The following is a 57671-nucleotide window of genomic DNA, read 5'->3' as shown; positions in this document are numbered from 1 at the left end:
ACCTCCAATAAGCCGCAGACAACACGTAACCGGATCCAGGCTGTATATACATCGGAGGAAGGCCAGATCGTATTTCTGGACACTCCGGGAATCAACCGGGCCAAGAACAAGCTGGGAAATTATATGCTGAAGGCTGCGGAGGGCACGCTTCGGGATGTGGATGTTATTTTGTGGCTGGTGGAGCCAACGACCTATATAGGTGCCGGTGAACGGTATATTATTGAGCAGCTGAAAAAAACAAAAACCCCTGTAATTCTTGTTATCAATAAAACGGATACGGTCAAAAAAGACGATGTGTTCCCGGCTATTGACACCTACAGGAAGGAACTGGATTTTGCGGAGGTGGTTCCGGTTTCCGCCCGCTGCGGGACCAATACGGATACTCTGATTTCCTGTATTTTGAAGTATCTTCCTTATGGACAGCCATTTTATGATGAGGATACCGTGACGGATCAGCCGGAGAGGCAGATCGTGGCGGAACTGATCCGGGAAAAAGCCTTAAGGAGCCTGGATGAAGAGATTCCCCACGGTATAGCAGTCGCTATTGAAAGTATGAAATACAGGAAAAATATTGCAGATATTGAGGCTACCATTATCTGTGAAAAAGATTCTCATAAAGGGATAATTATCGGCAAGGGCGGCCAGATGCTAAAGACAATCGGCAGCAAAGCCCGTCCTGAAATAGAAGATATGCTTCAGTGCAAGGTAAATCTGCAGCTTTGGGTAAAGGTAAAAAAAGACTGGCGTGACAGTGATTTCCTGTTGAAAAATTTTGGCTACAATCCTAAAGACCCGGAATAGAAAAAAATAAAAAAGCAAACCCTATTAGTGTACTTTTTTCTAGTACGAAATAGGGAGCCTGGAGCTCTCGGAAAACAGAAGAGGACTGGGTGAAGGATGAGCGATTTAAACAGCTGGAAACAATTTGCAGTTACAGGAAAAGTGGAAGATTATCTGAAATATGCAGTACATGATGCGCAAAAAGACGTAGGGGAAGGGCAGGAACCAGAAAAGAATGCAGGATTTGCTCACGGTGACAGGACTCATACTGAAAGCGGAACCTATCGGGGAGTATGACAGAAGGGTAGTGATACTCACAAAAGAGAGAGGCAAGATAACTGCCTTTGCAAGAGGCGCGAGGAAGCAGAATAACCGTTTCCTTGCGCCTACGAACCCTTTTTCCTTCGGTGAATTCCGGCTGTATGCCGGCCGTTCCTCTTATACCCTGGCGGAGGCTTTCATTTCCAATTACTTTGAAGGCCTCCGCTCAGATTATGAGGGGGCTTATTACGGAATGTATTTTCTGGAGGTATGTGATTACTGTACCAGAGAGAATAATGATGAAAGAGAATTGCTGAAGCTTTTATACCAGTCGTTAAGGGCGCTGACGGCAAAAAGCCTGGAACACGAACTGGTACGCTACATATTTGAAATAAAAACAGTGGTAATAAACGGAGAATTTCCGGGGATACCTGCCGGAGAAAAGCTGCTGGACTCTACTGTCTATGCCATATCCTTTATTGCGGGCTCGCCTGTGGAAAAGCTTTATACCTTTACAGTGACGCCCCCTGTCCTTCGTGAACTGGGCCGCCTGGCAGGGCTGTATTGCAAAAATGCCCTGGACGGACATTTTAAAAGCCTGGAAATTATCAACAGCCTTTGCTAAGTTATGGTTGAAAATCCGGGAGAGGTCGGATATAATGTTAAAGATATGTCAAGGCACAGAGGTAAGGAAGATGAAAAAAATAAGTTTATTCCTTCTGGCCGTATGCGGAATTGCGCTGCTCATGGCAGGCTGCAGTTCCAAAGAGACGGAGGAAGATGTAAGTACATTGGAACTGAAGAAAAACGGGGAAATCGTCCATACGATCGTGGAGGATTTCGGAGAGAGCTATTACGATCTGGATGAATTAAAGTCCTCTACAGAAGAAATGATAGCGGATTATAACAGCAGCGCAGGCGCAGACAGGGTCAAATTGAATTCCGCCCAGACACAGGACGGTGTTGTACGGCTGGTGATGACCTTTAAGAGTTCGGAAGATTATTCCGGATTCTACCGCCAGGCTCTTTTTTCAGGAACTGTCAAAGAAGCCTTCGGCGCCGGATATGATTTGGATGTGACACTGAACAGCGTTAAAGAAGAAGGAACCACAATAAGCAAGCAGGATATTCTTGACATGGGAGATAAGCATGTGGCGATCGTCCGTGAGAACATCAATATCAGGCCGTACGGAGATATTCTTTATATGAGCTCCGATGTGACGCTGGGAGCGGACGGGAAAACAGCTGTAGTTACCAATGGGGAATCTCTTTCCTATATTATATTTAAATAGAAGAATTTGCGGAACAAACAGGAGGAAAGCAATATGGAAAAGACTATGGAAAAAATTGTGGCCCTGGCCAAAGCGAGAGGCTTTGTATACCCCGGGTCTGAAATTTACGGAGGTCTGGCAAATACCTGGGATTATGGTAATCTGGGTGTGGAACTTAAGAATAACGTAAAGAAAGCATGGTGGCAGAAATTTATCACCTCCAATCCTTATAACGTAGGTGTTGACTGTGCTATTCTGATGAATCCCCAGACATGGGTGGCCAGCGGCCATCTTGGAGGCTTTTCTGATCCTCTTATGGACTGTAAGGAATGTCATGAGCGTTTCCGCGCGGATAAAATCATCGAAGATTTTGCTGAAGAAAATAATATTGAACTGAACGGCTCCGTTGACGGCTGGTCCCAGGAACAGATGATGAATTTTGTTGAAGAACATAAGATTCCCTGTCCTACCTGCGGAAAACATAATTTTACTGAAATCCGTCAGTTTAACCTGATGTTCAAAACCTTCCAGGGTGTAACAGAGGATGCTAAAAATACGGTTTACCTGCGTCCGGAAACAGCCCAGGGTATTTTTGTTAACTTCAAGAATGTACAGCGTACTTCAAGAAAGAAAATTCCTTTCGGTATCGGACAGGTTGGCAAATCCTTCCGTAATGAAATCACACCCGGTAACTTTACCTTCCGTACCCGTGAGTTCGAGCAGATGGAGCTGGAATTTTTCTGTGAGCCGGATACCGACCTGGAATGGTTTGCTTATTGGAAGCAGTTCTGTATCGACTGGCTGCAGACTCTGGGAATTAAAGCGGATGAAATGCGTGTCAGAGATCATGACAAGGAGGAATTATCCTTCTATTCCAAGGCTACCACGGATATTGAATTCCTTTTCCCCTTCGGATGGGGTGAATTGTGGGGCATAGCGGACAGAACCGATTATGACCTGTCCCAGCATGCCAATGTTTCCGGTCAGGATTTGAGTTATTTTGATGATCAGAAGAACACCAAATATATTCCTTATGTTATCGAGCCTTCTTTGGGAGCGGATCGTGTTGTCCTCGCTTTCCTTTGTGCCGCGTATGATGAAGAGGAAATAGGGGAAGGGGATGTACGTACCGTACTTCATTTCCATCCGGCCCTTGCGCCTGTTAAAATTGGTATCCTCCCTCTCTCCAAGAAGCTGAATGAGGGGGCTGAAAAGATATATGAACAGCTTTCCAAAAAATATAACTGTGAATTTGACGACAGAGGAAATATCGGAAAGCGTTACCGCCGTCAGGATGAAATCGGTACTCCTTTCTGTATTACCTATGATTTTGATTCCGAAGAGGATCATTGCGTGACCGTACGTTTCCGTGATTCCATGGAACAGGAAAGAGTGGCAATTGATCAGCTTGACTCCTATTTCGCGGATAAATTTGATTTCTGAATGTAATAAAGAACAGACCTATACAAAAGAAGCCTGCCGGCTGATTGGTGAATTCCTCTTTAGGGGATGCCATATTCCGGCAGGTTTTTTGTCCCTTTTCCGGCTTCAACATTTTCTGTTTTTCAGATAAATGCGGTTTTCAAACGGAACCCTCAGATATCCCTGCGGGAACAGAAAAGAAAACTACAACGAATCTGTGTGCCGCGGACATCCTCCGGTACGGGTGACGAAACCGGTTACAGAAAAGTGCAGAAAAAACCACATAATATTTCGCTTAAAACAACAAAAAAATAAACGAATTTTTTATAAAAATGAATTATTTAGTGGGAAGTGGCTGCGATTAAATGTTATTTATTGGAAAAACAACAAAAATTAACGTGCGTTCCAGAAAGAGTTGTGATATAATGGAAACACGAGAGTGAAGCGCTTCTCAAAACTGGACATTGACGCTTCGCAAACCTATACCAAATATTTGTTCAAAGGGGGAACTAATTAGATGGCAAAATGGGTTTATTCATTCAAAGAAGGCAATGCAGGCATGCGGGATCTTCTTGGCGGAAAAGGAGCCAATCTGGCAGAAATGACCAATCTGGGACTGCCTATTCCGCAGGGCTTCACGGTAACAACAGAAGCCTGTACCGATTATTACGACAACGGAAAGCAGATTTCTGAAGAGGTAAAGGCTCAGATCTTTACCGCACTTGCAGAGTTGGAAGAACTGCAGGGTAAGAAATTCGGTGATACCGAAAATCCGCTGCTCGTATCTGTACGTTCCGGTGCCAGGGCATCTATGCCGGGCATGATGGACACCATTCTTAACCTGGGCCTCACCGATATTTCTGTGGAAGGATTTGCGAAGAAAACCGGTAATCCCAGATTCGCGTATGATTCTTACCGGAGATTTATCCAGATGTTTTCGGATGTAGTCATGGAAGTTCCCAAGTCATTGTTTGAGAGAGTCCTGGATGAAATCAAAGAAGCGAAAGACGCTCATTTCGACACGGATTTGACCGCTGACGATATGAAGGAAGTCATCGCACGCTTCAAAGCGATTTACAGGGACAAGATGGGAGAGGATTTCCCTCAGGATCCCAAGGTACAGCTGATGGAAGCTGTAAAAGCTGTTTTCCGTTCATGGGATAATGAGCGCGCTATCGTGTACCGCCGCATGAATGACATCCCCGGAGACTGGGGAACCGCGGTCAACGTACAGTCCATGGTATTCGGCAATATGGGAAACACATCCGGAACGGGAGTTGCCTTTACAAGGAACCCTTCTACCGGAGCAAGAGGGATCTACGGTGAATATCTGATTAATGCACAGGGCGAAGATGTTGTTGCCGGAATCAGGACTCCCCAGCCGATCACCCGGCTGGAAGAGGATCTTCCTGAGTGCTATAAACAGTTTATAGAAATTGCAAATAAACTGGAAGCTCACTACAGGGACATGCAGGATATGGAATTTACCATAGAAGAAGGCAAACTGTATTTCCTGCAGACAAGAAACGGAAAGAGAACTGCGCCTGCCGCTTTGCAGATTGCCTGTGACCTGGTAGACGAAGGTATGATAACCCCTGAAGAGGCTGTTCTCAGAATTGAAGCCAAATCTCTGGACCAGCTTCTGCATCCTACCTTTGAACCGGATGCACTCAAAGCAGGAGAAGTGATTGGACAAGCCCTTCCGGCTTCTCCCGGCGCTGCCGCAGGCAAAGTATATTTTACTGCTGAAGATGCCAAAGAAGCGCATGAAAAAGGTGAAAGAGTCATTCTGGTACGTCTGGAGACCTCTCCGGAGGATATCGAAGGAATGCATGCCGCAGAAGGTATCCTTACCGTACGCGGGGGAATGACTTCCCATGCGGCCGTAGTAGCCAGAGGTATGGGAACCGCATGTATTTCCGGCTGCGGTGATATTGTTGTGGATGAAGCGGCCAAGGTATTCAGCCTGGGCGGCAGGACCTATCACGAAGGGGATTACATTTCCCTTGACGGTTCCACCGGAAAGATATATGACGGGGATATTGCAACGGAAGATGCAACCATCAGCGGCAATTTCGGCCGTATTATGGATTGGGCAGATTCGTTCCGCGTGCTGAAGGTACGTACCAATGCGGATACGCCTGAGGACGCTTCCAATGCCCTTAAGCTGGGTGCGGAAGGGATCGGGCTCTGCCGTACGGAGCATATGTTCTTTGATCCCGATCGTATCCCGAAGATCCGCAAAATGATCCTTTCCACTACCTGTGAAGCGAGAGAGAAGGCTCTGAATGAGCTGATTCCTTTCCAGAAGGGTGACTTCAAGGGCATCTATGAGGTGATGCAGGACAATCCGGTTACCATCCGTTTCCTGGATCCTCCGCTTCATGAATTCGTTCCCACAGAGGAAAAAGACTTTGAAGATCTGGCAAGAGATATGAACCTTACAGTCGCGGAAGTAAAGGCTACCTGTGACAGCCTGCATGAATTCAATCCCATGATGGGACACAGAGGCTGCCGTCTTTCTGTGACTTATCCGGAAATTGCCCGTATGCAGACAAGGGCGGTAATGGAAGCAGCTATTGAAGTGAATGAAGAGAACGGCTATCATATCGTTCCTGAAATCATGATTCCGCTGGTCGGAGACAAGAAAGAATTAAAATTTGTCAAGGAAGTAGTTGTGGAGACTGCTGAGAAAGTGAAGGCGGAAAAGAATTCCGATATCCAATACCATATCGGTACTATGATCGAGATTCCCCGTGCAGCACTTCTGGCAAATGAAATCGCTGAGGAAGCAGAATTTTTCTCCTTCGGTACCAATGATTTGACCCAGATGACCTACGGCTTCTCCCGTGATGACGCAGGCAAGTTCCTGGTAGATTATTATAAGAGTAAAATATATGAAGCCGATCCTTTCGCCAAACTGGATCAGAATGGTGTGGGGCAGCTGATTAAGATGGCGGCCAATAAAGGACGTAAGACCCGTCCTGATATCAAGCTTGGTATCTGCGGAGAGCATGGCGGTGATCCTTCCTCCATTGAATTCTGCCATTCCATCGGGCTGAATTATGTATCCTGTTCCCCGTTCCGTGTGCCCATAGCACGGCTGGCGGCGGCGCAGGCGGCGCTGAAATTCCCGCAGCAGGATAAGTGACCTGTCCCAGGGCACTGACATTTATTCTCTGAAGGGCAGTAACGTTTAGCCCCGGCCCATAGAAAAAAAGACCTTGTATCAATCGATACAGGGTCTTTTTTTGTCCTCCGGACTATCCTTAACCCGCGTAAATACTGGATTTTAGGAGCGTTCTGCAAGAAACCACCATAGCACGAAGGGCACGCTCTGCGAAGCGGAGAGAATACAGGACTTTGCCCTTTAGAGAATAAACGTCAGTGCCCTGGGACATGGTGATATTTCCTTTTGGGCTTTTTGGGAGAAATGCGTTCTGTTGGGAAATAGCTTGAAACCCTCGCAAATAGGGAGTTTTGAGCAAATCCATCGTTATGTGTTTTCCCCAAAATGTTACCCCAAATTCCCCAAAAACACCCGAAATTCATTTTTGGGTACCTTATCGAGTATGCATCAGATTCAGAGGGTATTGCTGGGGAGGCAGTTTGATTTCTCAGTTATTTGCCAAATTGCTTTTTTCCTGGAGATGCAGGCTAAGGAATTAACATCTCTCTCTTTGACAATAGAGCAGATTCAACAGGGACAGAATAGCCATTATAGGAAAGATACTTCCCCTGTAGATTGGGAACTATTAGATATTGAGATGGCTCCTAAATTCGAATCATTAGAATCCCTATGCCATAATCGGTATAGGGATTATTTATCTTTATAGAAAATTAGAAAGGAACTTTTATTAATTCACAGAATAGGTCCGTTTCTGGGCGGAAATTTTTAGAAGTATACAGAAAAGAAAAACAGCTTTTCTGAAAATCATAAAAATGGAATTGTAATAACAGTATAATTTTAGGGAAAGCTGCAATACAGTTATTTTGTCTACGAAAGACCAAGGACTGTAAGATTGTGGCTGAATAATAATTCATTGGTATACCATATTGTCTTTTTGTGTTGCAGGGCAAACAAAATCAATGCATCTCGTTTATCCCTCGCGTACAATTCTCTGTTGCCGGAAATCTTCAGCATTTTCTGTGTTTCGTCATCAGAGAGTTTCAGCCCGAAAGCTATAGCAATTAATTTATCCCTCGATGGAGTTTTTTCGCCAGAAAATATTTGGTATACGTATGCCCGATCCAACAATGAGCCGCGTACAACATCTGCTTTTTTAATCCCTTTTTGCGACAGCAGCAGATTCAGATGCTCGGATAAACTGCTCGTAATCATATTTCCTTTATTTCTTTTCAGATAGTCTTCCATATCTGTTGCGTTCCGAATCTCATGGTTTAGTTCATCGGTTGATTTCGATAGCATGTTGCATCTCCTTTAAGCCGTCTGTTATAATGATTTTGTATTAAATGGACTGATATAGTTATATCATTTTACCGAAAAGATGACAAGATGGGATATTGAGACTATGGAATACGAGGAGATTAAGCTATTAAAACAAAGTGAAAAAAGCACGGTGCATCTGGTACATAAAAAGGGCGAAGAACAGGTTTTTATCCGGAAAGTATTGAAAGGACAGCACCATATTTATTTGACATTGCAAAGCTGCCGGCATCCATATCTGCCTAAATTATATGAAGTAATCATAGCTGATGATTCGACTACAGTTATTGAGGAATATATTGAAGGACAGTCCCTGGGCAATGCGGAATTATCAGAAAAACAATTGCTTAGTGCTGTCAAAGAACTGTGTTCTGTTTTGGAGTTTCTTCATGGGAAAGATATCATTCATCGTGATGTTAAGCCGTCCAACATTATTCTGGCAAAGGATGGTCATATTCGTTTAATTGATTTTGATGCATCACGTATGCCTAAAGATGATTTGGAACAGGATACAAGACTTTTGGGAACGCGGGGTTATGCGCCGCCTGAACAGTATGGTTTTGCGCAGACAGATGCACGGGCGGATATTTATGCTTTTGGGATTACTATGAAACAGCTTTTGGGAGATAAGGCCCAGAAGCCTTGTTACAGGCGTATCATTCAAAAGTGTATTAATTTAGATCCGGATAAACGGTTTCAATCAGCAAAACAGGTGAAGAGAGCTTTTTCCTACAGAAAAAGGGGCGTTTTATACAGTTTTATGGCGGTTATTTTGCTCGCCTTTTTAGGGATTATGATAGTACATCAGTCAGCATTGCGTAAAAATTTACAGACAGAGAGCGATGAGTTGGTGCTTTTGCCGGCGCCTGATAATCCGCATTGGAACGGTGAAACAGGCATTGCAATATGGGGTAATGTACCCGAATCAGGTGTTGGTGGAGAAGTGAAATATAATTACCGAGTATATAGAAGGGATACTCCTACCCCTCCCGATCCTGATGAAGATATGTGGGATTGGGAAAGCGGTATGCGGGGAAATGGAGGGATAGATGAGGCTTCTTCTACCTATATTGTAAATATGGTAAGCGGGCTGCAGGAAAACGGATTCTACTATTTTGCGGTAAGTGCGGCTGGGGATGGCATTCATTATTCTGACAGCCCCTATGTGATTTCAGATGCTTTCGAATATACAGGTGAATCTGCTCCGCCGCTTCCTACACCAACGGGTCTTCAGTGGAAAATGCTGGAAGCAAATTTTGGACGAATATATTTTGCCACATGGAGTAACCTTGATGACTATTCAGATGATGACAGTTTTAATGTGAGCGTATACGATAAAGATGGTAATTATGTAATGAATAATATTTGGACAAAGGAAGATGTTATATCCAGAGGCTTTGGCGGAATTATGGTTGAACAGGAATATTTAGCGGATTTAGACGGTGCATATCGCTTCACCGTACAGGCTTATACTTCACGTCCAAATGAATATAAATCAAGTTTTATGCCATATCCTATACCAGAGGAATATTTCAGCCCTTGGTATTACCGCTATAATGTACCTGCAGGAAGCGATTCCTGAACCACTCTATTTGAGGTATTTTTATTATAATACAATAAAACCCTGTGCCACTTTAGGCACGGGGTTTTTGCTGTCAAAAAATATTTGTAATTCAAAGTATGAAGAGAATGTTGTTAAGATTAGAGAAGAAAAAAATGCAGTAGAAATTTATTTTAGGGATAAATGTCTACTGACAGCAGACCTAAAGCTTTTAAATCTTGTTTATTATTTTATTAATAAAGAATAATAGTTCAGCTATTAGTTTAAAGGAGATTAAATTGATTATGGGAGAAAAATACGTTGATATAAAAAATAGCAACTCAATGGAAAAATTCACAGTTCAACTTATGGATCCTTTACTGTATGACAAACTGTATATACTTGCTGCAGAATACTCAATATCTGTTGAGACACTGATTAATATAGCTATAAAACGTTTCATTGAAGATATTGACTTTGTGAGAAGCCTTCGTGTCGGCAAAACAATTTAGAGTAGCCTGCTTTATTCAACCTCTTTTTCAAAATAGGAAAAGAGTGTACGTAATACATTTATTGCCATTTGTTTTCGCTCTAAAGGCTGACCGTCTATGATTTGCTTAAATTGTTCCAGAATATTGGAATTATTATCAGATACAAAATCAGACAGCATGTAATCTACAGTTACCCCAAGTCTGTTAACGAGTTTCACAAGTGTGTCTAATGTAAGACTTCGTTCTCCACGTTCAATAGCACCCATATAAGTGTCTGATATATCAATGGCTTCTGCAAGCTGGGCCTGTGTAAGATTTAATTTTATACGTTCTTCCCGAATTCTTTTGCCTAACCTCTTATAGTCCATGTAATCACCTCCTAATTTATTTTATGTTAAAGGAATACGAAATAAGAACTGTCTAAATGGGGTATTAATATTGACTAAATGGGGTAAATGTAGTATTATCCAAAATAGAAACATTAATAAAGATGCTCTTTTTCTTTTAGACGAAAACAGGGACATTACAAAGGAGGAAAATATGAGTAGTAGGAAAGGGTTTTTTAGAAAGGTTGTTTCATGTATTATGACAACGGCATTATGCGTAGGTGCATTTGTTATAATGCCAATAACTGCAAATGCGGCTGCCACCAAGGAAGAGGTTCTTGGGAAGTGGATCAGTGGGTCTCAAACATTTATCTTTTATGAGGATGGCACGGTATTCCATGAATATAGTGGTGGTCATAATACGAGACAGTATCATATGGAAGCCGATTCGCTCGAAGTAGTGATGAGAGATGGCGGTAATGATACATTGCATTACGACCTTTGGAGAGGAGAAAGGATAGGAGACAGCGCACAGGATGGAGACGATGCAGTTGTATTTCTTATGGACGGAAATGGAACCATGCTTAGCTGGAACGTAACAAAAAAGAATGGTACATGGGAGAGCCGTACGGCAGACAGACTGACTCGTATAAATACTCCAGATCCGGTAACAGACAGTAATTCTTCGGGTAGCAATGGTCATAACCATAATTATGAATGGGAAGTGGAAACGGAACCCACAGAAACAACAGATGGTGAAAGCGTATACAAATGCATATACTGCGGACATATAGATGCGAGACAGCCGATTTCTGCGAACGTTGCAATCCGTCGGAATCTTGAGGATTCCATTAAGAAAGCAAGTGCAGGCTCAACTGTAACCTTTGATAATAAAGCATGGCTTTGTTATCCTCAGTATATACTTGATGTTTTGAAGGAGAAAGGTGATGTTTCCTTAAAAACAGATTTTACATATGAGGGTGTAAAATACAGTTTTACCATTCCTGCAGGAAGTGATTACAGCAATCTGGAACCCGCAGATTTCTATGGATACATGTATCTGCTTGGGGCTTTTGGCGGAACTGTAGTTGAATAATGAAGACGTGAATGTAACTCAATAAATAATGTGTAGAAGGGGCTTCTATGAAGATAATAATCATAGGAGCCTTATATTGTCCTCCGGACTATCCTCACCCCACATGATTACTGGATTTTAGGAAAGTTTTGCAAGAAATCACTATGGCACGAGAGGCATGCTCTGCGAAGATAAGAGAATACAGGACTTTACCCTTTAGAGAATAACTTTAACCCTGGCACATAGAAGAAAGACCTTGTATAATATCAATACAGGGTCTTTTTCTATATGCTGTCAGTAAGCTCAAAGGAGGCGGTTATATGATTATCAAACCAGAATTACTTCATAAAGGAGATGTCATCGGCATTGTATCACCAAGCCATGTTGCATCTGTTGAAGATTACGAAGAAATTATGTCCAGAATCGAAGCTATGGGGTTTCGTGTAAAAGCAGGAAAAAACCTCTACAAAGATACCTATGGCTACATCGCGGCAGAAAACGAACGTGCGGACGATTTTAATGAAATGGTAAATGATCCTGCCGTTAAAATGGTTTTCTTTGGAGGAGGGGAAGGGAGCATTGATTTGCTTCCTCTGATTGATTATGCCGCCGTCAGAAAGCAGCCCAAAATATATGTAAGCTACAGCGACGGGACCTCCATATTGAATTCCATTTTCAACAGGACCGGCCTGATGACATATTATGGTCAGACACCGGGGCTGCTTAAGGATTTGCGCCATTATGATTACATGCAGTTCGCTGCTCACTTCCTGGATGGAAATGTTACCTCATTCAGGCGCAACAGCAAGTGGCATATATTAAATCCGGGCGTTTGCAGAGGAAGGCTTACAGGAGGATATTTATTAAACTATGCGCTTTTGGTGAACAGTCCTTTTTTCAATTACGGCAATGCTGAAAAGTATATCTTGTTTTTAGAAGATTATGAGCAGTTCAATGATATCGGAACGGTGAGTATGCTGATCTCACATATAGAGCAGAGTGATTTTGCTGATCATATCTCGGGATTGCTGTTCGGACATTATTCTGAGTCGATACATCCCGAATTGATGGAACGCCTGAAACGCTTTGGGGCAAAGCATGATGTGCCAGTGGTCTATTGCGATGATTTCGGTCATGGAAATAACCATGCAATACTGCCGATTGGCTGCGACGCAGCATTAGATACCGGGAAATGTGAATTGTTATTTATTGGATAACCAAAAAATCCTTATGCCGGTCAATTCCCGGTGTAAGGATTTTTTGGTTTTCATTTTTAATTTTTTTGTGATGCCGTCAGGATTGCTTCTGCCTGTGGGTATTCCTTATTTAGTACCTGACTTAATGTCCAGAGTACACTGTACAAACCGGAATGGCTAGGTTATAATTAAAGAGGTTGTTTTATGCTCGCATATAGGAATACATACATTATAAGACGATAATACATCTGCCTTGAGGGACGCAATGATAACGGAAAAAAGACTGAAAAAACAGATCACAATTGCGGCAGTTACGGCGGCCGGTATATTTGCAGCCTTGGCAGTCACTGCAGTTATGGCCTTTATTACCCTGAGCAGGGCGCAGAAAAATGAGGCTGAGATCTATTTGAACGAAGTGACGGAACAATATAAAAGTACCATTGTGACGCAGATGGAAGGCTATCTTCATGTGCTGGAGGCCCTGTCGACCATTCTGGGAGAAAAGGAAATGGAAGAGGATGAGATCCTGGATATCCTTGAAATTGAAAATTACCAGAATGATTTCATTCGTATGGGGTTTGTGGGAACTGACGGCATTGGTGAATTGGTGGATATGGACGGCGTGCGCTATGAAAGCGTCCGTCTGGGAGAGGAAGAGTTTATACAGGAAGCCATGAAAGGCAATTCGGTGGTTTCCAATACCATGCGGGATCGGTTTGACGATGGTTATATTAACTGCTATGGGGTACCTGTTTACAGAAAAGGGGAGCTTCTGGGAGTGCTTACCGCTGCCAGTGAATATGAAAGCTTCGGGAAGATCATCAGCCGTCCTATATTCAATGGAAGCGCATATCTGCATATCATTGACAGCAACGGAGATTTCGTAATCCGTTCCGGCCATAAGCTGATTGAAAACGAAGACTGCCAGAATATTTTTGATATGGATCTTCTGGGAGCAGGGATTGAGGAAAATCTGCTGTCACAGCTGAAAACAGGAGAGACCTTCTTTTCCGGTTTCACACGTAATAATACCAAATTCTGGGTGTTTTTTGCTCCTATAGAGAGAAACGGCTGGTATTTGATGTGTATGATTCCGCAGAAGGCGCTGAATGCGAATTTTAATAGAATGACCCGTGTGGCAATCGCCGTTTTTTCCATTATCATTTTACTGCTTGTCATTCTGTTTGCCTATATTTATATGCTTATCCGCAATAACCGGAATGAAATGCGCAGGCTCGCCTATTATGACCCGCTTACCGGTCTCTATAATAAAGCCCGGTTTGTAGAAGAAGCCATGTCCCTTTTGAAACAGAAGAGTGACTATGCGCTGGTGCTTCTGGATGTTGTCAACTTTAAATTTGTGAATGAGCTTTTCGGATATGAAAAAGGGGATGTCCTGCTGAGGCATGTCGCGCAGGTATGCATGGATGCTATAGACAATACTGAGCTGTGCTGCAGAGACAATTCCGATAAATTTGCCCTGCTTATGTCATATGGTGAAAAGCAGGCTTTGACGGACAGGTTAACCAAGGTTATGGAAAGCATTTCGCGCTGCCAGCTGGATCCCGTTCAGGAGTACCGCATCCTGTGCAACTGCGGCGTGAAAACAGTTGAAAATTATAACGGCAGGGTTGATTTTGATGTCTTTTGGGACAGGGCGGATCTGGCCTTGAAAAATGCCAAGGGGAATCAGAATGACGCTATCATTTTTTATGGTGAAGAACTGCATGAAAGGGAAGTAAAACGCAATGAGATAGAACGTATTATGCATACGGCGCTGAGCAACAGGGAATACCGCATGTATCTGCAGCCCAAGGTCGATCTGGAAAGCGGGAGGGTCTGCGGTGCAGAGGCTCTTGTACGGTGGGTGCGTCCCCGGGGCGGGATGATTTACCCGGATGAATTTATCCCGGTATTTGAGCAGAACGGGTTCATTACCAACCTTGATATGTATATGCTGGAAGAAGCATGTGTTTATCTGAACGGCCTTCTTAAAATGGGAATATCCGGAATCTGTATTTCGGTTAATCAGTCGAGAATCCTTTTTTACAAGCAGGATTATTTGAATCAGATTGAGAAAATAATAAGAAAACACCATATTGATCCCTCTCTTATTATATTGGAGGTTACGGAGGGGATTACGATGGAAAATCTGGAGGAAATGAAACGACTTGTCAGGGAACTGCATAAAATGGGGTTTGCCGTATCCATGGATGATTTTGGAAGCGGGTATTCCTCCCTCAATATACTGAAGGAACTGGATATCGATGAACTCAAGCTGGATAAAGCTTTTCTTGCCGATACCGGAGAGCAGGAAAAGAGGGACATTATCATGAAAAATATCATTAACCTGGCCGGGGAGCTTCATATAAAAACGGTGACTGAGGGCGTGGAAAGTGCATCTCAGGCGGATTTTATCCGTTCCATTCACTGTGATATCGGTCAGGGCTATTATTATGCAAAACCTATGCCGGAGGATGAATTTACCAGATTCATAACAGGAAAGGCCTGAAGCGAATGAAAATATTATTGATTATTGATCAGTATGACAGAGGGAATAACGGGACTACCATGACTGCCCAAAGGCTGGCGCATACGCTGTCGGCTCATGGACATGAGGTGCGAGTGGTGAGTACGGGGAATTCGGGGAATGGAAAATACCTTGTAAAAGAATATTTTCTTCCGCCCATTGTCCGTCATATTGTGACAAAACAGGGGATGGTATTTGCCAAGCCGGATGAAGAAGTGTTGAGGGAGGCCATCAGCTGGGCTGATCTGGTTCATTTTCTGCTCCCATTCTGGTTGAGTATGAAGGGGCTGGAAATTGCGCGGGAACTGGATGTCCCCCATACGGCAGCTTTTCATGTACAGCCGGAAAATATCACCTATACCCTGCATCTGGGAAAACAGCAGGCTGTTAACGCCTGGCTTTACCGTTTCTTCTGGGACCGGTTTTATAAATATTTCCGTCATATTCACTGCCCCAGCAGTTTTATCGCAGGGGAACTGAAGGCGAATCATTATATTTCAAAGCTTCATGTCATATCCAATGGCGTGGATCCGGATTTTATATATCAGAAAAGGCCTAAGCCGGAAAAGCTGAAGGACAAATATGTAGTGCTTATGATCGGAAGGCTTTCCAATGAAAAGAGGCAGGATATTCTCATAGATGCGATAGCCAAATCCAGATATGAATCCCGTATCCAGCTTGTTCTTGCAGGTCAGGGACTGAAATACGGGAGTTACCGGTATCGTTCCAGAAAGCTTACAAACAAGCCGATCATGCGTTTCTTTTCCCATGAAAAGCTTCTTCAGCTTCTCTCTGAGACCGATTTGTATGTTCATGCGGCAGATGCGGAGATAGAGGCCATATCCTGTATTGAAGCTTTTTCCAGCGGTATTGTCCCGGTGATCGCCGACAGTCCCAAATCGGCTACTCCGCAGTTCGCCCTGGATGAGAGAAGTCTGTTTAAGGCAGGGGACAGCGATGATCTGGCGGCGAAGATCGATTACTGGCTTGAGGAGACAGAGGAACGCAGGAGGATGGAGAAGCTGTATAGTGAACATGGCAAAGAATTTGCCCTGGATGACTGTGTAAGCCGTATGGAACAGATGTTTGAGGAGGAACTTCAGGATTTCCGGAGGGAAAAACTCCGCATGGAGAACCGAAGGAAATTTGCGGAGGGAAAAACAGAGACGGCAGGTGTTGTCTATGAGGAAAAACACATTGTAAAAATGTGGACGCCTATTCCTTTTCATGTGAAGGATTCCTATCGCTTTTTCCCCTCTAACCCCTTCTTCATATTAGGAGGAGGCCTTGTCCGGCTTTTGATTTATCTGTTGGTATTTCTGTTTATCAAGCCGATATGGGGGCTGAAAATAGAAGGCGGCAGTAATCTGAAAGGAATAAAGGGCGGGGCGGTCACTGTATGCAACCATGTGCACCTGCTGGACTGTGTGATGGTGTCCTATGTGCTGCGGCATAAAAATGTCTGCTTCCCTACCTTGGAATCCAATTTCCGCATCCCGCTTATCCGGCATATCATACGCCTGCTGGGAGGGATTCCCATCCCGGAGAACAGGCAGGTATTCAGGCGCTTTATGGAAGAAACCGGAAACTGGGTAGCCGGAGGCAATTGGATCCATTATTATCCGGAGGTTGTCCTGCATCCTTATTATCAGGGAATAAGGGGGTTTAAGCGGGGGGCATTTCTTACAGCCTGTGAAGCGGGAGTCCCGGTTATCCCCATGGTGATTTCTTACAGGCATCCGGGAGGAATAGCGGGCCTGCTCCGGAGAAAGCCGTGCCTTACCCTGAAAATACTGCCGCCTGTAGCCCCTCCCTCCGGCGGGAATAAAAGAGCGCAGACCATGCAGCTGATGGATACCGTGTACAATGTGATGAATAAAGCTTACTGGGAGTAAGCGTAAGAAAAGAAGAGGAGTTTTATGATAAAGAACGAAAGAAAAGTCATTGATTTGGCTGGGATGCTTAAGATTGTGGACAGTTGTGATATATGCAGGCTGGGCCTTGCGGAAGGAAATCGGATAGCCATCGTTCCCATGACCTTTGGCTATACCTTCCTGGACGGAAAATTCACTTTTTATTTCAAGGGTGATTTGGAAGAGGAGAGGCTGGCATTGATCCGGAATGCAGAAGAAATTGACTTTCAGATGGATTCCGATCACTGTATGCTGCCCATGGGAAACGGAGAATATACCATGTTCTATAATCATGGGGAAGGCTATGGAAAACCGGTTTTCCTGGAAGATGAGGAAGAAAAGAAGAAGGCGATGAAGCACCTTCTTGCTCATTATCTTCCCGGCGAGGATGAGGCATTCGCTGATATTTCATGGAAGGAAACCTGTGTGTTCAAACTGGAAGTAATAAAGCTGCACTGTAAAGTCAGCAAATAGCAGGATAATTATTCTGCAGGCTCGGTATCCGAAGGCTCAGCGGTATTTTCCGGTTCTCCGGCATTGTCATAATTGTCGGAATTTCCTTCTGAGTCTTCCTTAAAACCGGGGGCATCATTTTCCGTAATGATAGTAATGGAATCGTCGGTAGGCATTTCTCCCTGGAGAATCAGGGAAATGTAATTAAGCCTTTTTACCGCACGGTTGTAATACTCCAAAGCGGCGGAAGCCACGTTTTCATTATATTCTTCATCTGCATAGGCTTCTCTGTACAGACGGGCTGCCTCTGTCATGTTTTCTCCGGCCTCATCGGCCAGGTCTTCCACTGCGGAAAACTGTCTTGGCACTTCGATATCCGCAAGCACCGTGAATTGGGCCGCAAGATCATCCATGGCGGCAAGCATATCCTCAACGCCGGTTTCTGATTCGGGATCCACACTGTTGAGATTGTCGAAGGAAATGTTAACCTGGGCGGTAAAATCATCCATCTCACTGTAAAATTTATCTAATTCTGCATTTTTGCCGCAGCCTGCCAAAAGAGCAGAAATGAGCAGAACGGCGGTAAGCAGATAGGTCTTTTTTTCTTTTTTCATCCTTGGTATACCTTTCTGGCCACCGGTCAAAAGAGGCGCCGGTGAATTTCATAATCAGGGAGCAAAAGTCTCTATTCAACTTACCATATTATCCGCATGAAATCAAGTGAGGAAAGATTTCTGTAGCGGGTGCTTTCTTTTTGTTTTGTTTCATGTTAGAATGTAACATATTTACAAACGGAGAACAAGCTATGACGAAACAGGAATTCAGAGAATTTATTAAGGACAGAATGGTCTTTCTGGATGGAGCCACAGGCTCCAATCTGATGCTCAGAGGGATGCCGGGAGGCATTTGCCCGGAAAAATGGATAATGGAAAACACACAGGTGCTGATCGGTCTTCAGAAGGAATATGTTGCCGCCGGCGCTAATATTTTATATGCACCTACTTTTACGGCAAACCGGTGCAAATTAAAGGAATACGGCCTGGAAGGACAGCTTCGGCAGATAAATGCCGCGATGGTGGCCGCTTCCAGAGAGGCGGCAGGCGGAAAAGCCCTGGTGGCAGGTGATCTGACTATGACAGGGGAACAGCTGGCGCCCATCGGCAGTATGGACTTTGAAGAATTGATTGATATATATAAAGAACAGATTGCATGTATTGAAGAGGCGGGGGCGGATCTTTTGGTGGTGGAAACCATGATGAGCCTGCAGGAATCCAGAGCCGCCCTGCTGGCAGCAAAGGAAATCTGCCCTGATTTGCCGGTGATGGTTACCATGACCTTTGAAGGGGACGGGCGGAGCCTGTACGGAACGGACGCGGTGACGGCGGCCGTGGTTCTGGAAAGCCTGGGTGCCGCGGCGATAGGAGCCAACTGCTCCACAGGGCCGGAGCAAATGGCTGGAATCATACGGCAGATGGCGTCGGTAACACGGATCCCTGTGATTGCGAAGCCTAATGCGGGGCTGCCGTCCCTGAACGAAGAGGGAAAAACGGTATATGAGATGCGGCCCCGGGAATTTGCGGAAGAGATGCAGGCGGTTTATGAGGCCGGGGCTTCGATGATAGGAGGCTGCTGCGGAACCACGCCGGAGCATATTGCAGACCTGCATGAAAGCTTCGCGGGGAAAATGCCCGCGCAGGTGAACAGAAGGCCTTCCGGAATCCGGTATCTGACCTCCGAAAGAAAAACGATTGCTTTCGGTCTGGAAGATCCGTTTCTTATCATCGGAGAAAGGATTAATCCGACGGGAAAGAAAAAGCTGCAGGCGCAGCTGCGGGAAGGCAGCTTTGAGATGGTTACCCGTTTTGCGGAGGAACAGGAGGCGGGCGGAGCGTCTGTTCTGGATGTGAACATGGGAATGAGCGGCATTGATGAGAAAGAAATGATGCTGCGTGCCCTGGAAGAGGTGGGAGGCGTAAGCCAGCTGCCGCTGTCTCTGGATTCCAGCCATGTGGAGGTCCTGGAAGCAGCCCTTCGCCGTTATCCCGGAAGAGCACTCATCAATTCCATTTCCCTGGAAAAGGAAAAATTTGAGAAGCTGATACCTATGGCCCAAAAATATGGGGCCATGTTTATTCTACTGCCTCTTTCCGATGCGGGACTTCCCGAGAGCCTGCAGGAAAAGAAAGAGATAATAGAAACCATACTGGAACGGGCCTTTGCATGCGGCCTGGCTAAAGAAGATATCATTGTGGACGGTCTGGTCACTACTGTGGGAGCCAATCCCAAAGCGGCTCTGGAAACGCTGGAAACCATCCGTTACTGTAAAGAAAAACAGCTGGCCACTGTCTGCGGGCTGTCCAACATCTCCTTTGGGCTTCCGGAACGCAGCTATGTGAACAGTGTTTTCCTTACCATGGCAATTCAGGCAGGGCTGACGATGGCAATTGCCAATCCTTCCCAGGAACTGCTGGTGGCTAGTGCATTCGCTTCGGATATGCTGCTGTGCAAAGAGGAAAGCGCTCTGCGGTACATCGAATATGCGGGAACCTGTACCGGTATCAAACCTGTTTCTTCAGCGGCCCAAACGACTGAAACCTCAGGTCAGAAGGAAAAGAATCTGGGACGGCAGCCTTCCGGAAATGGTGTCTCCGGGTCGGCGGCTTCCGGAGAGAAATCTCCCGGTGAAACGCTTCCATTTTCGGCGGTCTATGAAGCCGTTCTGAAAGGAAACCGAAGCGGGATCGAACAGATTACCCGAAGGGCGCTGGAAGAGGGCGCTTCGGCCAGAGAGCTTCTGGATACCTGTCTGCTGCCTGCTATCAATCAGGTCGGAGAGCTTTTTGATAAAGGAAAGTACTTCCTTCCCCAGCTGATTTCCAGCGCGGAAGCCATGAAATTATCTATCGGGGTTTTGGAGCCCCTTCTTTCCTCCGATGGAAAGCAGGAGAAGATGCCGGTGGTGGTGATCGCCACTGTGGAAGGGGACATCCATGACATCGGTAAAAACCTGGTGGCCCTCATGCTGCGCAATTACGGGTTTGAGGTAATCGATCTGGGAAAAGATGTGCCGAAGGAAAAAATAATACAGGCGGCTAAGGAACATGGAGCGGGTATCATAGGGCTTTCTGCCCTGATGACTACTACCATGCAGGAAATGCGCCATGTGGTGGAGCTGGCGCATGAAGAGGGACTGGATTCCAAAATCATTATCGGCGGCGCGGTGGTCACCCAGGACTATGCGGATGAAATCCATGCGGATGGTTATGCCAAAGATGCGGCAGATACGGTGAGGCTGGCGAAACGGCTGCTTGGCCTTAATGAGGAAACGCAGGGGGACAGCCATGGAAATGAATGACAGAATGGAACAGGCGGAAGAGCTGTGGGATGATTTACCCACGGACAGTCAGCATGAAACCTTATGGGAAGCGGAAGGAACGGAGCTGGCGGTGAGGCAGCTCATGGATCAACTGAAGGCTTCCGAGGAAAAACAGCAGGGCCTTATGAAGAAACAGCTCCTGTTTACCCGGATTTTTGCTGTTTCCAATTGTGTTCTTGTGCTTCTTGTCCTGATCTTCGTGGCGGGAGTGTTGCCCAGGCTGACGACAGCCCTGGATAAGGCAACGGAATCACTTGTTAAGGTGGACGGAGCGCTTGATGATTTCGGGAAGGTATTCGATAATGTAAATTCTCTGGTGGATTCCAGCAGTAAGGCCGTGGAGCAGACAATGGATAAGGTGGATCAGATGGATATTGAGAGTCTGAATAACGCGATTTCCGATTTAAACGATGTGGTGGCCCCCATGGCAGAATTTTTCGGCAGATTCAGATAAGCAGGCAGCCTTTTGAGGCCTGCGGAAATTAAGGATAAACAGATAAACGGAGGGATTGGAAGATGAATGGTGCGGATGCGATTGTAAAGTGTCTGGAATTGGAAGGAATAACGGAAGTTTTCGGTTATCCCGGCGTTGCTATCTGCCCTTTTTACAACAGTATTCTTGATTCTGATATCAGTACTGTTTTAATCAGGACAGAGCAGAATGCGGCCCATGCCGCGAGCGGACTTGCCAGGGTGACAGGAAAGGTTGGTGTGTGTGCCGTAACGTCAGGCCCGGGCGCCACAAACCTCATTACCGGTATTGCCACAGCTTTTGCCGACAGCATTCCCCTTGTCTGCATAACCGGCCAGGTGAACAGCGAGCTTCTCGGAAGCGATGTGTTTCAGGAAGCCGATATCACCGGAGCGGCAGAGTCCTTTGTGAAATACAGCTACCTCATAAGAGACGTGAATGATATCCCCCGGGTATTCAAAGAAGCTTTTTATGTGGCAAATACGGGAAGAAAGGGCCCTGTTCTCATTGATATTCCCATTGATGTACAGAACGCTGTGATAAACAAATTCCGTTATCCGGAAGAAGTGAATATGAGGACCTATAAGCCCACTGTAAAAGGGCATATTGTCCAGATAAAGAAAGTAATGCGGGAGCTGGAAAAAGCAAAAAGGCCTTTGATTTATGCAGGCGGCGGCGTTACTCTGAGCGGGGCCTGTGAAGAGCTTCGGAAATTTTCGGAGAAATTCCGCATTCCTGTGGTTTCCACCATGATGGGGATCGGAGTTATGCCTACAGAGCATCCCATGTATTTCGGTATGGTGGGAAATAACGGAAAACCCTATGCCAACCGCGCCATGAATGAATCGGATCTTCTGATTATGGTAGGTGCCCGCGTGGCGGACCGTTCCGTAAATCAGCCGGATTTGATCACCCATGATAAAGTGCTGGTGCACATTGATGTGGATCCCGCCGAAATCGGTAAGAATGCAGGTCCCACCATTCCGTTGGTAGGGGATGCCAGACATATTTTTGAAGACTTCGAAAAACAGGAATTTGAATGTGAACATGAAGAATGGCTGGAAGCGCTGGATGGCTACCGCAGGAATATGAAGCTTGTCCGCCGTCCGAATCCGGAATATGTGGATCCGGAAGAGCTGATTCGTCAGATATCCTATAAAATGAAGCCGGATGGCGTCTATGTGGCGGATGTGGGACAGAATCAGATATGGTCCTGTGCTTTCCATGTGGTGAGGGAAGGGCGTTTCCTTACTTCCGGCGGCATGGGAACTATGGGTTATTCCATCCCGGCTGCGATGGGTGCCAAGCTGGGCGATATGTCCAAGCAGGTAATTGCGGTATGCGGAGACGGTTCCTTCCAGATGTCCATGATGGAGCTGGCTACCATCCAGCAGTATCATATTCCGGTAAAGATCGTGGTATTCCGGAACAATTATCTGGGAATGGTCCGGGAATACCAGCACTATTCCTATAAAGACAGTTACTCGGTAGTTGATATTTCAGGAGTTCCCCATCTGGATAAACTGGCGCAGGCTTATGATATCCCTTATATCCGTGTGGCCCGGAATGAAGATATTGACGGGGCTTTGGATGACTTCCTGAAGGATGACTGTTCTTATCTGATGGAATGTATGATAGATCCCATGGATTTGGTGAAATAAATTTTGAACCGGTCAAATACCGTCCGGGAACGGAAAGAAAAGAGGTTTGGCAATGAAAAAAATATATTCTGTTCTTGTTGAAAACAGATCCGGCGTTCTGTGCAAGGTAGCCGGCCTGTTTTCCAGAAGATGCTTTAATATTAATTCCCTGGCCGTGGGTGAAACAGATGATCCGGCCGTATCCTGTATGACCATTGTCAGCAGCGGCGATCAGCGTACCATTGAACAGATCGAAAAGCAGCTTAATAAAAAGCTGGATGTTATCAAGGTGAAGACCTTTGACGAGAACTCCAGCGTAAGCCGGGAGCTGATGCTGGTAAAAATTAAATATAACAGGAACAACCGCAAGGATATTATGGAAAACTGTGCGATTATGCATGCTTCCATAGTGGATATGTCAAAGCACATGATGCTGATCCAGATTTGCGATACTCCAGAAAGAGTACAGCTTTTCCTTACGATGCTGCAGTCTATCAGCATTGTGGAGGTGGCGAGAACCGGGACCCTGGCCCTCCCCAAATGTATGGAAAGCGATATCTGAAAAGCGGCCCGCCTTGTATAACGTACATTACAGACTTCAGTACTGACTATAACCTGGAGTTATAAAAAGTATGACTGACTATCATACGTTGACAAGGTGTATAAATGTTGCTAGAATAATTGGAAAGACAGCACCGGCGGGACTTTAACGTCCCTTGTGCAGGAGGGGCGTGATACATATGCGAAAAAAAGTTTTTCAGCTTCTTGTGGATAATACCTCAGGGGTTTTGAGCCGTATATCCGGACTGTTTTCAAGGCGCGGCTATAATATTGAAACCATTACGGCGGGCGTGACTGCGGATCCCAGGATTACCAGGATTACCATTGTAGCCAATGGGGATGATGAGATTCTGGAACAAATTGAGAAGCAGGTATCCAAGCTTGTGGATGTGCGGGATATCAGGGAGCTTAAACCTGAAGAAAGCGTTTACCGCGAACTGGCGCTGATTAAAGTCAGTGTTTCCGCGGAAAAAAGGCAGGATGTAATAGCAATCACCAATATTTTCCGGGCCAATATTATTGACGTGGGACAGGAAAGCCTGATTGTGGAAATTACAGGCAACCAGAGCAAGGTGGATGCGTGCATCAATCTTCTGAGCAATTATGAGATTCTTGAGCTGGCAAGAACGGGCATTGCAGGCCTGGGACGCGGAACAGGAAATGTGGTATATCTGGATCCGCTGGATTAATTTATTGTTGTGGACTCTGAGGTTCAGCCATCCGCTGCGGCCTTTCAGTTATATAGTCATTCAAACTAAATGGAGGAAAGAAAAATGGCAAAGATTTATTATCAGGAGGATTGTGACCTGTCATTATTACAGGATAAAACAATCGCAGTAATCGGTTACGGCAGCCAGGGACATGCACATGCCCTGAATCTGAAGGAGTCTGGCTGTAACGTCATTGTAGGACTTTATGAAGGTTCCAAATCCTGGGCAAAGGCAGAAGCTCAGGGCCTTACAGTATATACAGCTGCTGAAGCTGCAAAGAAAGCAGATATCATCATGATTCTTATTAATGATGAGAAGCAGGGCGCTCTTTACAAAGAATCCATCGAACCCAACTTAAGACCCGGTATGATGCTTATGTTCGCACATGGCTTCTCCATCCATTTCGGACAGATTAAGCCTCCCGCAGATGTTGATGTTGCCATGATCGCACCTAAGGGACCCGGACATACCGTAAGAAGCGAATATCAGGCCGGCAAGGGCGTTCCCTGTCTGATCGCGGTTGCTCAGGATGCTACGGGAAAAGCAAATGATCTCGCTCTGGCCTATGCACTGGGAATCGGCGGGGCAAGAGCAGGCGTTCTTCGTACCACCTTCCGTGAAGAAACCGAAACAGACCTGTTCGGTGAGCAGGCAGTTCTCTGCGGCGGCGTATGCGCTCTGATGAAGGCTGGCTTCGAAACTCTGGTTGAAGCAGGATATGAGCCGGAAAGCGCATATTTTGAATGTATCCATGAAATGAAGCTGATCGTTGACCTGATTTATGAAAGCGGATTCGCCGGAATGAGATATTCCATTTCCAACACGGCTGAATACGGCGATTATATTACCGGGCCCAAGATCGTTACCGAAGATACCAAGAAGGCTATGAAGAAGGTTCTTTCCGATATCCAGGATGGTTCCTTTGCAAAGGAATGGCTGCTGGAGAACCAGGTTGGATGCCCTCACTTCAATGCAATGAGAAAGAGAGAAGGCGCTCATCAGCTGGAGAAGACCGGTGCGGAGCTGCGTAAGCTTTACAGCTGGAATGATACCAACAAGCTGATCGATAACTAATCGGACAATAAGAACGGAAAACAAGAGGAACGGGCTGCCAATACGGCAATCCGTTCCTTTTTTACGTGACTGTTTAAAGATCAAAAGAAGCAGGTTTTATACATGCTTCATACAGAAATCTGAAAACTTTTCTGCGGTGGCGGAGCAGGTCTGATTTTTCAGGTAGGCGAAGCCCACCTTCCGGGAAGGGACGGATACCGGCAGCGGAAGGCTGATGAGTTTGCCGGTATCCAGTTCCTCCTGTACAAAATCTTCAATCACACAGGCAATCCCCAGATCGATTTTGGCGAAATCAATGAGCAGATCCATGGATGTGATTTCTATAGTCTGGGCGGCAGTGATTTCTTCCTTTACCAGATATTTTTCCATGTACTGCCTTGTGATGTTCTCCTTATCAAGCAGCATCAGGGTGGAGTGAGAGATGATATCCCTGGAGGAAGGGCTGCCGGAAAAGGAGACTCTTTTGCACAGATTGTCCAGATACCGCTGTGTGCAGACGAAAACATCCCGGATTTCCTGTACCGGATGAAAATGGAATTTATCCATCCTGTCATTCTCTCCGATAAGGCCGATATCTACAGTTCCTTTTTCCAGTGCTTCCATTGTCTGATATGTGGACTGGCAGGAAATGGATATCTGAATATGAGGGTTTTCCCGTGTAAAAAGGCTCAGATGAGGAAGAAGAACATATTTGCACAGAGTGGTGCTTACTCCGATGGACAGATGCCCCATTCCCAGTTCCTGCACCTTACGCAGCTGTTCCTCACCCTGGCTGATAGCCTGAAATGCACTTTCCACCTGACGGAACAGAAGCTCACCGGTTTCGGTCAGCCGTACTCCTCTGGAAGAACGCAGAAACAGAGTCGTGTCCAGATTCTGTTCCAGTCGGGATATGGCTTTGCTGATAGCGGGCTGGCTGATGAAAAGCTGTCTCGCCGCACCGGAAATATTCCTGCACTTGGCAACCGTATAAAAAATATGATACAAATTCAGATTCTGTTCCATTCGAAATCCTCCTGCCGTCCGGCGTTTCCATCCGGTGCTGTATACACACTGCGGAAGCCTGTCTTCTATAACTATATTGCATTTTATAAAATTATACTATAACTTGAAATTATAGTAAACATGAAAGAAAAGTATTTTCCCAATAACAGGTGTTATGTTACACTATTAACATCGAAAGGCCGGGATGGCCTGAACCAATGGAAACGGAGGAAAGAAAAATGGGTATGACAATGACACAGAAGATTCTGGCAGCCCATGCAGGCCTGGAAAAAGTAGAAGCGGGCCAGCTGATTGAGGCGGATCTGGATCTGGTGCTTGGAAATGATATTACCAGTCCGGTTGCGATTAAGGAAATGGAAAAGATGAAAGTGGACGGCGTTTTTGACAAAGATAAAATCGCCCTGGTGCCGGATCACTTTGTCCCCAACAAGGATATTAAATCCGCAGAGCACTGCAAATGCGTGAGGGAATTTGCTTACCGCAATCAGATTACCAATTACTTTGAAGTGGGTGAAATGGGAATCGAGCATGCGCTTCTTCCGGAAAAAGGCCTTGTGGTAGCCGGGGATGTAGTGATCGGAGCGGATTCCCATACCTGTACATATGGCGCGCTTGGCGCTTTTTCCACAGGTGTGGGAAGTACGGATATGGCGGCAGGAATGGCAACCGGCAAAGCATGGTTTAAGGTTCCCGGAGCCATCCGGTTCAACCTCACAGGAAAGCTTTCCCCATGGGTGAGCGGCAAGGATGTGATTCTGCATATCATCGGAAAAATCGGTGTTGACGGCGCTCTTTATAAATCCATGGAATTTGTGGGCGAAGGAGTATCGGGCCTGACCATGGATGACCGTTTTACCATTGCCAATATGGCGATTGAGGCCGGCGGCAAGAACGGTATTTTCCCGGTGGATGATCAGGCGCTTCTTTATATGAAGGAGCATTCCATGAAAACCCCTGTCATTTACGAGGCGGATGAGGATGCGGTATATGATGAAGAATATACGATCGATCTGGGGGCTCTGCGTCCCACAATCGCGTTCCCTCATCTTCCTGAAAATGCGAAGACAATTGATGAAATAAAAGAAGATGTAAAAATAGATCAGGTAGTTATCGGTTCCTGTACAAACGGACGTATCGGAGATCTCCGCTGTGCTGCCGAGGTGCTGAAAGGCCGCCATGTGGCACAGGGCATCCGCTGCATCATTATTCCTGCCACACAGGCAATTTATCTGCAGGCGATGGAAGAAGGGCTTCTGAAGATTTTTATCGAAGCGGGAGCGATTGTCAGCACACCTACCTGCGGCCCCTGCCTTGGAGGATATATGGGGGTTCTCGCCGCCGGAGAGAGGTGTGTGTCCACAACGAACCGTAACTTTGTAGGACGCATGGGACATGTGGATTCCGAGGTCTATCTGGCGAGCCCGGCCGTGGCCGCAGCAAGCGCCGTAACAGGAAAGATTTCCAGCCCGGAACAGCTGTGAGCGCAGGTCCGGTTTACAGAACGAAAATGCCGAAGAAGGGCAGAAGGTGAGGTTTTTTTATGATTAATGCAAAAGGAACCGTTTTCAAATACGGTGATAACGTAGATACAGATGTAATTATTCCCGCCCGCTATCTGAATTCATCAGATCCCGCGGAACTTGCCACGCACTGCATGGAGGACATTGACAAGGACTTTATTAAGACAGTGAAAAAAGGCGATATTATCGTTGCGGAAAAGAATTTTGGCTGTGGATCCTCCAGGGAGCATGCTCCCATTGCCATCAAAGCCGCCGGTGTAAGCTGTGTGATTGCGGAAACCTTTGCCCGTATCTTTTATCGCAATGCCATCAATATAGGGCTTCCTATCATCGAATGTCCGGAAGCATCCCGCGCCATTGAAGCGGGAGATGAGGTTGAAGTGGATTTTGATTCCGGTATTATTACGGATATCACAAAAGGAACCAGCTTTAAGGGGCAGGCTTTTCCTGAGTTCATGCAGAAAATCATTGATGCGGAAGGCCTTGTAAATTATATTAATAATAAGGCATGAAGGTAACACCGATGTTCCTCAGATGCTGATCCGTATTTCACAGAATTAAAATAAGACCGCATGGCTGCGTTGATTCGGCAGCCATGCGGTCTCGCTGTATTAAAAAGAAGGACAGCACATTCAGTTTTTCTTTTCTTCTCCATAATAAAGGATTCCCAGGGCGCCAGGGCCGGCATGGGTTCCTATGCTGGGGCTGATATCGTTGATGATGATATCTGTAATCCCCGTAAGCTCGGTGACAAAATCAGCCGCCATGCGGGCGTCTTCCGGGCAGTTCCCGTGAACAATACCTACCGGCACGGTTTTATCGGGAGCGTCGCCCAGGGTATTTTTCATTCTTTCAGCAAGTGTGCGGATGGATTTCTTTCTTCCCCTGGAGGTACCGTCAGACACCAGGTTTCCGTTGGTTCCCACATAAAGGAAGGGCTTCAGGTTCAATGCGGTTCCCACCGCGGCAACGGCGCCGGATATCCGTCCGCCTCTTTTTAAATGGAACAAATCATCCACCGTAAACTGCACATGCAGATGTTTTTTATATTCTTCCAGCAAAGCCGCATTTTCTTCCAGAGTTTTTCCCTCCTCCAGAAAGTGGTTTGCCTTAATTACAAGGATCGTTTCAGCAAGGGATACGTTCAGGGAATCCAGGACAATGATTTTTCTGCCGGGATATTCCTCACACAGCTCCTGGGCGGTAACATATACATTATTATAGCTGCCGCTCAGCGCGGAAGAAAAAGCGATATGTAAAATATCCATTCCTTTTTCCAGGATCTGCTCGAATTTTTCTCTGATAACTGCAGGATTATTAGCCATGGATGAAGGAAGCTCGCCCTGTTTCATACGCTCATAAAATTCTGCCGGAGGCATATTTTCCTCATCCCCATATACCTCGTCGCCGAAAGCGTAATACTGGGGAATAATAGTGGTTCCGAATTTTTCCTTATAAGAAGACGGAAGATCGGAATTGGAATCGGTGGTAATACAATAATTTTGCATAAAAGACCTCTCCTGTGTATGCTGCATTCAAATGATTTGATTTTCAAAACAATTATGATTATAACGGTTTTCTTAACTTATGTCAATGAATGGTACATAGCAGGTGCAGGCAGAAAAAGTGAATGCCGCCGTCTGTGCCCCTGCCGCCTTCCCTCACTGCCCGGTTCCGTCCTCCCGGCCCCCTTGTTCCGGATACGGACGGCTGCTCTGCAAGGTTCCGTAAAGGGGACGCTTCCGCTCGGATAAGCACGCAACGGTACTAAGGCTGCAAAATACGCAGCCTAAGGACCGGCGAGCTTATGACGCCCCTTTCTGGAATCCTTGCAGGGCAGCCGCCCATATCCGGGACAAGGGAGCCGGGAGGACGGAACCGGGCAGTGAGGGAAGGCGGCAGGGGCACGGACGGCGGCATTTACTTTGTCTGCCTGCACTTGTATATGGCTATACGATATCTTTGATGCATGCGTAAAACATTTTTCCATGACTTTTGGGACAAGATGGTGTAAAATAGGAGGGAAATGTTGTTTATGGGAAATTTATTACGGAATTGGGAAGGACTGTTGCGGAAATGAGTTTTAAAGAAGATGTTTTTGCTAAGGTAATTACCTATATTACTATCGCGGTGTTGCTGGGAGCGATGCTGGTGGAGGCGTTTGTTATTTATACGGAGCGCAGTGAAAAAAAGGATCTGGAAACAAGGCTGACGAGTGCCCAGGAGACGGTAGGGAGTCTGTCTCAGCTGAATGTCAGTCTGCAGAAGGAGAATCAGGAGCTTCAGGAGTTTAAAAACAACTGGGAGAATCTGGTGATTGTGGCGGATGATGAGGTTTGTCAGGCGCTGCGTGAGGATCTTTACGCCCGGCCCGAACTGATACCGCAGGAAGCAATAGAAGATTCTTTTGCCCCGGATATGGAAGAATTGTCTGAAGGAGGAAAGGCAGACGATACTTCTTTGGAAGAGCTTCTTGAAGAGGCGGACTTTGTTTTCCCGTCGCCTGATGAAAAAGAATGGTTCCTTCCGTTGAACCTGGGCAACAAGCCCAGTGTGGAATATCTTTTTTATGCCAGGGCGGTTGACGCGGAGAGGGATCGTTACATCGATCTTTTATATGAGGTGCCTGTAAGGGGAGAGGATGAGAAGCCCCTTACGGATGAAGACGGAGAAATTATCTGGAAATGTATGGCCTATGACGCAGGTCTTGGCTGGCAGATCGTTGCAGAGGAAGAGGAATAGATGAGAACAATCGATAAGATATTCGAAGAACTGAAGGAAATGACAGACGGACAGAGATGGGAAGAGGTGGAGCCTTTCCTGACGGGATGTCTGGACGAAGCACGAGAAGAGGAAAACTACGGTATTTATATAGGAACCGGAAATGAGCTTCTCCGGTTTTACCGGGAAACAGAGCAGTTTAAGAAGGCATTGGATCTGTCGGAGGATCTGTTGCTGCTGATGGAAGAACTTCAGCTGGATGAAACGGAACATTTTGCCACCGTGATGCTCAATGTGGCGGCTGCCTGCCAGGCGGCCGGGAGGGCGGAAGAGGCCCGCCGCTATTATGTCCGTGCGCTGAAAATACTGGAGAGCAAGCCGGAAACGGAGGAGGTAAGGGCGGATATCTTTACGCAGATGGCTCTGCTGTTTATGAACCAGGATAATTATGAAGAAGGGGAGGCCATGCTGAAGCAGGCGCTTCCGCTGTATGAACAGCTGGCGGATGTACAGGAAACAGATCGGGAAAGAGAAATGAACCGTCATATACATTATTCCACCGTGCTGTCAGGGCTGGGAGAGGCTTCTTACCGCAGGAAGGATTATGCGGATGCCCTTTCCTATTATGAAAAAGCCGCCGCTTTAAGCCAGAAATGTTTTGGAGAATCCGAGGGGACCCGGCTCTTAAGGGAGAACTGTGCCTCCATAGCAAGGCAGCTGGGAGACGAAGAGAAATCAGCTTATTATATCGGTTTGAACCGAAAGGAGGAACCGCTTCCTTGAAACATATGTTCAGGCATGGTATAATCACGAAAGCGGATTTTTTACTCATTGCCGGAGTGCTGATCGCAGCATCTGTTATTATAGCCGTACGGACTGCCGGCAGGACGGAAGAAGGCTGGGTGGTAGTCAGCCGTAATGGTGTTGAGGAAGAGAGGCTTTCTCTTAAGGAAGATACCAGGCTCCTTCTCCGGGATGAAGAAGGAAATGAAAATCTTCTTGTCATTGAAGAGGAAAGTGTATGGATAGAAGAGGCGAACTGCCCTGACGGTCTGTGTGTCCGACAGGGGCATATCAGCCATTCCGGAGACAGTATCATATGTCTTCCTCACAAGCTGGTGGTTACGATTGAGGGGACGGAAAAGAATACTTCCGGACCGGACGCGATGGTTAATTAGGGATGAATCATGAAAAAAACGGCTTTACTCAGTATGCTTCTGGCCTTTGCCCTGATTTTGGGCTATGTGGAAACCTTAATCCCTCTGCCCTTCGGCATGCCGGGGATGAAATTGGGCCTGCCCAATCTTGCGGTGCTGATTACCATGTACCGTTTCGGAAATAAAGAAGCTCTTACAGTCAATGCCGCGCGGGTTTTTCTCAGCGGTTTTCTGTTCGGTAATTTTTCGGCCATTCTTTACAGCCTTTCGGGGGCGGCAGTCAGCTTTCTTGTGATGGCGGGCTGTAAAAAACTTTCCTTTTTTTCTGTGACAGGAGTGAGTGCGGCAGGCGGGATCGCCCATAACTGCGCCCAGCTGCTGGTAGCCATGCTGGTGGTGCAGACCAGGCAGACGGTGTATTATCTGCCCTATCTGCTGGCGGCCGGCTGTGTGACAGGCCTTTGCCTCGGACTGGTTGCAGGACAGGTACTGGAGCGGCTTCCGGACGGCGGGCATAAGGCATAAGGATTTCTGTTGTCCGCAGAAATACAGGAAGGCGCAGCGGTCAGGCTGCGCGGATAGGAGAAGCAATGTTTGCATATTTGATCGGCAGGATCGCCGATATTTCAGAAGATAATCTGGTGCTGGAGGTAAACAACATAGGTTTTAATGTAAAAATTCCTTCCGGTATACATGGTCTTTTACCCGGTCTGGGAGAGGAAGTGAAAATACATACCTACACCTGCGTGAGGGAGGATTCCTTTCAACTGTATGGTTTTTTAACAAAGGATGATCTGGACATGTTCCGTCTCCTCATCACAGTTAATGGTATCGGTCCAAAGGGCGGGCTGGCTGTCCTGTCTGTTCTGAGCGCGGATGATATCCGTATGGCTGTGCTTTCGCAGGATGCCAAAACGATTGCCAGGGCTCCCGGAATCGGCGCCAAAACGGCGCAGAGGGTAATTCTTGATTTAAAAGACAAGGTTTCTCTGGAGGACACCTTTGTGGCGAAGGAAAGCGCCGCCTATACGGAAAGTCTTTCCGGCCTGACGGAAAGCAGAAACGAGGCTGTGGAAGCACTGACTGCCCTGGGCTATTCTGCTACGGAGGCGCTTCGTGCCGTGAAGAAGGTCGAAAACGCGGAAAGTATGGACGTAGGGGAACTGCTGAAAGCGGCCTTAAAGCATATTTTATAGGAAGAGCCTGAGTATGGAATGCCAGCTTCCAGGGAGGGTGTGGAGGAATCAGATGCCAAGAGTGATAGAAACCAATATTACGGAAGAAGATATCCGGATGGAAGGGACCCTGCGTCCTCAAAGCCTGGATGATTATATCGGTCAGGAAAAGGCGAAACAGAACCTGAAGGTTTATATAGAGGCGGCAAAACGACGGGGCGATGCCCTGGATCATGTCCTGCTTTATGGGCCTCCCGGCCTGGGAAAAACTACCCTTGCTGGCATTATAGCCAATGAGATGGGTGTGAATATGAAAGTGACCAGCGGCCCGGCAATTGAAAAGCCCGGAGAGATGGCCGCCATCCTGAATAACCTCCAGGAAGGGGATCTGTTGTTTGTAGATGAAATCCATCGTCTGAACCGTCAGGTGGAGGAAGTCCTTTATCCCGCCATGGAGGATTATGTCATTGATATTATGATCGGGAAGGGCGCTTCCGCCCGTTCCATCCGTCTCGATCTGCCTCATTTCACGCTTGTGGGGGCAACCACGAGAGCCGGGCTGCTTACGGCGCCCCTTCGTGACCGTTTCGGGGTCATACACCGCCTGGAATTTTATACGGTGGATGAATTGAAGAAAATAGTCATTCATTCGGCCAGGATTCTGGATGTGGAAATTGATGAGGGCGGGGCCGGGGAGCTGGCCAGAAGAAGCAGGGGAACGCCCCGACTTGCAAACCGGCTTCTGAAAAGAGTGAGGGATTTCGCCCAGGTCCGCTTTGACGGAGTTATAACAAAGGATGTGGCGAATCAGGCGCTGGATCTTCTGGATGTGGATAAAATGGGGCTGGATCATGTGGATCGCAGCATGCTGGATACTATCATTTACAAATTCAGCGGCGGGCCGGTGGGGCTGGATACCCTCGCGGCGGCCATCGGAGAGGATGCGGGCACAATCGAAGAGGTTATCGAACCGTATCTGCTGAAAAACGGGTTTATTAACAGGACTCCGAGGGGTAGAGTGGTGACGGAATTGACCTATCATCATTTAGGGCTTGAAATTCCGGAGTAGTTTGTCTATAATTAATTCTATATAAAATGAAAATACAATTTCCGGATATTGTATGAAGGAGCAAATGAATGGCCGTTAAGACAGATACAGAAGTGATCATAGGTGGCAAGGTATTTACTCTGAGCGGTTATGAGAGTGAGGAATATCTGCAGAAGGTGGCCTCCTACATTAATAACAAAATGTCAGAATACAGTAAGCTGGACAGCTTCCGAAGACAGCCGGTGGACAGGCAGAATGTCCTGCTCCAACTGAATATTGCGGATGATTACTTTAAGGCCAGAAAGCAGATTGCACTTTTGGAAGAAGATATCCGGGCCAAGGAAAAGGAACTGTATGATTTAAAGCATGAGCTGATTGCTTCTCAGATCAAGCTGGAAAATTCAGAGAAGTCTCTGAAAGGCCTGCAGCGTGATTTGAATGAAAGCTCTAAGAAAATCATACGTCTGGAAACCGAACTGGCCGACAATAAGAAAAAAGGAAACGGGGATCCCAGACAGAAATAGGGACTCGTTTTTATAAGAGAATATGTTTACGGATTCATGTGTATAAAGGCTGTCTATAAAGGACAGCTTTTTTATATCCGTATCTTTGTCAGGGAAAGGAAGACAGATGGAAACAGCTACGAAAAAACCGGAATTACTGGCGCCCGCAGGAGACTATTCCTGTTTCAGGGCGGCTTTAAAGGCAGGAGCCGATGCTGTCTATATAGGGGGACAGAAATTCGGTGCCAGAGCTTTTGCGGGAAATTTCAGTGATGAGGAAGTCGTGGAAGCGCTGAAAGAAGCGCATTTCTATGGGAAAAAGCTTTATCTTACCGTAAATACACTGCTTAAGCAGGAAGAAATCAAGCAGCTTCCGGATTTTATGGAGCCTTTTTATAAGGCCGGGCTGGATGGCGTTATTATACAGGATATCGGGGCTCTTTCCCTTCTTGGAAACTGTTTTCCCGGACTGGAGCTTCACGCCAGCACACAGATGACGGTTACCGATGTGAGAGGGGCCGTATTCCTTCAGAAGCTCGGGGTATCCAGAGTGGTTCCCGCAAGGGAGCTGACTCTGCCGGAGGTGGAGGCCTTATGCCGTGAAAGCGGTATGGAGGTGGAGGCCTTTATTCACGGGGCCATGTGCTACTGCTATTCCGGACAATGTCTGTTCAGCAGCCTGCTGGGCGGGCGCAGCGGCAACAGGGGAAGATGTGCCCAGCCCTGCCGCCAGCCATATCGTATCCTGACAGAAAAAGCAGGAGATGAATGCTATCCCTTAAGCCTTAAGGACATGTGTACCATACAATTCCTGCCGGAGCTGATCAAGGCCGGCATCGATTCCTTTAAAATTGAAGGCCGGATGAAAAAACCGGAATATGTGGCCGGTGTCACCAGTGTATACCGACGCAGGATAGATTCGTTCCTGTCTGATCCGGAAAATGACAAGGGGGTTTCCGAAAAGGATATGCATATGCTTTCCTCTTTGTATATTCGGAGCGAAATCAGCGGAGGCTATTATTACCGGCATAACGGAAAAGAGATGGTGACATTAAAACAGCCCGGATATGCGGGCTGTGATGATGAGGTACTGCGTGCGGTGCAGACGGAGCTTCTGGATAAGGAACTCTCTGTCCCGGTAGTGCTGAAGGCTTATCTGCACCCCGAAGCCCCCCTGCGTCTGGAAGCCTGGATAATGGGAGAAGCGGAGCACGAAGAAGACGGCGCTGCGGCCGGCTCTTCCGTTGCCCTGGAAGGGCAGATGGTGCAGACGGCATCTAACCGACCTCTCAGTCCGGCCGATGTACAAAAGCAGCTGGGAAAAACAGGAGGGAGCGGTTTCCGGGCGGAACGTATCCTGCTGGATATGTCGGATCAGGTTTTTCTTCCGGTAAAGGCGCTGAATGAAGCCAGGAGAGAAATACTGGAGCAATTGAAGGAAAAACAGACAGCAAAATGGGAGCGGCATGAAGAGATTTCCCGGACGCCTTCCTGCGGGAAGGAGGACAAGGAATCCGGCCGCCCGGAGGAAAGGAAACAGACACGGCTGTATGCTTCCGTTCATAATGCCGCGCAGCTGGAAGCCTGTATTCAGGAAGGGGCGGAAAGAATTTATCTTTCCCATTCCTGTCTGTACGGCATGACGGAAGATTTTCTGCGGAAGGCCGGAAAAGAACGGACAGGTTCCGAATGGTTCCTTTCCCTGCCCGTAATCCTGCGCAGAGATGACGAGGGACGGCTTGCGAAACTGGCGGATGTTTTGAAAACTGGTATTTTTGACGGCGTACAGATTTCTTCCCCGGGCGGACTGCAGTGGCTGGAGGAAATCGGCTGGCAGGGGAAAGTGGCTCTGGAGCACCGGGTATATGTATGGAACAGGGAAACCTATGATTTCTGGGAGAAACAAATAGATACCTATTGTGCGCCTCTTGAGCTGAACCGGAGCGCTTTGTTTGAATTACCGGGAGAAAAACAGGAAATCCTTGTATATGGGAATATACCCATGATGGTTACTGCAAACTGTATCAGGAAAACTGCCGGCGGCTGTCTGAAGGAAAAGGGAAAACGGGCGGCTTCGGAAAACATGGTCCGGCTGCTGGACAGGTACAGGACAGAATTCCCCGTGGAGACTGACTGCGGCTATTGTTATAATATTATCTATAATTCCGTCCCGATTTCCCTTCATGCTTATCTGGGAGAAATTGCGGAAAAGAGAGTGGGCGCGGTCCGGATGGATTTCCTGGAGGAGGATGCGGCGGCTGTCCGGGAAAGGATTGCTGTATTCCGCAGGCTTCTGAACCGGAAGAAGGGGAATGAGGAACCGCTGCCGGATATCAACTGGAAGTTTACTACAGGACATTATAAAAAAGGAGCCAAATGACAGGCATGGAGCAGTATATTATTGTCTATTCCAAGTACATAATCACTCTGTTTATGCTCTTGTATTGCGTTCTGGCTTTTTGTCGGACCTTTTCTGCAGGATGGCGGGGCCATAAGCTGGATAATATACAGGGCATTCTCATTTTTCTGATTCAGTTTGTCGCTTTTTTGACTATCTGTGTGGAAAAAGGGGATGTGGATTATCTGTTTTTCTATGCCATATCACAGATCGTCATTTTTTCCTCCATGATGATATTCTCCATGGCATATACGGGCATCAACAGGCTGCTGGTAAATAATATGTGCCTGCTTCTGGGCACCGGATTTATCATCCTGACCAGGCTTGATATCGCTAAAGCAGGCAAACAGCTGTTGATTGCGGCGGCGTCCCTGGCTGTCAGTATGGTGGTGCCGCTGTTTATCCGCCGGATCCGGTTCTGGAAGGATCTCACATGGGTTTATGCAGGCATCGGGATCACGGCGCTTGGCGTCGTGCTGATTCTGGGACAGGTTACTCATGGCTCAAAGCTGTCTTTCTCTTTGGGAGGGATTACCTTCCAGCCTTCGGAATTTGTAAAAATCCTGTTTCTGTTCTGCATAGCCGCCATACTCTGGGAGGATTCCTCCTTAAAAAATATAGTTATCAGCGGAGCGGTGGCAGCCGCCCACGTGCTCATCCTCGTTCTGTCAAAGGATTTGGGGAGCGCTTTGATATTCTTCGCGGCGTATGTATTCCTGGTGTTTTTTGCAACGGGTAAAATCAGATACCTGCTGGCAGGGGGAGCCGCCGGGTGCGCGGCCTCCTATCTGGCCTTCCTTTTGTTTTCCCATGTTAAGGTAAGGGTGCAGGCCTGGCAGGATCCCTGGAGCGTAATCGACAACCAGGGCTATCAGATTACCCAATCTCTTTTTGCCATGTCCCGGGGAAGCTGGTTCGGGCTTGGAATAGGGCAGGGGACTCCTAAAGATATTCCCTTCGTGGAAACGGATTTTATTTTTGCCGCCATTACGGAAGAGCTGGGAATTGTATTCGCCATAGGGATTATCCTCATATGCATATCCTGCTTTTTCATGATCCTTAAAATTGCGGGTGCTTCATCGGATCCGTTTTTCCGTCTTGTGGCCTCCGGTTTTGGAGTAATGTATATTTTCCAGATTTTCTTAACCATCGGCGGAGGCACCAAATTCATACCTCTGACAGGCGTGACCCTACCCTTGATCAGTTATGGAGGAAGCAGTGTTATGACAACCCTTATCCTGTTCTCCATCATTCAGGGAATCTGGCTTCGGGAACGGGATACAGAGGAAAAAGAAGAACGAAGGCGGCTGAAAACGCCAGGATATTATGAACCATATGAGGATGAGGAGCCGGAAGAGGGAGAATTTGAAGAAGAAGACTGGGACGGGAATGAGCATGAAGAAGAATACGACGACGACCTTGAATAAAACAGCGGCAGCAAACCATAAAAAGAAATCGTCCGGAATGGGGAAAAGAAAGCAGAATAATTCAGGGAAACAAAGAGTTTCCGGAAAGCAGGGGTCTTCAAAAAAGAAAAGTCCTTCTAAGAAAAAAAGGATTCAGGACGAGAATTTTTCTGAGGAAGAAGATAAAATTTATGATTTCCGGAAAGGAAACAGGAATCTGATTGGAAGCGCCGTATTTTTCTGCTGCCTTTTTGCGGGCCTCATCACCTATTTATGCGTATATGTATCTTCCAATTCAGAAGCATTGTTTAACAACAGTTATAACAGCAGGCAGAGCGTACTGGCAACGAAAAATACCAGAGGGACAATTTATTCCTCCAATGGCGATATTCTGGCGCAGACGGTGAAGGGCGAGGATGGAAAAGAAGTGAGGAACTATCCTTATGATAATATGTTCGCCCATATAGTCGGCTATTCCACAAAGGGGAAAACAGGCCTGGAAAGCCTTGCCAATTATTATCTGATCAATACCTCTGCCACAGTGGCCCAGCAGGCGGAAAATTCAGCTGCGGGCCGGAAAAATCCGGGAAATAATCTGTATACCACGCTGGATATGAATCTTCAGCAGACGGCCTATAATGCCATGGGCATTTATAAGGGAGCGATCGTGGTCATGGAGGTGGATACGGGAAAAATTCTGGCCATGGTATCCAAGCCTGATTTTAATCCTAATGAAATCGCAGATATCTGGGACAGTGTGACTTCTGATAAAGAGAATTCCAGTCTGCTGAACAGGGTTTCCCAGGGAGTATATCCGCCCGGTTCCACCTTTAAAATCGTGACGGCGCTGGAATATATCAAAGAAAATCCCGATACGTGGAGAAGCTACAGCTATCAATGCAGCGGCAGTTTCACACATGGGGATAATACCATCCGCTGTTATCATGGCAGCAAACATGGACAGGTCAGCTTTGAGCGTTCTTTTGCAAAATCCTGTAATTCTTCTTTTGCCAATATAGGTATGTCCCTGGATAAAGCGGAATTCATAGATACGATGCAGAGCCTGCTGTTTAACCAGGAGCTTCCCATCGATATTCCCTATTCCCAAAGCCATGTCCAGCTGACGCAGGACAGCGATGATGAGGATATGATCCAGACGGTTATCGGCCAGGGCAAGACGCAGATCACGCCCCTGCATCTGTGTATGATCACTTCGGCTATTGCCAATGACGGGATTCTCATGCGTCCTTATGAAATGGAACGCATTGAAAGTGCGGATGGAAAAATAATCAGGCAGTTCCAGGCCGAGGAATACGGAAGTCTGATGTCACCCGAAGAAGCTGCCGTCCTGCAGGAATTAATGGCGGACGTAGTGGAGGAAGGAACCGCATCCAAGCTTTCCGGGTTATCCTATACAGCCGCGGGAAAGACGGGATCTGCGGAATTTAATGCGGTAAAAGCGGATTCCCATGCATGGTTTACCGGCTTCGCGCCTGCGGAACATCCAGAAATAGCCATAACAGTAATTATAGAAGGAATAGGGTCCGGCGGCGACTATGCCGTACCTATTGCCAAAAGAGTTTTGGACGCTTATTTTGATCCCGGGTTTTAAGGAGGCCCCTTCTCTGTCCAAATTTATGCTTGCCTTACCTAATCTTTTGGGATATACTTGAACTAGTTTATCATGTATATGCTGTCGCAGGACAGCATTCACACCTAACAGGAGGAATTGCAATGATAGAAGCAACTAGCTGTGGCGGTGTGGTTATTTTCCGTGGGAAAATATTGCTTTTGTACAAGAATTTCAAGAACAAGTATGAAGGCTGGGTATTGCCCAAGGGAACGGTAGAGGCAGGAGAGGAATACAAGGATACAGCGCTCAGAGAGGTCCTTGAAGAAAGCGGTGCCAGGGCATCGATTATAAAGTATATCGGAAAGAGCGAGTATACCTTCAATGTGCCGGAGGATACTGTGGACAAGGAGGTTCACTGGTATTTAATGATGGCCGACAGTTATTACAGTAAACCACAGCGTGAGGAGTATTTTGTTGACTCAGGATTTTACAAGTATCATGAAGCTTACCATCTGCTGAAATTTGCAAATGAGAAGCAGATTCTGGAAAAAGCGTACCATGAATATCTGGAACTGAAAAAGAAAAATTTATGGGGAAACAAAAAGTATTTTTGAGATTTCCCGGTTTTTGCCGGGAATCTGTTTAAAAGGGAAGGTGAGGCGGAATGGACGAATATTCCATGCCGCCTTTTTATTCCCGCGGGCAACGCGGCATCAGGTGTTTGCACAGATTTTGATTAATAAAAACGGTTAAATCGGCTCATGAATGAATAAAACAGGTAAAATCAGGCAAATTTTAAGATAACGGTTCCATATGGGCTGCCTGAGGAAAGAAAGTGATAGGCACAATGAAGTTCTACAGACATCTGTATGTCAGCGACAGTATCCGCAATCTGGAAAAGGTAAAGTGGAAGCTGCGCCATAATGCCGGACAGATTACTATCTATATTATTGCATTGGCAAAATCCGATGATCAGCTGGATATTTTTCACTGTTCTCTTTTGCAGCAGAGATTTTATGACAAAAAGGATCTTTTTGTGGTGGGTCTCGCCTCCGGTTATGGAGAAGCGGTTGATATGGTAGTGGCTTTGACGGAAAAGGTGGTGGCCGAGACGGGCGGAGCGGATATTAAAAAATATATCATGGATCACAGGTAACAGGAGCTGGACAGCCTATGGGAGTAGTAATAAGCATTTTAAAAATACTGGGCATTATCCTGCTCATCATACTGGCCGTTCTGATTCTGGCCCTTCTTGTTGTCCTTTTTGTCCCTGTCAGATACCGGGCGAAGGGGGAGGTGCCGGCAGAGGGCAACCCGCACGGCATAGTAAGGGTGACATGGCTTCTGCATCTTGCCAGCTTTCGGCTGGAATATGATTCCGGTAAATATGAAAATTCGTTTCACTGGGATTTCAGGATTCTGGGAATTCCATTCCGTCTGAAACAAAGGGCGGCAGTACCTAAAAAGAAAACGGAAACGGCGGAAGAAGAGGCGGATACGGCAGGAAAAGAAAAAACGGAAGGGAAAGGAATCCCGGAAGGAAAAGAAAAAACAGCGGTTCCCGTACAAACCCGGAAGGAAGAGCCGCAGGTTTCCGGACAAAAGCCGCCGGACGGGGCCGGTACGGTTCCCGGCAGGGAATCCCGGACGGAGCAGACAAAGGATTCCGGAGGGCGGGAAAAAGAAAAAGCATCTTTTTTCACCCGAATCTGTATTAAAATCCATGCCTTTTTCGATAATCTTAAGAAATCATTTCAGAATATCAGGTACACAATTACCCGGCTGTGTGATAAAATAAAGCGGATCCTGGATAATCTGGAATATTACAGGGATATTTTAAGCCGGAAGGACAGCCTTCTGGTGATAGGCAAAGTAAAAGGACAGGCAGGAAGGCTACTTAAGCATGCGCTGCCTAAGAAAACAAATGTGAATTTTATCGTGGGAACGGGTGATCCGGCATCCACGGCCCAGATTCTTGCCATACATGGAATATTATATCCTGTGATTGGCGAGACTGTTCATATCAGTCCTGATTTTGAAGAGGCCCGTCTGGAAGGGGATTTTGATATCAGGGGAAGAGTGCGGATCGCCGTGGTGCTTGATGTAGTGCTCCGCATTATATTGGATAAAAAGACCTGGAGATTTATCAGGCAGCTTAAAAAGGAGGAAATGACAAATGGCAGATAATAATAACGGTATCAATTCGGTGATGGAGTCTCTTTTGAAGGGCGCCAATGCATTGATGTCTACAAAGACGGTGGTGGGAGAGGCGACAAAAATTGATGATACCATTATTGTCCCCCTTGTTGATGTGAGCTTTGGCGTAGGGGCCGGCGCAAGCCGCAACGGAGGCAAGGATGGGGGAGCCGGCGGGCTTTCCGGAAAAATGACGCCGAGCGCCGTCCTTCTTATTAAAAATGGACAGACAAAGCTGGTGAATATCAAGAACCAGGACAGCGTAACCAAGATTCTTGATATGATTCCGGATCTGGTAGATAAATTTACCACAAAAGAAGAGCCTATGATGAGTGACGAGGATGCCGAGAAAGCGGCGTTCCCGGATGAAGATGAGGATATTGTGGACTGATTCTTTTAAGCAGGAAAGGGCTGCCTGATTTGTACAGCAGAGTGAGTGTTGTACGAATCGGACAGCCCTTTCCTGCATATGATAATAGTAAAGCCGGCAGGAGTAAGCAGATGCGTGACGTGTGGAAGTTAGTGGGAATTGTTGTATTCAGCATCGCCTTTGGTATGATCCTTACGGTTCTTATTTCCAACAGGCTTGCCAGCCTGATTGTGGCAATTATCCTGCTGCTGGTAAGCTATAATGTTATTTTCTGTGAAAAATAGGATAGCAGAGGAAATGTTCCCGTAAAAAGGGTACAAAAAAAGACTGTCTGTAAATTCATAATGAATTCCGGCAGTCTTATCTTTGTGTTAACCAATACAGCTGAAGATAAATCACAGAACATTCTCCCTGATTATACTCTTTCAACTCTGCCGGACTTCAGACAGTTGGTACATACATGTAATTTCTTGGATGCGCCGTTAACCTTGCACTTCACGTTTTTAACGTTTGAATTCCAGATACGATTGGATCTTCTATGGGAATGGCTTACGTTGTTTCCAAAATGAGCACCCTTACCGCAAATATCACATTTTGCCATCTTCGCACCTCCTAAACCAGTAAAATTTTCAGACCACAACATGTGTATAATACCAGAAAAGTAATAGTTTGGCAAGCAAAATTTGCATCCAGGGCACAACTTTATTTTTGGCCTGGCTTTTTACAGCGCCAGGCCCGTTTATGCCGCGACGGCTGAAATTGAAATAAGACTTCCATTTTTTTTGGAAAGCGGTTATAATAATCTTATATTTTTCGGTAAGAAAGAAGGAGGTACTACATGAAGGGCTCTTCTATGAACACCCATATGGGCAATATAACCATCGATAAAGAAGTTATTGCACAGTATGCGGGTACCGTTGCTACGGAATGCTTCGGTATTGTCGGCATGGGAATCACTGTGAAGGACGTAGTGAAGCTTTTAAGAAAAGATAATCTGTCGAAGGGAATAACCGTTACGATTAATAATAATAAACTGACGCTGGACTTCCATGTCATTGTTTCCTACGGTGTAAGCATTCTGGCTGTCTCGGACAACCTGATAGATAACGTGAAGTATAAGGTGGAAGCATTCACCGGAATGGAAATTGAAAAAATCAACATCTTTGTAGAAGGTGTGCGAGTGATTGATTAAGGAGGACTTTAGTTGTGAGTTTAAATACGATAGACGCTAAGGTATTTGCAAAGATGTTCTTAGCGGGCGCCAAGAATCTTGAGAGTAAGAAAGAATGGATTAATGAATTGAACGTATTTCCGGTTCCTGACGGAGATACGGGTACCAATATGACGCTTACCATCATGTCCGCAGCCAAAGAAGTGGCTGCAATGAAAGAACCCGACATGATGACTCTGGCAAAGGCAATTTCTTCCGGTTCCCTCCGCGGTGCGAGAGGGAATTCTGGTGTTATCCTTTCCCAGCTTTTCCGCGGATTTACCAAAGGGATCCGGGAAAATGAAGAAATTACCATTCCCATTCTTGCCGCCGCGGGAGAAAAAGCGGTGGAAACCGCTTATAAAGCGGTAATGAAGCCTAAAGAGGGTACGATTCTTACCGTTGCAAAGGGAGCTTCCATGAAAGCAAGGGAGCTGGCCGACGCAGGGGAAACCGATATGGCTTCTTTCATTAAAGAAGTGATTGCGCATGCGGAATATGTGCTCAGCCAGACTCCTGAAATGCTTCCCGTGTTAAAACAGGCGGGCGTGGTGGATTCCGGCGGACAGGGACTGATAGAGGTTCTGCATGGCGCTTATGACGCTTTTATGGGCAAAGAGATCGATTTTTCCATCACCGAGCCCGCACAGGGGGCTTCCCGTCAGGCATCTGTGAATGCCAGCCTGGACGCTCAGGCTAATATGGAAATCAAGTTCGGTTATTGCACCGAATTTATTATCATGCTGAGCAAAACCTTCAATATTAAACAGGAAATGGATTTCAAGGCTTATCTGGAATCAATAGGTGATTCTATTGTGGTGGTTGCGGATGAAGATGTGGTCAAGGTACATGTACATACCAATGACCCTGGTCTTGCAATCCAGAAGGCATTGAAGTATGGTGCACTTTCCAATCTGAAAATTGACAATATGCGGCTGGAGCATCAGGAGAAGCTTTTCAGGATGTCGGAAGATGCTGCTGACTCACCGGATGCTGCCAAAGAGGAAGAAGTACCTGCTGAACGTAAAGAGACAGGATTTATAGCTGTTTCCGTGGGCGAAGGCATCGATGAGATTTTCAGGGGCCTGGGTGTAGACTATATTATAGCGGGCGGACAGACTATGAATCCCAGCACGGAAGACGTGGTAAACGCTATTAATCAGGTGAACGCGGATACGGTTTTTGTTCTTCCCAACAACAAAAATATCATTCTTGCCGCTAACCAGGCGAAATACCTGGTAGAGGACAAGAAAGTGGTGGTAATCCCCACCAAGACAATTCCCCAGGGAATTACCGCTGTAATCAACTATGTTCCCGACATGGGCGCTGAAGAAAATGAAGCGGCCATGTCGGAGGAAATCGGTCAGGTGAAGACCGGTGAGGTCACCTATGCCGTAAGGGATACGGTGATTGATGACAAGGAAATCAAACAGGGTGACTATATGGGCATCGGCGATGCCGGCATCCTGTCCGTAGGGGCGGATATCGAAAAGGTTACTTTCGATATGGTGGATTCCATGATGGAGGAAGACCTTGAGTTAATCAGTATTTATTACGGAGCTGAGACCACAGAAGAGTCCGCACAGAAGCTGAAGGCCAGGATCGAAGAAAAATATCCTTCCTGTGATATTGAGCTGCAGTATGGCGGACAGCCTATTTACTATTATATTATTTCGGCCGAATAAAATGGATATTAATACAAATTTAACTGCGATAAAAGGAATTGGAGAAAAGACGGCGGGTCTTTTCTCCAAACTTCATATCGGGACAGTGGGGCAGCTGCTGGAACACTACCCCCGTGATTATGAAAAGATGGAACCTGCGGTAACGGTTTCCGCTTTGAGTCCCGGGAAAGTTTGTGCGGTAAAGGCATCCGTTATCGGAATGCCTTCCACCAAACGGGTACGGAATCTGTTGATCACTGCTGTTCAGGCCGGGGATGCGACCGGCCTTTTTCGTATTACCTTTTTTGGCATGCCCTATCTGAAAAACATGCTTAAGCCCGGAATGACCTATGTTTTCCGGGGAGTCTGCCAGTATGGGACTCCCCTGCGGATGGAGCAGCCCCGGCTGTTCCGTGTGGAGGAATATACGGCGCTTCAAAATACGCTTCAGCCAAGATATGCGCTCACGCAGGGCCTGACCAATAATGGTGTGAGCAAGGCTGTGCGGAAGGCGCTGGACAGTGTCCTGTCAGAGGCGAACCGGCTGGAAATTCTTCCGGAGGAAATCAGAAATGAATTTCAGCTGATTCCCCTGGGAGAAGCCCTGGAGAAAATACATTTTCCGGAGAACACGCAGGATCTGATTGCCGCCCGCAGAAGGCTTGCCTTTGATGAATTTCTCCTGTTTTTTCTTGCGCTGCGCAAGGTTAAGGAGGAAAACCAGATCCGGAAGGTGGAAGAGCTTTTGGAAAAGGTGCCGGATACGGACAGACTGCTGGGCAGCCTGCCGTATCGGCTTACAGGCGCACAGCAGCGTGTCTGGTCGGAGATAGAAGCGGATCTGCAGAAAGAAAATGCCATGAACCGCCTTGTCCAGGGGGATGTGGGCAGCGGAAAAACCATTCTGGCATTCCTGGCTCTGCTGATGTGTGCCGCAAACGGCAGGCAGGGCTGTCTCATGGCACCCACGGAGGTCCTGGCCAGACAGCATTATGAAGCATTGCTTCAGATGAGCGCGGAGTATGATTTGTGCATACGTCCCGTTTTGCTCACCGGTTCCCAGACAGCAAAAGAAAAGAAGGAAATCTATGCCCGGATTGCGGATGGGGATGCAAATGTGGTCATAGGAACCCATGCGCTCATCCAGGAAAAGGTGATCTACCGCCGGCTGTCTCTGGTGATTACAGACGAGCAGCACCGTTTCGGAGTCAGACAGAGGGAGCTTCTTGCAGATAAGGGGACGGGCACCCATGTCCTGGTCATGAGCGCTACTCCTATTCCAAGAACCCTTGCTATTGTGGTATATGGGGATCTGCACGTATCTGTACTGGATGAAATGCCCGCAGGGAGAAAACCCATCAAAAACTGTGTGGTCAATACCTCCTACCGGCAGACGGCCTATACCTTTATCCGAAAGCAGGTGGAGGAAGGGCATCAGGTATATGTGATCTGTCCCATGGTGGAGGAGGGCGAAATGGATGGCCTGGAAAACGTCATGGACTATACGGACAAGCTGAAGGCCGTTCTTCCAGACAGCATCCATGTGGCGGCCCTTCATGGAAAGATGAAACCGGCAGAAAAAAACAATATTATGGAAGCTTTTTCAAAAAAAGAAATTGATGTGCTGGTTTCCACCACAGTCATTGAAGTGGGGATCAACGTTCCGAACGCAACGGTTATGATGGTTGAAAATGCCGAGCGCTTCGGCCTGGCCCAGCTGCATCAGCTGCGTGGACGTGTGGGGAGAGGCGACAGCCAGAGCTACTGTATCTTCATCAGCGGAAATGATAACGAGCAGACAATGAAACGGCTGAACATACTCAATACCTCCAACGACGGATTCCATATAGCGAATGAAGACCTGAAGCTGCGCGGTCCCGGTGATTTATTTGGAATACGGCAGAGCGGCCTGCTGGATTTCAAGGTGGGGGATATTTATCAGGACTCCGATCTGCTTCTCATAGCAAGCAGCCTGGCTGAGAGGATAGCCGCACAGGATCCGGACGAAAAACTGGAGCAGTACAGCCTGTTATATGAGAGAATGAAACAGGATGGGAATTCCATTGACTTTAAGACTATCTGACGGTAGAATGAATTTATTGATTTTTGAAAGGAAACAAAAGAGGACAGTTACAAAAACAGACGTTCAGAAGGAGCATAATTATGTCAAAAGTTGCAATTGTAACGGACAGTAACAGCGGCATCACTCAACAGCAGGCGGAGGAACTGGGGATCAGCGTGCTTCCCATGCCTTTTATGATAGAGGGGACAACCTATTTTGAAGGGATTAACCTGACCCAGGAGGAATTTTACCAAAGGCTGAAAACCGGTGCTGCTATTTCCACCTCCCAGCCATCTCCGGAAAATATTTTGCAGCTGTGGAATGAGCTTCTGAAAAGCTATGATGAGATCGTACATATTCCTATGAGCAGCGGCCTGAGCGGCGCCTGTCAGACAGCGCTTATGCTCGCACAGGATTATGAAGGGAAAATACAGGTGGTGAACAACCAGCGTATTTCCGTTACCCAGCGCCGTTCTGTACTGGATGCCATACATCTGGCGGACCAGGGAATGGATGCAGCACAAATCAAAGATTTTTTGGAGAAGGATAAGTACAATTCCAGTATCTATATTATGGTGGATACTCTGGTTTACTTGAAACGGGGAGGAAGGATCACCCCGGCTGCCGCCGCTTTGGGCACTATCCTTAAAATCAAGCCGGTGCTGCAGATACAGGGAGAGAAGCTGGATGCCTTTGCTAAAGCGAGAACAACGGCACAGGGAAAGCAGATCATGATTAATGCCATTAAAAACGATCTGATAAAGCGCTTTGACAGGCCTTTGGATAACGCGGATATGTGGCTGGATGTTGCACACACGAATAATGATGAAGCGGCTGCTGTCTTCAGGGATGAGGTGCTTCAGACCTTCCCGGGAAACGAAAGCTATATGGATCATCTTTCTCTGAGTGTTGCCTGTCATATCGGTCCGGGGGCTCTGGCCGTTACCTGTACCACCAAAAACCATTCATAAGACGGGCAGGATTGTTCTTTGCAGATATTCTTTCAGATAAAACTATAATACATGATATGGAAAAGGCAGAGGGGAAAGTTCCATATCATGTATTTTTTGCCTTTTCTTACCCAAACATTTGTGCTACAATAGCACCTGGGACAGGCTTCCAACCTGTTTTTTCTTTTTGTTTTTTATTATTTTTAAGTTCATAATGCCGCCGGGCGGCAGAATGCGAGGTTTACATGACTAAAAACAACAGTAATTATGACGCTTCCAGTATAACTGTACTGGAGGGACTGGAAGCGGTACGGAAAAGACCTGGTATGTACATCGGCAGTGTTTCTACCAAGGGATTGAATCATTTGATATATGAAATCGTGGATAATGCAGTGGATGAGCATCTGGCTGGTTACTGCGACAGGATTAAGGTTACGCTGGAAGCCGATGGCTCGGCTACGGTGGATGATAACGGAAGAGGTATTCCGGTAGGAATGCATGAAAAAGGCGTGAGCGCCGAACGTCTTGTATTCACCACGCTGCATGCCGGCGGTAAATTTGACAATTCGGCCTATAAGACAAGCGGCGGCCTGCACGGCGTGGGTTCTTCCGTAGTGAATGCCCTGTCCACCCGATTGACTGTACGGGTCAGGAACGGCGGGCTGATATATGAGGACAGGTACGAACAGGGAATTCCTGTCGTGGAGCTGGAAAACGGCCTTCTTCCCGTTGTGGGGAAAAGCAGGGAAAGCGGAACCTGGGTCAATTTCCTTCCGGATGACACCATATTCGAAAAGACCCGTTTTAAAGAAGATGAGGTGAAGAGCCGTCTTCATGAAACCGCATACCTGAATCCTCAGCTGACCATTGTTTTTGAAGATAAGCGAAGAGATACCCCGGAAACCATTGAATTCCATGAGCCGGACGGGATTGTCGGCTTTATCAAGGACTTGAATAAATCCAAGGAAACGGTGAGCGACGTCATATATTTTAACGGTGAAAGCGAAGGCATATCTGTGGAGGTGGCTCTGCAGTATGTGAATGAATTCCACGAAAACGTCCTGGGTTTCTGCAATAATATTTACAATGCGGAGGGCGGGACCCATCTCACCGGTTTCAAGACGATGTTTACCAGTGTGATCAACTCCTACTCCAGGGAATTGAATATCCTGAAAGAAAAAGATGCCAACTTTACCGGCGCGGATGTACGCAACGGCATGACGGCCGTGGTTTCCATCAAGCATCCGGATCCCCGTTTCGAGGGGCAGACCAAAACCAAGCTGGATAACCAGGATGCTTCCAAGGTGGTAAGCAAGGTGACGGGAGAAGAGATCACCCGCTATTTTGACCGGAATCTGGAAAATCTGAAAAATATTATCGGCTGTGCGGAAAAAGCGGCAAAGATCCGTAAAACGGAGGAAAAAGCCAAGACCAATATGCTGACAAAGCAGAAGTTTTCCTTTGATTCCAACGGAAAGCTCGCTAACTGTGAATCAAGGGATGCCTCCAGGTGCGAGATTTTTATTGTGGAGGGAGATTCCGCGGGCGGCAGTGCAAAAACGGCAAGGGATCGTTCTTATCAGGCCATCCTGCCTATCCGGGGCAAAATCCTGAACGTGGAAAAGGCCAGCATTGACAAGGTGCTCGCCAATGCGGAAATAAAAACGATGATTAACGCTTTCGGCTGCGGTTTTTCCGAAGGCTACGGCAATGACTTTGATATTACAAAGCTGCGTTATGACAAGATCATTATTATGGCGGATGCGGATGTGGACGGCGCACATATATCCACGCTTCTTCTCACTCTTTTTTACCGCTTTATGCCGGAACTGATATTTGAGGGACACGTATATATAGCCATGCCGCCTCTTTATAAAGCCATGCCCTCCAAAGGCAATGAAGAATACTTATATGACGACAAAGCGCTGGAGCGTTACAGGAAACGCCATAAAGGACCGTTTACCCTGCAGCGTTATAAGGGACTCGGGGAAATGGATGCACAGCAGCTTTGGGAAACAACGCTGAATCCGGAAACCCGAATGCTCAAGCAGGTGGAAATAGAAGATGCCAGAATGGCCTCGGAAGTCACGGAAATGCTGATGGGCACGGATGTCCCTCCCAGAAAAGCCTTTATTTATGAATATGCCCCGGATGCGGAGCTTGATATTTAACAGGATTGTAATGGCATGGAACGCTTTGTCTCCATGTATACAGGAAAGGATGCAATAGAAATTGGAAGAAAAGATTATAAAAACAGAATATTCTGAGGTCATGCAGAAATCCTTTATCGATTATGCCATGAGCGTTATCGTAGCCAGGGCCCTTCCTGATGTGAGGGACGGCCTGAAGCCGGTGCAGCGCAGAACCCTGTATGATATGCATGAGCTGGGAATCCGTTACGACAGGCCTTACAGGAAGAGCGCGCGTATCGTGGGCGATACCATGGGTAAGTACCATCCCCACGGGGACAGCTCCATCTATGACGCGCTGGTGGTGATGTCCCAGGATTTCAAAAAGGGGCTTCCCATGATAGACGGACATGGAAACTTCGGCAATATCGAAGGAGACGGGGCTGCGGCCATGCGTTATACGGAGGCGCGTCTGGAACAGGTCACCCAGGAGGCATTTCTGGCAGATCTGGACAAGGATGTGGTGGACTTCATTCCCAACTTTGATGAAACGGAAAAGGAGCCCAGCGTCCTTCCGGTCAAGTTCCCCAACCTGCTGGTAAATGGTTCGGAGGGTATTGCGGTAGGTATGGCTACCAGCACGCCGCCCCATAACCTGGCGGAGGTTATCGATGCGACCAAAGCCTATATGAATAACGAAGATATCACCACCAAAGAGCTGATGCGTTATATACAGGGGCCTGATTTCCCTACGGGCGGAATTGTGACCAATAAGGACGATCTGCTCTCCATTTATGAAACAGGAGCCGGGAAAATAAAAATCCGCGGTAAGGTGGATGTGGAAAAAGGAAAGGGCGGCAAGGTCAATGTTGTCATTTCCGAGATCCCTTATACCATGATCGGCTCCTATATCGGGAAGTTCCTTTCCGATGTCGCTTCTCTTGCGGAAACAAAGAAAACGCAGGATATCAGCGATATTTCCAACCAGTCCTCCAAAGAGGGCATCCGTATTGTCATTGAGCTTCGCAAGGATGCGGATGTGGACAATTTTATTAACATGCTGTATAAGAAGACCAGGCTGGAGGATACGTTCGGCGTGAATATGCTCGCCATCGTGGACGGCAGGCCCGAGACGCTGGGACTGAAGGAAATCATAAAAGCCAGCGTGGATTTCCAGTATGAAACGACCACCAGGAAATATGAGAACCTCCTCGCCAAGGAAAACAGCAAGAGAGAGATACAGGAAGGCCTGATAAAAGCCTGCAATGTCATCGATTTGATCATTGAGATCCTCCGCGGCTCCAAAGACAGGGCTATGGCAAAGGCCTGTCTGGTGGAAGGAAAGACGGACGGGATCCGTTTTAAATCCAAAGAATCAGGGATTATGGCCCAGCAGCTTAAGTTTTCAGAAAACCAGGCTAATGCCATTCTGGAAATGCGTCTGTATAAGCTGATCGGCCTGGAGCTGGAAGCCCTCATCAAGGAGCATGAGGAGACGGTTGCCAATATATACCGGTATGAAGATATTCTTTCGAGAAAAGATTCCATGGCCCAGGTTATTATAAACGAGCTGGATTCCATAAAGAAAAAATTCGGAAGAAAGCGCAGGACCGTAATTGATAACTGCGGGGAGGTCGTTTACGAGGAAAAGAAGCTGGAGGAAATGGATGTCGTTTTCCTCATGGATCGCTTCGGCTATGCGAAGACGATTGATCTGTCGGCCTATGAAAGAAATAAGGAAGCGGCGGATGCCGAGAATAAATTCGTATTCCAGTGCAAGAATACGGGAAGAATATGTATGTTTACCAATATGGGCCAGCTGTATACCGTGAAGGTACAGGATCTGCCCTTCGGGAAGTTCAGGGATAAGGGAATTCCTATAGATAACGTGAGCAATTTCAATTCCTCCCAGGAAGAACTGCTTCTGGTAACAAGCCAGTCCGAGCTGAATCTGTACCGTGTGATTTTCGCAACCCGGATGGGTATGCTGAAGATCGTGGACGGAGGGGAGTTTGATGTGGCCAAGAGGACGGTTGCCGCCACGAAGCTGCAGGAAGGCGATTCGGTAGTAAGCGTTGTCGTAATGAAGGAGCAGAAGAACATAATCCTGCAGTCCAGGGCGGGTTATTTCCTTCGATTTGCCGTAGAAGAAATACCAGAAAAGAAAAAAGGTGCCATCGGCGTCAGAGGAATGCGTCTGAGTGAAGGAGACTCTATTGAAGCGGTTTACTATACCAGGCTTTCGGATGAAACATCTATTCCTTATAAGAGCAGGGAGCTTGTATTGAATCAGATAAAGGCAGCCAAAAGGGACGGCAAGGGAATAAAGGTGCGGGCTTAAAAACAGGGCGGCTGAAAACAGCCGCCTTTTGCACTTTTTTTACGGGTGATTTATAAATTTATAAAACATTTCCATATGGGATTGCCTTTTTTTTCACAAGCAATTATAATGTGAAACAGAATCCGAAATGCTGTGAGATATGGCAGTTCGGAGAAAACAGATACAGTCAGGAGATATTATGAGAGTTATTGCAGGCGAGGCGCGGAGCCTTCCGTTAAAAACACCGGAAGGGCAGGATACAAGGCCCACCACGGATCGTATAAAGGAAACATTATTCAATATCCTTCAGGGGGATATTCCCGGCAGCATTTTCGTGGATTTATGCAGCGGCAGCGGAGGTATTGGAATAGAAGCTATCAGCCGCGGGGCTAAAAGGGCTTATTTTGCTGAAAATGCGGTTAAAGCGGCAAAATGTATACAGGACAACCTGTCCTTTACCAAATTTACCGACAGGGCGGTTCTGCTGAAGCAGGATGTGGTATCCGCTCTCGGAGGCATCCATGAAAAAGAAGTGGATGTAATTTTTATGGATCCCCCTTATCAGGCGGGATTGGAGGATCCGGTTCTTTCCGCGCTTTCCCGTGCTTCCTATGTAACGGAGGATACGCTTATTATCATAGAAGCGGAGCTGAATAAGGATTTCTCCTTTACGCAGGATTATGGCTTTGAGGTTATCAGAGAAAAGAAATACAAGACAAATAAGCATGTTTTCATGAAAAGGCAGAATGCGGAGTAAATTACAGAAGAATCTAAGCACTTACGCGCAAAAACACGCAGATGGGAGCAATTATGAAAGTAGCGATTTATCCCGGAAGTTTTGATCCGGTTACCTTCGGACATCTTGATGTAATAAGACGGGCTGCGTCGATGTTTGACGAATTAACAGTCAGTGTGTTGAACAATACCCAGAAGACTCCGTTGTTTTCTGTGGAAGAACGTGTTAAAATACTAGAAGAAGCCACAAAAGAGCTGCCCAATGTAAAGGTGGACTCTTTTTCGGGGTTGTTAATCAATTATGCCAGGGAAAAGGACGTGCATATTGCTATCCGCGGTCTGCGTGCCATTACGGATTTCGAATATGAACTGCAGATTGCCCAGACGAACCGCAAGCTTTCCAATGGTGAGCTGGATACTATTTTCCTTACCACCAGTCTGGAGTACGCTTATTTAAGTTCCTCCAGCGTAAAGGAAATTGCGGAATTTCATGGGGATATTTCTCAATGTGTACCTGATTTTGTGGCAAAGCTTGTATATGAAAAATATGGACATGAATGTGAGCAGTAGGCCTTTATACCGGCATATTGCTTATGAAGGAGAAAAGGATGAGCAGCAGAATCGAACAACTAATTGACGAAATCGAAGAATATATCGACAGCTGTAAATATCAGCCCCTTTCTAACAGCAAAATTATTGTGAATAAGGAAGAGCTGGAAGAGCTGCTTCGGGAACTTCGCATGAAAACCCCCGATGAAATCAAACGTTACCAGAAAATTATCAATAATAAGGAAGCCATTCTGAATGATGCCCGTGAAAAAGCGGAGGCCCTGATCAATGAGGCTACCGTACATACCAGTGAGCTGATTAATGAACACGAGATCATGCAGCAGGCATATGCCCAGGCGAATGAGGTTGTTTCTCTTGCAACACAGCAGGCCCAGGAAATTCTTGACAGCGCCACTGTGGAGGCCAATAGCGTAAAAGCGTCCGCCATCCAGTATACGGATGATATTCTTGCCAATCTGGAGAGTATTATCGGACATGGAATCGATGTTGCCAGTGAGCATTACGGCCAGTTTATCAATGAGCTGAATCAGTGTTTAGGGGTGGTACAGTCGAATCGTATGGAGCTTCGTCCCGACGATGAGGATGATACCGCATCCCTGCCTAATCTTGGCGACATGGATGTTTCCGGGGCAGATACCGGAGATTTGAATCTGGATCTGATGTAGTGCACGCTTTGAAAAAATATATGGATAAAGAATTCATGAAGGGCGTCTTCGGGAAGAAGGCGTCTTTTTTGTCTGGAAGCAAGGCCTGTTTTATGTTATGATAAAAAGGCCGGTTGTTACGAAAAGGAAAAAGGGCAATACAAAAGAAAATAAAGGCAGGTATCGGAAGTGAAGAAAAAGATAACAATCATAACATTTTTACTGGCTGTATGCGCACTCGCATGGATGCCCGGAATACAGGCACAGGCTAAGGAACCGGTTATCGTAGTCATTGATCCCGGACACGGCGGGGAAGAAAACAGGGGCGGGGAAGTGCTTCCTCATTATGTGGAGAAAAACCTGACGCTCCAGGTGGCGCAGGCTATGAAGCAGACACTGGAACAGTTTGAAGGGGTGGAGGTATATCTCACACGGACGACGGATCAGGAGCTGTCTTTAGAGCAGAGGGCGCAGATTGCCAAAGCGTATCATGCGGATTTCCTGTTCTCCCTTCATTTTAATATGTCCGCAGAGCATAATCTTTACGGAACCGAAGTCTGGACCTCAGCCTTCGGAAAATATTATTCGGCGGGACAGACCTTCGGCCGGCTTCAGCTGGCGGAAATGTCCCAGTACGGTCTTTACAATAAAGGGGTTAAAACAAGGCTGAACAGCCGCGGAACCGATTATTACGGAGTTATCCGTGCTTCGCGGGCACTGGATCTTCCGTGTGTTATTATTGAGCATTGCTACATGGATCACCCCATTGACAGCCCCCAGGCGAATACGCCGCAGAAGCTGGCTAACTTCGGGGTGAGCGACGCCATAGCGGTGGCCAAGTATTTCCATCTGAAATCAGCCTCTCTCGGACTGGATTTCAGCAATTACCAGTACAGTACGGTTCCTGCTCCTGCAGGCGGCGTTGCCGTACCGGATTCCACACCGCCGGAAAATGTAAATATGGTGATAACCAATGCGGATCTGAAAACGGGAAAAGTGGATATATCCCTGAGCGCATCGGATCCTCAGTCCGGCATGCTGTATTACAGCTACAGTATTGACGGCGGCATTACCTGGTCCGTGCTGACTCCCTGGGCGGGCGGAAATACGATACAGTTTTCCATTACGGTTCCCGGAGGAAGCCAGCCCATCATTATGTGCCGGGCTTATAACGGCTATGATTATCATACAGACAGCAATTTTGCCATGCCGGGAGTATTTGCCGCCAGGTAAATTCCGGCAGAAAAACGCGGCGGTTAGAAAACATACAGGAATGTATAATATACAAAAGCCAGCATAGTCTGCACTATTTTATGGCCCACATAGTTCTTAAGGGAGAGATCCGTCTCCTGAATCATGCTGTAGGTCTGGGCTATACAGGACAGGCCGCCGAAGGGAAGAAGCACATAGCCCCAGAAGGCCATGGAGGCGGGCAGGCGTGACAGGCCGCTGGTGATCTCCAGAATACAGCCGATGATATCCTGCAGTGCCGTCAGTTTGGATGGAAGCAGGATTTCGGGAATCAGGTTGAGCAGGTTAAAGAGTATCATATAGCCTCCGAGAGAGGCGATGGCACACAGGGAGGATACGATGGAATTCTGCATTTCCTCAAAAAGGGAAGGGCCTCCGGGCAGTCTTTTTTGTTCTGCGGCGGCAGGGGCTTCTGCAGCATGCAGGCTGTGTTTTTTGACGGATAAGTGCATTTTATTTATTCCGCTTTCTCCGAACCGTGCGGGTCTTGGAATATCGCGGTAGGAAGTATAGCGAAGGAACAAACCGTAAAGAAGAGGCAGCAGATACATTCCTGCAAGAAAAGCCCAGGGGTGTTCCACCGGAAACAGATGGAAGACAAAGCCGGTGAAATAAATAGGGCCGATATTATTGCAGAAAGCCAGCATCAGTTCGGCTTCCCTTCGGGAAAGCTTTCCTCTCTGGTAGCTTTCCGCCGTCACACGGGCACCCATGGGAAAACCGCACAGGAAACCGATAACCAGTACGTAAATGCAGGAATCGGATAACTGGAATATGGGCCTGAACAGCGGGGAAAACAAACGGGCAAAGCTGTCGGACAGGTTCATACGGATAAGGATGCCGGAGAGTATCATAAAGGGAAGAAGCGTTGGGATCATTTTCTGGAACCACAGGTTCAGGCCTGTCAGGGAAAGTGCCAGCGCTTTTTCATTTTCCAGGAGCATCGCTGTGGTAAGGAAGGCAAACAGGCAGAGAAAAAGCACCTTTTTCAGATAGTCTATACGTTCTTTCCTTTTTTGGGGGGAGTAGGCACTCGGGGTGTAACGGCGCATCGGACAGCCTCCTTTGGCAACTGTAACCTTGTAAGAATGAGGGGAATCATGTATACTTGACAGAGGTATATTTGCTGCTTATTATTAAAAGCTATGTGCTTCAGCCGTCCGGAATGACTGCTGAATGAATTTTTTGTTTATAGATGCTTCGGAAGGGAAACAGAATGCTTCGTTTGGATAAATTTTTATGTGAAATGAAAACCGGAACAAGGAGCCAGGTTAAGGCGCTTGTAAAAAAGGGGGCTGTGACGGTCAACGGGATAACGGCAAAAAGCCCGGAACAGAAAATCGATGAAAATTCTGATTGTATCTGTGTAAACAGCAGTGAGGTTTCCTATCGGAAATATGTGTACTTCATGCTCCATAAGCCTGCCGGATATGTCAGCGCAACCCGGGATAATCATGACAAAACAGTTCTGGATCTGATGCGGGCACAGAAAAACCCGCTGCTTGACAGGGAACTGTTTCCGGTGG

The 57671-nt window shown here is 46.8% G+C and carries 53 protein-coding genes (2 of these 53 cut by a window edge); 46 read left to right on the top strand and 7 right to left on the bottom strand.

Going from position 1 to position 57671, the window contains the following annotated elements:
- The 5 genes from era to ppdK all read left to right on the top strand — a co-directional run.
- A protein-coding gene (gene era / locus BLA28_RS15165) for a GTPase Era (protein ID WP_009252625.1) crosses the window boundary here: on the top strand, positions 1–801 show its 3' portion. 138 nt of this gene lie to the left of the window's left edge; only the last 801 of its 939 coding nucleotides appear in the window; its start codon lies beyond the left edge, outside the window; its stop codon occupies positions 799–801.
- A 214-nt stretch (positions 802–1015) separates the two neighbouring features.
- Positions 1016–1666, top strand: coding sequence for a DNA repair protein RecO (recO, locus tag BLA28_RS15160; protein WP_069158049.1), 651 nt, complete (start codon positions 1016–1018; stop codon positions 1664–1666).
- Positions 1667–1736: 70 nt separating this feature from the next.
- Positions 1737–2333: a hypothetical protein gene (locus BLA28_RS15155; RefSeq protein WP_069409417.1), complete on the top strand. Its 597-nt coding sequence runs from the start codon at positions 1737–1739 to the stop codon at positions 2331–2333.
- A gap of 33 nt (positions 2334–2366) precedes the next feature.
- Entirely contained in the window at positions 2367–3755 is a 1389-nt protein-coding gene (locus BLA28_RS15150; RefSeq protein WP_069158048.1) for a glycine--tRNA ligase, read from the top strand.
- Positions 3756–4251: 496 nt separating this feature from the next.
- Complete coding sequence (ppdK, locus tag BLA28_RS15140; RefSeq protein WP_069158046.1) at positions 4252–6885, top strand: pyruvate, phosphate dikinase; 2634 nt, start codon at positions 4252–4254, stop codon at positions 6883–6885.
- 846 nt (positions 6886–7731) lie between these two features.
- Here ppdK and BLA28_RS15130 read toward each other — a convergent pair.
- Positions 7732–8163 carry a helix-turn-helix domain-containing protein gene (locus BLA28_RS15130; protein WP_069158044.1) on the bottom strand — a complete coding sequence of 144 codons (432 nt, stop codon included), beginning with the start codon at positions 8161–8163 and terminating at the stop codon, positions 7732–7734.
- Positions 8164–8266: 103 nt separating this feature from the next.
- Here BLA28_RS15130 and BLA28_RS15125 point away from each other — a divergent pair, with 103 nt between their 5' ends.
- The gene (locus BLA28_RS15125; RefSeq protein WP_069158043.1) at positions 8267–9763 is read left to right on the top strand and encodes a serine/threonine protein kinase; all 1497 of its coding nucleotides are present in this window, start codon (positions 8267–8269) and stop codon (positions 9761–9763) included.
- Positions 9764–10026: 263 nt separating this feature from the next.
- Positions 10027–10233 carry a hypothetical protein gene (locus BLA28_RS15115; RefSeq protein ID WP_069158041.1) on the top strand — a complete coding sequence of 69 codons (207 nt, stop codon included), beginning with the start codon at positions 10027–10029 and terminating at the stop codon, positions 10231–10233.
- An 11-nt stretch (positions 10234–10244) separates the two neighbouring features.
- Here BLA28_RS15115 and BLA28_RS15110 read toward each other — a convergent pair whose 3' ends face one another.
- The gene (locus BLA28_RS15110; protein ID WP_044970863.1) at positions 10245–10580 is read right to left on the bottom strand and encodes a helix-turn-helix domain-containing protein; all 336 of its coding nucleotides are present in this window, start codon (positions 10578–10580) and stop codon (positions 10245–10247) included.
- A 172-nt stretch (positions 10581–10752) separates the two neighbouring features.
- On the opposite strand from BLA28_RS15110, the gene BLA28_RS15105 reads away from it, so the two are divergent.
- The 5 genes from BLA28_RS15105 to BLA28_RS15085 all read left to right on the top strand — a co-directional run bounded on the left by BLA28_RS15105 (position 10753) and on the right by BLA28_RS15085 (position 17726).
- Complete coding sequence (locus BLA28_RS15105) at positions 10753–11634, top strand: hypothetical protein (protein WP_141702945.1); 882 nt, start codon at positions 10753–10755, stop codon at positions 11632–11634.
- A gap of 299 nt (positions 11635–11933) precedes the next feature.
- A complete protein-coding gene (locus BLA28_RS15100; RefSeq protein WP_069158039.1) occupies positions 11934–12830 on the top strand; it encodes a S66 peptidase family protein in 897 nt (298 codons plus the stop codon).
- A gap of 244 nt (positions 12831–13074) precedes the next feature.
- Complete coding sequence (locus BLA28_RS15095) at positions 13075–15321, top strand: bifunctional diguanylate cyclase/phosphodiesterase (protein ID WP_069158038.1); 2247 nt, start codon at positions 13075–13077, stop codon at positions 15319–15321.
- A gap of 5 nt (positions 15322–15326) precedes the next feature.
- A complete protein-coding gene (locus BLA28_RS15090; protein ID WP_069158037.1) occupies positions 15327–17234 on the top strand; it encodes a glycosyltransferase in 1908 nt (635 codons plus the stop codon).
- A gap of 24 nt (positions 17235–17258) precedes the next feature.
- Entirely contained in the window at positions 17259–17726 is a 468-nt protein-coding gene (locus tag BLA28_RS15085; protein WP_069152490.1) for a pyridoxamine 5'-phosphate oxidase family protein, read from the top strand.
- 8 nt (positions 17727–17734) lie between these two features.
- Here BLA28_RS15085 and BLA28_RS15080 read toward each other — a convergent pair whose 3' ends face one another.
- Complete coding sequence (locus BLA28_RS15080; protein WP_069158036.1) at positions 17735–18319, bottom strand: hypothetical protein; 585 nt, start codon at positions 18317–18319, stop codon at positions 17735–17737.
- 191 nt (positions 18320–18510) lie between these two features.
- On the opposite strand from BLA28_RS15080, the gene BLA28_RS15075 reads away from it, so the two are divergent.
- The 6 genes from BLA28_RS15075 (at position 18511) to ilvC (ending at position 25538) form a co-directional block, all read left to right on the top strand.
- On the top strand, positions 18511–21060 hold the full coding sequence (locus tag BLA28_RS15075; RefSeq protein WP_069158035.1) for a homocysteine S-methyltransferase family protein: 2550 nt from the start codon (positions 18511–18513) through the stop codon (positions 21058–21060).
- Positions 21047–21535, top strand: a complete 489-nt coding sequence (locus tag BLA28_RS15070) for a hypothetical protein (protein WP_069158034.1) — start codon at positions 21047–21049, stop codon at positions 21533–21535. The genes BLA28_RS15075 and BLA28_RS15070 overlap by 14 nt, the downstream gene beginning before the upstream one ends.
- Before the next feature lie 62 nt (positions 21536–21597).
- Positions 21598–23214, top strand: coding sequence for a biosynthetic-type acetolactate synthase large subunit (gene ilvB / locus BLA28_RS15065; protein ID WP_069152487.1), 1617 nt, complete (start codon positions 21598–21600; stop codon positions 23212–23214).
- Between the two features lie 52 nt (positions 23215–23266).
- The gene (ilvN, locus tag BLA28_RS15060; RefSeq protein ID WP_009252639.1) at positions 23267–23755 is read left to right on the top strand and encodes an acetolactate synthase small subunit; all 489 of its coding nucleotides are present in this window, start codon (positions 23267–23269) and stop codon (positions 23753–23755) included.
- A 178-nt stretch (positions 23756–23933) separates the two neighbouring features.
- Positions 23934–24443, top strand: coding sequence for an acetolactate synthase small subunit (gene ilvN / locus BLA28_RS15055; RefSeq protein WP_009252640.1), 510 nt, complete (start codon positions 23934–23936; stop codon positions 24441–24443).
- 84 nt (positions 24444–24527) lie between these two features.
- Complete coding sequence (gene ilvC / locus BLA28_RS15050) at positions 24528–25538, top strand: ketol-acid reductoisomerase (protein ID WP_009252641.1); 1011 nt, start codon at positions 24528–24530, stop codon at positions 25536–25538.
- Between the two features lie 96 nt (positions 25539–25634).
- Here the strand turns inward: ilvC and BLA28_RS15045 are convergent, their stop codons facing one another.
- A complete protein-coding gene (locus BLA28_RS15045) occupies positions 25635–26543 on the bottom strand; it encodes a LysR family transcriptional regulator (protein ID WP_009252642.1) in 909 nt (302 codons plus the stop codon).
- Positions 26544–26761: 218 nt separating this feature from the next.
- On the opposite strand from BLA28_RS15045, the gene leuC reads away from it, so the two are divergent.
- Both leuC and leuD read left to right on the top strand, forming a co-directional pair.
- Entirely contained in the window at positions 26762–28024 is a 1263-nt protein-coding gene (leuC, locus tag BLA28_RS15040) for a 3-isopropylmalate dehydratase large subunit (RefSeq protein ID WP_069158614.1), read from the top strand.
- Positions 28025–28083: 59 nt separating this feature from the next.
- A complete protein-coding gene (gene leuD, locus BLA28_RS15035) occupies positions 28084–28575 on the top strand; it encodes a 3-isopropylmalate dehydratase small subunit (RefSeq protein WP_009252644.1) in 492 nt (163 codons plus the stop codon).
- Positions 28576–28695: 120 nt separating this feature from the next.
- On the opposite strand, the gene BLA28_RS15030 is transcribed toward leuD, so the two are convergent.
- Positions 28696–29571: a DegV family protein gene (locus BLA28_RS15030; RefSeq protein ID WP_069158033.1), complete on the bottom strand. Its 876-nt coding sequence runs from the start codon at positions 29569–29571 to the stop codon at positions 28696–28698.
- A gap of 568 nt (positions 29572–30139) precedes the next feature.
- Between BLA28_RS15030 and BLA28_RS15020 the strand changes: the two genes are divergently transcribed.
- The 15 genes from BLA28_RS15020 (at position 30140) to BLA28_RS33770 (ending at position 42894) form a co-directional block, all read left to right on the top strand.
- Positions 30140–30805, top strand: coding sequence for a hypothetical protein (locus tag BLA28_RS15020; RefSeq protein WP_069158031.1), 666 nt, complete (start codon positions 30140–30142; stop codon positions 30803–30805).
- Positions 30806–31567: a tetratricopeptide repeat protein gene (locus BLA28_RS15015; protein WP_069158030.1), complete on the top strand. Its 762-nt coding sequence runs from the start codon at positions 30806–30808 to the stop codon at positions 31565–31567.
- Positions 31568–31572: 5 nt separating this feature from the next.
- Positions 31573–31962 (top strand): NusG domain II-containing protein, encoded by a 390-nt coding sequence (locus BLA28_RS15010; RefSeq protein ID WP_069158613.1) that lies wholly within the window; start codon positions 31573–31575, stop codon positions 31960–31962.
- Between the two features lie 9 nt (positions 31963–31971).
- Entirely contained in the window at positions 31972–32466 is a 495-nt protein-coding gene (locus tag BLA28_RS15005; RefSeq protein WP_044963848.1) for a Gx transporter family protein, read from the top strand.
- Positions 32467–32531: 65 nt separating this feature from the next.
- On the top strand, positions 32532–33137 hold the full coding sequence (ruvA, locus tag BLA28_RS15000; RefSeq protein ID WP_044963850.1) for a Holliday junction branch migration protein RuvA: 606 nt from the start codon (positions 32532–32534) through the stop codon (positions 33135–33137).
- A gap of 52 nt (positions 33138–33189) precedes the next feature.
- Positions 33190–34185 (top strand): Holliday junction branch migration DNA helicase RuvB, encoded by a 996-nt coding sequence (ruvB, locus tag BLA28_RS14995; protein WP_069158029.1) that lies wholly within the window; start codon positions 33190–33192, stop codon positions 34183–34185.
- Positions 34186–34253: 68 nt separating this feature from the next.
- Positions 34254–34688, top strand: a complete 435-nt coding sequence (gene zapA, locus BLA28_RS14990; protein WP_009252652.1) for a cell division protein ZapA — start codon at positions 34254–34256, stop codon at positions 34686–34688.
- A 106-nt stretch (positions 34689–34794) separates the two neighbouring features.
- Positions 34795–37047 (top strand): peptidase U32 family protein, encoded by a 2253-nt coding sequence (locus BLA28_RS14985; RefSeq protein ID WP_069158028.1) that lies wholly within the window; start codon positions 34795–34797, stop codon positions 37045–37047.
- Between the two features lie 5 nt (positions 37048–37052).
- Positions 37053–38492, top strand: coding sequence for an FtsW/RodA/SpoVE family cell cycle protein (locus tag BLA28_RS14980; protein WP_242880615.1), 1440 nt, complete (start codon positions 37053–37055; stop codon positions 38490–38492).
- Positions 38431–40083 carry a peptidoglycan D,D-transpeptidase FtsI family protein gene (locus tag BLA28_RS14975; protein WP_242955487.1) on the top strand — a complete coding sequence of 551 codons (1653 nt, stop codon included), beginning with the start codon at positions 38431–38433 and terminating at the stop codon, positions 40081–40083. The genes BLA28_RS14980 and BLA28_RS14975 overlap by 62 nt, the downstream gene beginning before the upstream one ends.
- A 122-nt stretch (positions 40084–40205) precedes the next feature.
- Entirely contained in the window at positions 40206–40658 is a 453-nt protein-coding gene (locus tag BLA28_RS14970; RefSeq protein ID WP_009252656.1) for an NUDIX hydrolase, read from the top strand.
- A gap of 233 nt (positions 40659–40891) precedes the next feature.
- Positions 40892–41200, top strand: a complete 309-nt coding sequence (locus tag BLA28_RS14965) for a hypothetical protein (RefSeq protein ID WP_069158026.1) — start codon at positions 40892–40894, stop codon at positions 41198–41200.
- A gap of 17 nt (positions 41201–41217) precedes the next feature.
- Positions 41218–42231 carry a DUF2953 domain-containing protein gene (locus BLA28_RS14960; RefSeq protein WP_069158025.1) on the top strand — a complete coding sequence of 338 codons (1014 nt, stop codon included), beginning with the start codon at positions 41218–41220 and terminating at the stop codon, positions 42229–42231.
- Positions 42221–42631, top strand: coding sequence for a GerW family sporulation protein (locus tag BLA28_RS14955; protein ID WP_009252659.1), 411 nt, complete (start codon positions 42221–42223; stop codon positions 42629–42631). Before BLA28_RS14960 ends, BLA28_RS14955 begins: the two co-directional genes overlap by 11 nt.
- Positions 42632–42741: 110 nt before the next feature.
- On the top strand, positions 42742–42894 hold the full coding sequence (locus BLA28_RS33770; RefSeq protein ID WP_169897254.1) for a hypothetical protein: 153 nt from the start codon (positions 42742–42744) through the stop codon (positions 42892–42894).
- A 131-nt stretch (positions 42895–43025) separates the two neighbouring features.
- Here BLA28_RS33770 and rpmB read toward each other — a convergent pair whose 3' ends face one another.
- Entirely contained in the window at positions 43026–43211 is a 186-nt protein-coding gene (rpmB, locus tag BLA28_RS14950) for a 50S ribosomal protein L28 (protein ID WP_069158024.1), read from the bottom strand.
- A 237-nt stretch (positions 43212–43448) separates the two neighbouring features.
- Between rpmB and BLA28_RS14945 the strand changes: the two genes are divergently transcribed.
- The 10 genes from BLA28_RS14945 to BLA28_RS14900 all read left to right on the top strand — a co-directional run bounded on the left by BLA28_RS14945 (position 43449) and on the right by BLA28_RS14900 (position 56127).
- Positions 43449–43802, top strand: coding sequence for an Asp23/Gls24 family envelope stress response protein (locus BLA28_RS14945; protein ID WP_009252662.1), 354 nt, complete (start codon positions 43449–43451; stop codon positions 43800–43802).
- Between the two features lie 14 nt (positions 43803–43816).
- Entirely contained in the window at positions 43817–45505 is a 1689-nt protein-coding gene (locus tag BLA28_RS14940; RefSeq protein WP_069158023.1) for a DAK2 domain-containing protein, read from the top strand.
- A gap of 1 nt (position 45506) precedes the next feature.
- Positions 45507–47567: an ATP-dependent DNA helicase RecG gene (gene recG, locus BLA28_RS14935; RefSeq protein WP_069158022.1), complete on the top strand. Its 2061-nt coding sequence runs from the start codon at positions 45507–45509 to the stop codon at positions 47565–47567.
- An 80-nt stretch (positions 47568–47647) separates the two neighbouring features.
- Positions 47648–48517 carry a DegV family protein gene (locus BLA28_RS14930; protein ID WP_069158021.1) on the top strand — a complete coding sequence of 290 codons (870 nt, stop codon included), beginning with the start codon at positions 47648–47650 and terminating at the stop codon, positions 48515–48517.
- A 224-nt stretch (positions 48518–48741) separates the two neighbouring features.
- Positions 48742–50667, top strand: a complete 1926-nt coding sequence (locus tag BLA28_RS14925) for a DNA gyrase/topoisomerase IV subunit B (RefSeq protein ID WP_009252666.1) — start codon at positions 48742–48744, stop codon at positions 50665–50667.
- 100 nt (positions 50668–50767) lie between these two features.
- Entirely contained in the window at positions 50768–52966 is a 2199-nt protein-coding gene (locus BLA28_RS14920; RefSeq protein ID WP_069158611.1) for a DNA gyrase/topoisomerase IV subunit A, read from the top strand.
- 178 nt (positions 52967–53144) lie between these two features.
- Positions 53145–53702 (top strand): 16S rRNA (guanine(966)-N(2))-methyltransferase RsmD, encoded by a 558-nt coding sequence (gene rsmD / locus BLA28_RS14915; protein WP_069158020.1) that lies wholly within the window; start codon positions 53145–53147, stop codon positions 53700–53702.
- Positions 53703–53755: 53 nt separating this feature from the next.
- Entirely contained in the window at positions 53756–54250 is a 495-nt protein-coding gene (coaD, locus tag BLA28_RS14910) for a pantetheine-phosphate adenylyltransferase (protein WP_009252669.1), read from the top strand.
- A gap of 38 nt (positions 54251–54288) precedes the next feature.
- Positions 54289–54915: a vacuolar family H+-ATPase subunit H gene (locus BLA28_RS14905; RefSeq protein WP_069158019.1), complete on the top strand. Its 627-nt coding sequence runs from the start codon at positions 54289–54291 to the stop codon at positions 54913–54915.
- A gap of 168 nt (positions 54916–55083) precedes the next feature.
- Positions 55084–56127: an N-acetylmuramoyl-L-alanine amidase family protein gene (locus tag BLA28_RS14900; protein ID WP_069158018.1), complete on the top strand. Its 1044-nt coding sequence runs from the start codon at positions 55084–55086 to the stop codon at positions 56125–56127.
- Positions 56128–56150: 23 nt separating this feature from the next.
- Here the strand turns inward: BLA28_RS14900 and BLA28_RS14895 are convergent, their stop codons facing one another.
- A complete protein-coding gene (locus BLA28_RS14895; RefSeq protein ID WP_069158017.1) occupies positions 56151–57197 on the bottom strand; it encodes a nucleoside recognition domain-containing protein in 1047 nt (348 codons plus the stop codon).
- A 164-nt stretch (positions 57198–57361) separates the two neighbouring features.
- On the opposite strand from BLA28_RS14895, the gene BLA28_RS14890 reads away from it, so the two are divergent.
- On the top strand, positions 57362–57671 hold the 5' portion of the coding sequence (locus BLA28_RS14890; RefSeq protein ID WP_069158016.1) for a pseudouridine synthase. The gene runs 461 nt beyond the window's last position; the window shows 310 of its 771 coding nt (coding positions 1–310); it begins with the start codon at positions 57362–57364; its stop codon lies beyond the right edge, outside the window.

Source organism: Eisenbergiella tayi, from assembly GCF_001881565.1.
Classification (GTDB): Bacteria; Bacillota; Clostridia; order Lachnospirales; family Lachnospiraceae; genus Eisenbergiella; species Eisenbergiella tayi.
Note: the sequence above shows the minus strand (reverse complement) of the source record. Positions and strands in the feature narration are given on the sequence as shown.

Coding starts and splice junctions, on each gene's coding strand:
- ppdK (WP_069158046.1), top strand. CDS start 4,252: ATGGCAAAATGGGTTTATTCATTCAAAGAAGGCAATGCAGGCATGCGG.
- BLA28_RS15020 (WP_069158031.1), top strand. CDS start 30,140: ATGAGTTTTAAAGAAGATGTTTTTGCTAAGGTAATTACCTATATTACT.
- BLA28_RS15110 (WP_044970863.1), bottom strand. CDS start 10,580: ATGGACTATAAGAGGTTAGGCAAAAGAATTCGGGAAGAACGTATAAAA.
- ruvA (WP_044963850.1), top strand. CDS start 32,532: ATGTTTGCATATTTGATCGGCAGGATCGCCGATATTTCAGAAGATAAT.
- leuD (WP_009252644.1), top strand. CDS start 28,084: ATGATTAATGCAAAAGGAACCGTTTTCAAATACGGTGATAACGTAGAT.
- BLA28_RS15010 (WP_069158613.1), top strand. CDS start 31,573: ATGTTCAGGCATGGTATAATCACGAAAGCGGATTTTTTACTCATTGCC.
- ilvN (WP_009252639.1), top strand. CDS start 23,267: ATGAAAAAAATATATTCTGTTCTTGTTGAAAACAGATCCGGCGTTCTG.
- BLA28_RS15105 (WP_141702945.1), top strand. CDS start 10,753: ATGAGTAGTAGGAAAGGGTTTTTTAGAAAGGTTGTTTCATGTATTATG.
- BLA28_RS14895 (WP_069158017.1), bottom strand. CDS start 57,197: ATGCGCCGTTACACCCCGAGTGCCTACTCCCCCCAAAAAAGGAAAGAA.
- ilvC (WP_009252641.1), top strand. CDS start 24,528: ATGGCAAAGATTTATTATCAGGAGGATTGTGACCTGTCATTATTACAG.
- BLA28_RS14965 (WP_069158026.1), top strand. CDS start 40,892: ATGAAGTTCTACAGACATCTGTATGTCAGCGACAGTATCCGCAATCTG.
- BLA28_RS14930 (WP_069158021.1), top strand. CDS start 47,648: ATGTCAAAAGTTGCAATTGTAACGGACAGTAACAGCGGCATCACTCAA.
- BLA28_RS15070 (WP_069158034.1), top strand. CDS start 21,047: ATGGAAATGAATGACAGAATGGAACAGGCGGAAGAGCTGTGGGATGAT.
- BLA28_RS15030 (WP_069158033.1), bottom strand. CDS start 29,571: ATGCAAAATTATTGTATTACCACCGATTCCAATTCCGATCTTCCGTCT.
- BLA28_RS15045 (WP_009252642.1), bottom strand. CDS start 26,543: ATGGAACAGAATCTGAATTTGTATCATATTTTTTATACGGTTGCCAAG.
- BLA28_RS15125 (WP_069158043.1), top strand. CDS start 8,267: ATGGAATACGAGGAGATTAAGCTATTAAAACAAAGTGAAAAAAGCACG.
- BLA28_RS14970 (WP_009252656.1), top strand. CDS start 40,206: ATGATAGAAGCAACTAGCTGTGGCGGTGTGGTTATTTTCCGTGGGAAA.
- rsmD (WP_069158020.1), top strand. CDS start 53,145: ATGAGAGTTATTGCAGGCGAGGCGCGGAGCCTTCCGTTAAAAACACCG.
- BLA28_RS14905 (WP_069158019.1), top strand. CDS start 54,289: ATGAGCAGCAGAATCGAACAACTAATTGACGAAATCGAAGAATATATC.
- BLA28_RS14945 (WP_009252662.1), top strand. CDS start 43,449: ATGAAGGGCTCTTCTATGAACACCCATATGGGCAATATAACCATCGAT.
- BLA28_RS14925 (WP_009252666.1), top strand. CDS start 48,742: ATGACTAAAAACAACAGTAATTATGACGCTTCCAGTATAACTGTACTG.
- BLA28_RS15100 (WP_069158039.1), top strand. CDS start 11,934: ATGATTATCAAACCAGAATTACTTCATAAAGGAGATGTCATCGGCATT.
- BLA28_RS14955 (WP_009252659.1), top strand. CDS start 42,221: ATGGCAGATAATAATAACGGTATCAATTCGGTGATGGAGTCTCTTTTG.
- BLA28_RS15130 (WP_069158044.1), bottom strand. CDS start 8,163: ATGCTATCGAAATCAACCGATGAACTAAACCATGAGATTCGGAACGCA.
- recG (WP_069158022.1), top strand. CDS start 45,507: ATGGATATTAATACAAATTTAACTGCGATAAAAGGAATTGGAGAAAAG.
- recO (WP_069158049.1), top strand. CDS start 1,016: ATGCAGGATTTGCTCACGGTGACAGGACTCATACTGAAAGCGGAACCT.
- BLA28_RS14920 (WP_069158611.1), top strand. CDS start 50,768: ATGCAGAAATCCTTTATCGATTATGCCATGAGCGTTATCGTAGCCAGG.
- BLA28_RS15075 (WP_069158035.1), top strand. CDS start 18,511: ATGACGAAACAGGAATTCAGAGAATTTATTAAGGACAGAATGGTCTTT.
- BLA28_RS15155 (WP_069409417.1), top strand. CDS start 1,737: ATGAAAAAAATAAGTTTATTCCTTCTGGCCGTATGCGGAATTGCGCTG.
- BLA28_RS15080 (WP_069158036.1), bottom strand. CDS start 18,319: ATGAAAAAAGAAAAAAAGACCTATCTGCTTACCGCCGTTCTGCTCATT.
- BLA28_RS15005 (WP_044963848.1), top strand. CDS start 31,972: ATGAAAAAAACGGCTTTACTCAGTATGCTTCTGGCCTTTGCCCTGATT.
- BLA28_RS15015 (WP_069158030.1), top strand. CDS start 30,806: ATGAGAACAATCGATAAGATATTCGAAGAACTGAAGGAAATGACAGAC.
- leuC (WP_069158614.1), top strand. CDS start 26,762: ATGGGTATGACAATGACACAGAAGATTCTGGCAGCCCATGCAGGCCTG.
- ruvB (WP_069158029.1), top strand. CDS start 33,190: ATGCCAAGAGTGATAGAAACCAATATTACGGAAGAAGATATCCGGATG.
- BLA28_RS15085 (WP_069152490.1), top strand. CDS start 17,259: ATGATAAAGAACGAAAGAAAAGTCATTGATTTGGCTGGGATGCTTAAG.
- zapA (WP_009252652.1), top strand. CDS start 34,254: ATGGCCGTTAAGACAGATACAGAAGTGATCATAGGTGGCAAGGTATTT.
- BLA28_RS14985 (WP_069158028.1), top strand. CDS start 34,795: ATGGAAACAGCTACGAAAAAACCGGAATTACTGGCGCCCGCAGGAGAC.
- ilvN (WP_009252640.1), top strand. CDS start 23,934: ATGCGAAAAAAAGTTTTTCAGCTTCTTGTGGATAATACCTCAGGGGTT.
- BLA28_RS15115 (WP_069158041.1), top strand. CDS start 10,027: ATGGGAGAAAAATACGTTGATATAAAAAATAGCAACTCAATGGAAAAA.
- BLA28_RS15090 (WP_069158037.1), top strand. CDS start 15,327: ATGAAAATATTATTGATTATTGATCAGTATGACAGAGGGAATAACGGG.
- BLA28_RS14960 (WP_069158025.1), top strand. CDS start 41,218: ATGGGAGTAGTAATAAGCATTTTAAAAATACTGGGCATTATCCTGCTC.
- BLA28_RS15150 (WP_069158048.1), top strand. CDS start 2,367: ATGGAAAAGACTATGGAAAAAATTGTGGCCCTGGCCAAAGCGAGAGGC.
- rpmB (WP_069158024.1), bottom strand. CDS start 43,211: ATGGCAAAATGTGATATTTGCGGTAAGGGTGCTCATTTTGGAAACAAC.
- BLA28_RS15095 (WP_069158038.1), top strand. CDS start 13,075: ATGATAACGGAAAAAAGACTGAAAAAACAGATCACAATTGCGGCAGTT.
- BLA28_RS14980 (WP_242880615.1), top strand. CDS start 37,053: ATGGAGCAGTATATTATTGTCTATTCCAAGTACATAATCACTCTGTTT.
- BLA28_RS33770 (WP_169897254.1), top strand. CDS start 42,742: ATGCGTGACGTGTGGAAGTTAGTGGGAATTGTTGTATTCAGCATCGCC.
- coaD (WP_009252669.1), top strand. CDS start 53,756: ATGAAAGTAGCGATTTATCCCGGAAGTTTTGATCCGGTTACCTTCGGA.
- ilvB (WP_069152487.1), top strand. CDS start 21,598: ATGAATGGTGCGGATGCGATTGTAAAGTGTCTGGAATTGGAAGGAATA.